Raw genomic sequence first — 57671 nt, 5'->3', positions numbered from 1 at the left:
GAACTCAGTTACCGCTCGAGTTCAGTGCTTCGGTCAGTGCAGCTTCCACTTCACTGGCGCTTACGCGCAACGGCTTGTCTGCATCACGGCGACGCTTGCGCTCGCTGTGATAAGCCAAACCGGTACCGGCCGGGATCAGACGACCCACGACCACGTTTTCTTTCAGGCCGCGCAGGTAATCGCGCTTGCCGGTTACCGCCGCTTCGGTCAGTACGCGAGTGGTTTCCTGGAAGGAAGCCGCCGAGATGAACGATTCGGTGGACAACGACGCCTTGGTGATACCCAGCAGCACGCGAGTGAACTTGGAGACGAACTTGTCTTCCGTCGCCAGACGCTCGTTTTCCACCAGCACGTGAGTCAGTTCCATCTGGTCGCCCTTGATGAAACTCGAGTCGCCGGATTCAGCGATCTCGACCTTACGCAGCATCTGACGCAGGATGGTCTCGATGTGCTTGTCGTTGATCTTCACGCCTTGCAGACGATAAACGTCCTGGATCTCGTTCACGATGTACTTGGCCAGCGCACTCACACCCAGCAGACGCAGGATGTCGTGTGGATCGCTCGGACCGTCGGAGATAACTTCGCCGCGGTTTACCTGTTCGCCTTCGAAGACGTTCAGGTGACGCCACTTCGGAATCAACTCTTCGTACGGATCGCTACCGTCGTTCGGGGTGATAACCAGGCGGCGCTTGCCCTTGGTCTCTTTACCGAACGCGATGGTGCCGCTGACTTCAGCCAGGATCGAGGCTTCTTTCGGACGACGGGCTTCGAACAAGTCGGCAACACGCGGCAGACCACCGGTGATGTCACGGGTTTTCGAGGTTTCCTGCGGGATACGAGCGATTACGTCACCGATCGCGATCCGCGCACCGTCCGCCACACCGACCAGGGCGTTGGCTGGCAGGAAGTACTGAGCGATTACGTCAGTGCCTGGCAGCAACAGATCCTTGCCGTTGTCGTCGACCATCTTCACGGCTGGACGGATGTCCTTGCCCGCAGCTGGACGATCTTTTGCGTCGAGTACTTCGATGTTGGTCATACCGGTCAATTCGTCAGTCTGACGCTTGATCGTGATGCCTTCTTCCATGCCCACGTAGGTCACGGTACCTTTCATCTCGGTAACGATTGGGTGAGTGTGCGGATCCCACTTGGCCACGATGGCACCAGCGTCGACCTTGTCACCTTCCTTCACCGAAATCACAGCACCGTACGGCAGCTTGTAGCGCTCGCGCTCACGACCGAAGTCGTCGGCAATTGCCAGCTCACCGGAACGGGACACAGCCACCAGGTGGCCGTCCACTCGCTCAACGTGCTTCAGGTTGTGCAGGCGGACGGTACCGCCATTCTTCACCTGGACGCTGTCGGCTGCGGAGGTCCGGCTTGCCGCACCACCGATGTGGAACGTACGCATGGTCAGCTGGGTACCCGGCTCACCGATGGACTGGGCAGCAATAACGCCGACCGCTTCACCGATGTTCACCTGGTGACCACGAGCCAGGTCGCGACCGTAGCACTTGGCGCAGATGCCGTAGCGGGTTTCGCAGCTGATTGGCGAACGCACGATCACTTCGTCGATGCTGTTGAGCTCGATGAATTCGACCCACTTTTCGTCAACCAGGGTGCCGGCAGGAACGATGACGTCCTCGGTACCTGGCTTGAATACGTCACGGGCAATGACACGACCCAATACGCGCTCACCCAACGGCTCTACAACGTCACCGCCTTCAATGTGCGGCGTCATGACCAGGCCGTGCTCGGTGCCGCAATCGATCTCGGTCACGACCAAGTCTTGCGCCACGTCTACCAGACGACGAGTCAGGTAACCGGAGTTCGCGGTTTTCAACGCGGTATCCGCGAGACCCTTACGAGCACCGTGAGTGGAGATGAAGTACTGGAGTACGCTCAAACCTTCACGGAAGTTCGCAGTAATCGGCGTCTCGATGATGGAGCCGTCCGGCTTGGCCATCAGGCCACGCATACCGGCGAGCTGACGGATCTGCGCAGCAGAACCCCGTGCACCCGAGTCGGCCATCATGTACATCGAGTTGAACGATTCCTGGTCAACTTCGTTGCCGTGGCGGTCGATGACTTTCTCTTTCGAGAGGTTGGCCATCATCGCCTTGGAAACTTCGTCGTTCGCCTTGGACCAGAGGTCGATTACCTTGTTGTACTTCTCGCCCTGGGTTACCAGGCCGGACGCGTACTGGCTTTCGATCTCTTTCACTTCTTCGGTGGCAGCACCGATGATGCGGGCTTTTTCATCAGGGATAACGAAGTCGTTAACACCGATGGAAACGCCGGAGATGGTCGAATAGGCAAAACCGGTGTACATCAACTGGTCGGCGAAGATCACGGTCTCTTTCAGACCAACCACGCGGTAGCACTGGTTGATCAGCTTGGAGATCGCCTTTTTCTTCATCGGCAGGTTGACGACATCGAACGACAAGCCTTTTGGCACAACCTGGAACAACAGCGCACGACCGACAGTGGTGTCGACGATGCGAGTGTTGGTCACGCTGTTGCCATCACGATCGTTTACGGTTTCATTGATCCGCACCTTGATCTTGGCGTGCAGTGCGGCTTCGCCAGCACGGAACACACGGTCGACTTCCTGCAGATCCGCGAACACACGACCTTCGCCCTTGGCGTTGATCGCTTCACGAGTCATGTAGTACAGACCCAATACAACGTCCTGGGACGGAACGATGATTGGCTCACCGTTGGCTGGCGACAGGATGTTGTTGGTCGACATCATCAACGCACGCGCTTCGAGCTGGGCTTCCAGCGTCAGCGGTACGTGCACGGCCATCTGGTCGCCGTCGAAGTCGGCGTTGTACGCAGCACAGACCAGAGGGTGCAGCTGGATAGCCTTGCCTTCGATCAGTACCGGTTCAAACGCCTGGATGCCCAGACGGTGAAGGGTCGGTGCACGGTTGAGCAGCACTGGGTGTTCGCGAATCACTTCGGCGAGAACGTCCCAGACCTCTGGCAGTTCGCGCTCGACCATTTTCTTGGCGGCTTTGATGGTGGTCGCAAGACCACGCATTTCCAGCTTGCCGAAGATGAACGGCTTGAACAGCTCCAGCGCCATTTTCTTGGGCAGGCCGCACTGATGCAGACGCAGGGTCGGGCCTACGGTAATTACCGAACGACCGGAGTAGTCAACACGCTTACCGAGCAAGTTCTGACGGAAACGACCTTGCTTACCCTTGATCATGTCAGCCAGGGATTTCAGAGGACGCTTGTTCGAACCGGTGATAGCCCGGCCACGACGACCGTTGTCGAGCAGTGCGTCGACCGCTTCCTGCAACATACGCTTTTCGTTGCGCACGATGATGTCCGGAGCGGACAGGTCGAGCAGACGCTTCAAGCGGTTGTTACGGTTGATCACTCGACGATACAGATCGTTGAGGTCGGAAGTCGCGAAGCGACCGCCATCGAGCGGAACCAGTGGACGCAGGTCTGGCGGCAGAACCGGCAGAACGGTCAGCACCATCCACTCTGGCAGGTTGCCGGAACCCTGGAAGGCTTCCATCAACTTCAGACGCTTGGACAGCTTCTTGATCTTGGTTTCGGAGTTGGTTTGCGGAATCTCTTCGCGCAGACGACCAATCTCGTGCTCCAGGTCGATCGCGTGCAGCAGTTCGCGGACAGCTTCGGCACCCATGCGGGCATCGAAATCGTCGCCGAACTCTTCCAGCGCTTCGAAGTACTGTTCGTCATTCAGCAGCTGGCCCTTTTCAAGGGTGGTCATGCCTGGATCGATAACGACATAGCTCTCGAAGTAGAGAACGCGTTCGATATCACGCAGGGTCATGTCCATCAGCAGGCCGATACGGGACGGCAGCGATTTCAGGAACCAGATGTGAGCAACTGGCGAGGCCAGTTCGATGTGCGCCATGCGCTCACGACGAACCTTTGCCAGCGCGACTTCAACGCCGCACTTCTCGCAGATCACGCCGCGATGCTTCAAGCGCTTGTACTTACCGCACAGGCACTCGTAATCCTTTACCGGGCCAAAGATCTTGGCGCAGAACAGGCCGTCACGCTCGGGTTTGAACGTACGGTAGTTGATGGTTTCCGGCTTTTTAACTTCACCGAACGACCACGAACGGATCATCTCAGGCGAGGCCAATCCAATACGGATGGCGTCGAACTCTTCGACTTGACCCTGGTTTTTCAGCAAATTCAGTAGGTCTTTCAAGGCCTTTCCTCCTGGCGGAGCAGAGAGCGGGCAAGACAGCCCCGCTCTCGATTCGCGTCACGTGTTATTCGGTTTCCAGATCGATATCGATGCCGAGGGAACGAATTTCCTTGATCAACACGTTGAAGGACTCGGGCATGCCCGGCTCCATACGGTGATCGCCGTCCACGATGTTTTTGTACATCTTGGTCCGGCCGTTCACATCGTCCGACTTCACTGTGAGCATTTCTTGCAGAGTGTATGCAGCACCGTATGCTTCCAGTGCCCAGACCTCCATCTCCCCGAAACGCTGACCACCGAACTGCGCCTTACCACCCAGCGGCTGCTGGGTAACCAGGCTGTAAGAACCGGTAGAACGAGCATGCATCTTGTCGTCTACCAAGTGGTTCAGCTTCAGCATGTACATGTAGCCAACGGTAACCGGACGCTCGAACTTGTTGCCGGTACGGCCGTCGAACAGCTGCATCTGGCCGCTTTCCGGCAGGTCTGCCAGTTTCAGCATGGCCTTGATTTCGCTTTCCTTGGCACCATCGAACACCGGGGTAGCCATCGGAACGCCGCCGCGCAGGTTCTTCGCCAGATCCAGGATTTCCTGGTCGGAGAAGGTGTCCAGCTCTTCGTTGCGCCCGCCGATCTCGTTGTAGATCTCGTGCAGGAACTTGCGCAGGTCAGCGACCTTGCGCTGCTCTTCGATCATACGGTTGATCTTCTCGCCCAAGCCCTTGGCCGCGAGGCCCAGGTGGGTTTCAAGGATCTGACCAACGTTCATACGCGAAGGTACGCCCAACGGGTTGAGGACCACATCGACCGGGGTGCCATTGGCATCGTGCGGCATGTCTTCAACCGGCATGATCACGGAGACCACACCCTTGTTACCGTGACGACCGGCCATCTTGTCGCCCGGCTGGATGCGGCGACGGATTGCCAGGTAAACCTTGACGATTTTCAGCACGCCTGGAGCCAGGTCATCGCCCTGCTGCAGCTTGCGCTTCTTGTCTTCGAACTTGTCGTCCAGCAGACGGCGGCGATCAACGATGTAGGCCTGGGCCTTCTCGAGCTGCTCGTTCAGAGCATCTTCAGCCATGCGCAGTTTGAACCACTGGCCATGCTCAAGACCGTCGAGGACTTCGTCGGTGATTTCCTGACCTTTCTTCAGGCCGGCGCCGCCTTCGGCTTTGTGGCCGACCAGGGCGGAGCGCAGACGCTCGAAAGTTGCGCCTTCAACGATACGGAACTCTTCGTTCAGGTCCTTGCGGATCTCGTCGAGCTGAGTCTTCTCGATCGACAGTGCACGAGCATCACGCTCAACGCCGTCACGGGTGAAGACCTGTACGTCGATGACAGTACCCTTGGTGCCGGTAGGCACGCGCAGGGAGGTGTCTTTTACGTCGCTGGCTTTTTCACCGAAGATCGCACGCAGCAGTTTTTCTTCCGGAGTCAGTTGGGTCTCGCCTTTCGGAGTGACCTTGCCGACCAGGATGTCGCCCGCGCCTACTTCAGCACCTACGTAAACGATACCGGCTTCGTCCAGCTTGTTCAGTGCAGCCTCACCCACGTTCGGGATGTCCGCAGTGATTTCCTCTGGGCCAAGCTTGGTGTCACGAGCCACGCAGGTCAGTTCCTGGATGTGGATCGTGGTGAAGCGGTCTTCCTGAACCACACGCTCGGACAGGCAGATGGAGTCTTCGAAGTTGAAGCCGTTCCATGCCATGAACGCGATGCGCATGTTCTGACCCAAGGCCAGTTCACCCATATCGGTGGACGGGCCGTCGGCCATGATGTCGCTACGCTGAACCCGATCACCCTTGCTCACCAGCGGACGCTGGTTGATGCAGGTGTTCTGGTTCGAGCGGGTGTATTTGGTCAGGTTGTAGATGTCGACACCGGCTTCGCCAGTTTCAACTTCGTCATCGGCAACACGAACCACGATACGGCTGGCGTCGACGGAGTCGATCACACCGCCACGACGAGCCACGACGCAAACGCCGGAGTCGCGAGCAACGTTGCGCTCCATACCAGTACCAACCAGCGGCTTGTCGGCACGCAGGGTAGGTACAGCCTGACGCTGCATGTTCGAACCCATCAACGCACGGTTGGCGTCGTCGTGCTCGAGGAACGGGATCAGCGACGCTGCAACCGAAACTACCTGCTTCGGCGATACGTCCATCAAGGTGACGTCTTCCGGCGCCTTGACGGTGAACTCGTTCAAGTGACGAACAGCTACCAGCTCGTCGACCAGGACTTTCTTCTCGTTCATCGTGGCAGAAGCCTGGGCGATCACATGATCAGCTTCTTCGATGGCGGACAGGAAAACGATCTCGTCGGTAACCAGGGCGTCTTTCACCACGCGGTACGGGCTTTCAAGGAAGCCGTACTGGTTGGTGCGCGCATAGGCAGCCAGGGAGTTGATCAGACCGATGTTCGGACCTTCCGGCGTTTCGATCGGGCATACACGACCGTAGTGAGTCGGGTGTACGTCACGAACTTCGAAGCCTGCACGCTCACGCGTCAGACCGCCTGGGCCGAGTGCGGAGACACGACGCTTGTGGGTGATCTCGGACAGCGGGTTGTTCTGGTCCATGAACTGGGACAGCTGGCTCGAACCGAAGAACTCCTTCACCGCCGCAGCCACAGGCTTGGCATTGATCAGGTCTTGTGGCATCAGGCCTTCGCTTTCAGCCATCGACAGGCGTTCCTTGACCGCACGCTCTACGCGCACCAGGCCAACACGGAACTGGTTCTCGGCCATTTCGCCTACGCAGCGAACACGACGGTTACCCAGGTGGTCGATGTCATCGACGATGCCCTTGCCGTTACGGATGTCGACCAAGGTCTTGAGGACCGCAACGATGTCATCCTTGTTCAGCACGCCCGAACCTTCGATCTCGGTACGACCGATACGACGGTTGAACTTCATCCGGCCGACCGCAGACAGGTCATAGCGCTCAGGGCTGAAGAACAGGTTGTTGAACAGGGTCTCGGCAGCATCCTTGGTTGGTGGCTCGCCAGGACGCATCATGCGATAGATCTCGACCAAGGCTTCCAACTGGTTGCCGGTGGAGTCGATCTTCAGCGTGTCGGAGATGAACGGACCGCAGTCGATGTCGTTGGTGTACAGGGTCTCGATACGAACGACCTGGGCCTTGACGATTTTCGCCAGGATCTCGACGGTCAGCTCGGTGTTGCACTCAGCGATGATCTCGCCAGTGGCTGGATGCACGATGACCTTGGCCGAAGTGCGACCCAGGACGTAGTCCATCGGCACCTGCAGCTCTTTGATCCCGGCTTTTTCCAGCTGGTTGATGTGGCGAGCGGTAATACGACGACCTTGCTCGACAATAACCTTGCCCTTGTCGTCCTGGATATCGAGGACCGCAATTTCACCGCGCAGGCGCTGAGGCACCAGCTCCAGGCTCAGGTTTTCACCTTGCACATGGAAGACGTTGGTGGTGTAGAACGCGTCCAGTACTTCCTCGGTGGTATAGCCGAGCGCGCGCAGCAGCACCGATGCAGGCAGCTTGCGACGACGGTCGATACGCACGAATACGCAGTCTTTCGGGTCGAACTCGAAATCCAACCACGAACCGCGGTAAGGAATGATGCGCGCGGAGTAGAGCAGTTTGCCGGAGCTGTGCGTCTTGCCACGGTCGTGGTCGAAGAACACGCCCGGAGAACGGTGCAGCTGGGAAACGATTACACGCTCGGTACCGTTGATTACGAAGGTACCGTTTTCAGTCATCAGGGGGATCTCACCCATGTAGACTTCTTGCTCTTTGATGTCCTTGATCGCTTTGTTCGACGATTCTTTGTCGAAAATGATCAGGCGCACTTTTACCCGCAAAGGTACGGCGTAAGTTACACCGCGCAATACGCATTCTTTGACATCAAATGCCGGTTCGCCCAGGCGATAACCGACGTACTCCAGCGCAGCATTGCCGGAGTAGCTGATGATCGGGAAAACGGATTTGAAGGCCGCATGCAGGCCCACGTCGCGGAACTGATCTTTAGTCGCTCCCGCTTGCAAGAATTCACGATACGAATCCAGCTGGATGGCCAGGAGGTACGGCACATCCATGACGTCCGGCAACTTGCTAAAGTCCTTGCGGATACGTTTTTTCTCAGTATATGAGTAAGCCATCAGCGTTCCCCAGCTTGGTCACCTGCTTGTTTGGCCCCTCCCGACGGGAGCAGCCAGAAAATCGTGCAAACCCCATGGTTTGCGCCACCACATCGGGTGGTTACAGCTCGCGATCAGCACCGACCCAGTCGGCTGCCAATAACGGAAAAAGGCCGGTGGCAAGAGCCACCAGCCATCAGCCTGTCGCTTAACGCTCGGGCTGGAGACGCAAAGTCGATGCTTACTTCAGCTCGACTTTAGCGCCTGCTTCTTCCAGAACTGCTTTGGCTTTGTCAGCTGCGTCTTTGGCAACAGCTTCCAGAACCATGGCAGGAGCGCCGTCAACTACAGCCTTGGCTTCTTTCAGGCCCAGACCGGTCAGTTCACGTACTGCCTTGATCACGTTTACTTTCTTCTCGCCAGCTTCGGTCAGCATGACGTTGAATTCGGTTTGCTCTTCAGCAACGGCAGCAGCAACAGCTGGACCAGCGGAAGCAGCAGCAGCGGTAACACCGAATTTTTCTTCGAAAGCTTTGATCAGCTCAACAACTTCCATTACGGACATGTTGGCAACGGCTTCGAGGATGTCGTTTTGAGAGATAGTCATGAAACTAAATTCCTGAATTGGGGGACGGCCTACGCGACCATCGAAATAAACAAAAAACGCGAAAAGAGGTGTCGAGCCTTAGGCTGCGGCAGCTTCTTTCTGGTCGCGCAGTGCCGCCAGGGTACGAGCCAATTTGCTGGTGGCGCCTTGCATCACGCTCATCAGCTGGGAAATTGCTTCGTCACGGGTCGGCAGAGTCGCCAATACGTCGATCTGGTTAGCTGCGAGGAACTTGCCCTCGAACGCAGCTGCCTTAATCTCGAACTTGTCCTGACCTTTGGCGAATTCCTTGAACAAACGGGCAGCAGCGCCAGGATGTTGGGTGGAGAACGCAATCAAGGTCGGGCCGGTGAACACGTCGTTAAGGACACTGTATTCAGTGTCAGCAACAGCGCGCTTGAGCAGGGTGTTACGTACTACACGTACGTAAACGCCAGCTTCACGAGCCTCTTTACGGAGTCCGGTCATAGCGCCTACTGTTACGCCACGGGCATCAGCCACGACAGCGGACAGAGCAGCTTTGGCAGCCTCGTTGACTTCAGCGACGATGGCCTTCTTGTCTTCGAGTTTAATTGCCACGGGTTTAACTCCTGCTTGTTACCGTTTCATCCGATCGAAACCGAATGTCGTTTTGGTGTCTGATTCGGTAAGGAACCGGGAGCACCATCTGCGTAGGCTTGTGGTTTAAGACTTGCGTCGCCTACGGTCTTGGACAGCCCCCGCCAGGCAGGGACCCCAATATGTCGACTGGCGCAATCGCTTGCGCCAACCTTTGTCTTACGCGTCGAGCGAGCTCTGATCAATGATCAGACCTGGGCCCATAGTGGTGCTCAGGGTAACGCGCTTGACGTAGATACCTTTCGAAGAAGCTGGCTTGATGCGCTTCAGATCGGCGATCAGGGCTTCAACGTTTTCCTTCAGCTTGACGGCGTCGAAGCCAATCTTGCCAACGGAAGTGTGGATAATGCCGTTTTTGTCGGTGCGATAACGAACCTGACCAGCCTTGGCGTTCTTGACCGCGGTGGCTACGTCTGGGGTTACGGTGCCGACTTTAGGGTTAGGCATCAGGCCACGTGGACCGAGGATCTGACCCAGCTGGCCTACAACGCGCATGGCATCCGGGGATGCGATCACGACGTCATAGTTCAGGTCGCCGCCTTTCATTTCAGCAGCCAGATCGTCCATGCCTACGCGATCAGCACCAGCAGCCAGAGCAGCTTCAGCTGCTGGACCCTGGGTGAACACGGCAACGCGAACGGTCTTGCCAGTGCCGTGTGGCAGCACGGTAGCGCTACGTACGACCTGGTCGGATTTACGTGGGTCAACGCCCAGGTTCACAGCAACGTCGAACGACTCGCTGAACTTGACAGTCGACAGCTCAGCCAGCAGAGCGGCGGCATCTACAAAGTTGTAGGCCTTGCCAGCTTCGATTTTGCCGGCGATAGCCTTTTGACGCTTGGTCAGCTTAGCCATTACACACCCTCCACGTTAAGGCCCATGCTACGAGCAGAACCGGCGATAGTACGCACGGCTGCATCCATATCAGCTGCAGTCAGATCCGCGTTTTTGGTTTTCGCGATTTCTTCCAGCTGAGCACGGGTAACGGTGCCAACCTTAACGGTGTTTGGACGAGCGGAACCGCTGGTCAAACCTGCAGCCTTCTTCAGCAGAACCGAAGCAGGGGTGCTTTTTGTTTCGAAAGTGAAGCTACGGTCGCTGTAGACAGTGATGATCACTGGAGTCGGCAGACCTGGCTCAAGACCCTGAGTACGGGCGTTGAAGGCCTTGCAGAATTCCATGATGTTCACGCCGTGCTGACCCAGAGCAGGACCAACAGGTGGGCTTGGGTTAGCCTGAGCGGCCTTCACTTGCAGCTTGATGTAAGCGGTAATCTTCTTGGCCATGAGGCACTCCAATTACGGGTTCGAACGCCTCGAAAGGCTCCCCGGTTGCTTGCGCGTTTATCCCAGTGACGACAAAACCCCACAGCCTTGGGCTGCGGGGTTGGGATGCCTGTTCGATCAGACCTTTTCGACCTGACTGAACTCCAGCTCTACCGGAGTAGAGCGACCGAAAATGAGCACTGCCACTTGGATCCGGCTCTTTTCGTAGTTAACTTCTTCAACCGTGCCGTTGAAATCAGCGAATGGACCGTCGGTGACACGTACAACCTCACCTGGTTCAAACAACGTTTTCGGCTTCGGCTTGTCGCTACCATCAGCGACGCGACGCAGAATCGCTTCCGCCTCTTTATCGGTGATCGGCGCAGGCTTGTCGGCGGTACCGCCAATGAAGCCCATCACACGAGGGGTATCCTTGACCAAGTGCCAAGTCCCTTCGTTCATATCCATCTGTACCAGCACATAGCCCGGAAAGAACTTACGTTCGCTTTTGCGTTTCTGGCCATTACGCATTTCAACCACTTCTTCAGTGGGAACCAGAATCTCGCCAAAGCCATCTTCCATGCCAGCCAGCTTCACACGCTCTATCAGCGAGCGCATAACATGCTTCTCGTAACCCGAGTAAGCATGCACAACGTACCAACGCTTAGCCACGGGACACCCTTAGCCAACAATCAAGGAAACAAGCCAGCCGAGCAGGGAATCGAGCCCCCACAACAGCAACGCCATTACCAGAACAACAGCCACAACGATCAACGTGGTCTGCGTGGTTTCTTGGCGAGTCGGCCATACGACTTTACGAATCTCGGTGCGAGCTTCCTTAGCGAGTACAAAGAAAGACTTGCCCTTGGCTGTCTGCAGGCCTACAAAGGCAGCTACAGCAGCAATAGCAAGCAATGCAAGTACGCGGTACAGGATCGGCGAAGCAGAAAAATACTGATTGCCAACAACGCCAACAACTACCAAAGCGACTACCACTAGCCACTTGAGCAGATCGAAGCGAGAGCCTTGAGCTTCAGCTTTAGGAGTCATCTATGAAGATCCTGTGAAAAGAAAGCCAGACACACCGAGTGAATCTGGCAGGTCAGGAGGGAATCGAACCCCCAACCTACGGTTTTGGAGACCGTCGCTCTGCCAATTGAGCTACTGACCTAAAACAAAATCAGGCCGACCATTATGCCGGCCCGAAAAAGACATTACAACTGTTTACTCGATGACTTTGGCTACGACACCGGCGCCGACGGTACGACCGCCTTCACGGATAGCGAAACGCAGGCCGTCTTCCATTGCGATGGTCTTGATCAAGGTAACAGTCATCTGAATGTTGTCACCTGGCATTACCATTTCAACGCCTTCTGGCAGCTCGCAGTTACCAGTCACGTCAGTTGTACGGAAGTAGAACTGTGGACGGTAGCCTTTGAAAAACGGAGTGTGACGACCGCCTTCTTCCTTGCTCAGAACGTAGACTTCTGCGGTGAACTTGGTGTGCGGCTTGACGGTGCCTGGCTTGACCAGAACCTGGCCACGCTCAACGTCGTCACGCTTGGTGCCGCGCAGCAGCACGCCGCAGTTCTCGCCAGCACGACCTTCGTCGAGCAGCTTGCGGAACATTTCAACGCCGGTGCAGGTAGTTTTCTGAGTGTCGCGCAGACCGACGATCTCAACTTCTTCCTGGATACGGACGATGCCACGCTCAACACGACCAGTCACAACAGTACCGCGACCGGAGATCGAGAATACGTCTTCGATTGGCATCAGGAACGGCTTGTCGATAGCACGCTCTGGCTCTGGGATGTAGCTGTCCAGAGTTTCCACCAGCTTCTTGACAGCAGTGGTGCCCATTTCGTTGTCGTCTTGGCCGTTCAGAGCCATCAGAGCCGAACCGATGATGATTGGAGTGTCATCACCTGGGAAGTCGTAAGTGCTCAGCAGGTCGCGCACTTCCATCTCAACCAGTTCCAGCAGCTCAGCGTCGTCAACCATGTCAGCCTTGTTCAGGAAGACAACGATGTACGGAACGCCTACCTGACGGGACAGCAGGATGTGCTCACGGGTTTGTGGCATCGGACCATCGGCGGCCGAGCAAACCAGGATCGCGCCGTCCATCTGGGCAGCACCGGTGATCATGTTTTTTACGTAGTCGGCGTGACCTGGGCAGTCAACGTGCGCGTAGTGACGCACAGCCGAATCGTATTCAACGTGAGCGGTGTTGATGGTGATACCGCGAGCTTTTTCTTCCGGGGCGCTGTCGATCTTGTCGAAGTCAACCTTGGCCGAACCGAAAACTTCGGAGCAGACACGGGTCAGAGCAGCGGTCAGCGTGGTTTTACCGTGGTCGACGTGACCAATGGTGCCAACGTTGACGTGCGGCTTATTACGTTCGAACTTTTCCTTAGCCATCGAAATCACCCCTAGGAGAAGAATTTAGCGAGTCACACAAGCCATTAAAACAAAGGCAGATATTTTCATATCTGCCTTGTTATATGGAGCTCTTGAGCGGATTTGAACCGCTGACCTCACCCTTACCAAGGGTGTGCTCTACCAACTGAGCTACAAGAGCAAAACACTTTGCACAACCTGCAAACTTGGAGCGGGTAGCGGGAATCGAACCCGCATCATCAGCTTGGAAGGCTGAGGTTCTACCACTAAACTATACCCGCGGAGCTTGCAGCTCACGCTAAAAATGGTGGAGGGGGAAGGATTCGAACCTTCGAAGTCGTAGACGTCAGATTTACAGTCTGATCCCTTTGGCCGCTCGGGAACCCCTCCTAAGCGAGCCGGCATTCTATATCATGCCAGCCTTCTGTCAAGCATTTTCTCATTAAAAACCTGAGGTTAGCTGCGTTGACGTCGCTTCGTATCGCTTACCCTTAAAGGTCTTCGCTGCGAAGCGGGCGCCATTCTATGCAAACTACCCTGCGGGTGCAACCCCTTCGCATGGCATTATTTTATGTTTTAACTCATTGAATTCTTTAGAAAGGTTTTGAAGCAGTGTTTCATTTACCTTTCCCGCGCTTTCCTGGGGAACCTGGACCCAGAAGCCACCCCCCTCAGGAACATTCGGCGAGCTCGGTGCTACCGAACGACCTGCAATGCCTGAGGCAGCCAGACGCTGCTCCAACTGCCTGGCCAGCTCCGGACGGACAAAACCACCTAAGTAGACACAGTTTTTGGAGGCCTCACCTGGCCTGCCTGAATCACGCCTGACAAGCGCATCAGCAGTTTCACTCAAGAGATGAATATCCTGTTGCGAACCGCGATACAAACTCAACGGCGTGACATCCTTGGCGCGAAGCGGGGCTTCCTGCTGGTGCCAGACGTAATAGAAGACATTTAAAACCAGCAATAGTAGAAACAGCCACCGCATAGAAACCTCAAGACAAAGGACAAGCCATCGCCAAACCGACAAAAACGAGATCTGGGACCACCTTGGCATCGGGAACAACCCCGGATACCAGATTGGCATCCCCCCCCGTAAGAAACACTACGAAATCCTTTCCCCAATATTGCCGCGCCAATTCAAGCTGAGTCAGCACAAACCCTCTGAGCATCAACATGCAACCGCGCTCCACCGCCTCGACAGTCGCACGACCTGGAGCGAGGCTCTCATGGGCGCGCTCGGCTGCTATATCGTCATAGCGGATTTTACGCGTGTGGGTGCGCAATTGATTACGCATCAAAGGCATACCTGGGCAAATGAACCCTCCGAGATGTCCGCCATCCGCAGCCACAAAGTCAGCCGTAACAGCAGTACCAAAATCAAGGACCAGGCATGCCCCCGAAGCGAGATGGAACCCACCAAGCAAGGCCAGCCATCGATCGAGCCCCAATCGCTCGTAATCTTCGTAGCCATTTCGCACACCCGCCATTTCCCGCGCAGGCACCGCGAGAACTACCGACACCCCGAACGACTCAACCAGCGAAGCGACCAACGAATCCGTCTCCGCCTGGGTCCTTACACTAACAAGACGACATTTATTGAGCTGGAATTTCTCGGCATCACTCAGGCTCGCCAGCAGATCGCTATCGGAGCTGACCACGCCACCCCCGACTGGCGTCACCCCGTCAGGACGAAGAACGCGCCACTTGATGAAGCTATTGCCGCAGTCGAGCTCAAGAATCATCACGCAACCTCAAACCGAGCTCACCGCCGCTAAAGTTCTTTTCCACACCATCTACCTTCAAACGCAACGCACCCTGATGATCAATGCCCAGCACAATACCGTCGACCTTATTAACACCAGCAATCAGAGATACAGCTCGCCCCTGCCAAAGATGATACTGCTCCCACTCCGACTGAAGCGCTGCAAATCCTGACGCATGATGAAGCTCCAGATATCGCTGCAGCTTCGCACCCAATCGTGCCACCAGCTCATTTCGATCGTAACTCCTGCCAGCCTCAAGACACATCGAAGTCCATTGCTGGTCGACCTCGTCAGTCGATTGCATGTTCACGTTAATCCCGACACCTAGGACAACATGGCAAACGTCTGCAGGATCTCCCACCAATTCGAGCAAAATACCGGCGATTTTTTTCTCACCCACCAAGACATCATTGGGCCATTTCAACCCCGCCGCTGCGATCCCCATATCACGCAAGACATGCATGACCGCCAGCCCGACGACCAGGCTCAGCCCTTCGAGCTGCCGCATACCGCCGTCAATGCGCAACACCAGACTGTGATAGAGATTTTCAGCAAACGGACTGACCCACTTACGACCTCGACGGCCGCGACCCGCAACCTGTCGCTCAGCCAGGACCAAGAAAGGTGCCACCCCACCACGCTCGATGAGACGCAACGCCTCGGCGTTGGTGGAGTCGATAGAGTCGAATAAATGGACAGGCCATTCACCAAGGCCTTTTTTGCAAATCTCTGCCGCGTCCAAAAGCAATAGGGGCTTAGCCAACTGATACCCCTTACCCCGGACCTTATGAACAGACAATCCTAAATCCGCCTCCAAGTGCTGCAACTGCTTCCATACAGCACTGCGACTGATGCCCAGTGCAACACCCAGCGCCTGCCCCGAATGAAAGCGGCCATCCTTCAGAAGTTTTAGCAACGTGAGCATGCGGACTGCGCCCTGATAATGAGGCCCGCATGATAGCCATGCGCAAGACGGTTGCATAGAAACACAAAATTACTTTCCTGCGGGCAAAACAAAACCCCTACCTGCGTCAGCAGATAGGGGTTTCGGAATTTAATCTTGACGATGACCTACTCTCACATGGGGAAACCCCACACTACCATCGGCGATGCATCGTTTCACTTCTGAGTTCGGGATGGGATCAGGTGGTTCCAATGCTCTATGGTCGTCAAGAAATTCGGGTACTGAGTCGTGGCCTCGTGGCCTCGCTTCAGCAAATTGGGTATGTGACAGCTTTCGGTGTTTGGTGAGTTTCGAACTTTCGGTTCATCTCGTCTTCACACACCGCAATCTGGCCTCTTTCGAGTCTACAGATTGCTTGGGTGTTATATGGTCAAGCCTCACGGGCAATTAGTACAGGTTAGCTCAACGCCTCACAGCGCTTACACACCCTGCCTATCAACGTCGTAGTCTTCGACGGCCCTTCAGGGGACTCAAGGTCCCAGTGAGATCTCATCTTGAGGCAAGTTTCCCGCTTAGATGCTTTCAGCGGTTATCTTTTCCGAACATAGCTACCCGGCAATGCCACTGGCGTGACAACCGGAACACCAGAGGTTCGTCCACTCCGGTCCTCTCGTACTAGGAGCAGCCCCTCTCAAATCTCAAACGTCCACGGCAGATAGGGACCGAACTGTCTCACGACGTTCTAAACCCAGCTCGCGTACCACTTTAAATGGCGAACAGCCATACCCTTGGGACCGGCTTCAGCCCCAGGATGTGATGAGCCGACATCGAGGTGCCAAACACCGCCGTCGATATGAACTCTTGGGCGGTATCAGCCTGTTATCCCCGGAGTACCTTTTATCCGTTGAGCGATGGCCCTTCCATACAGAACCACCGGATCACTAAGACCTACTTTCGTACCTGCTCGACGTGTCTGTCTCGCAGTCAAGCGCGCTTTTGCCTTTATACTCTACGACCGATTTCCGACCGGTCTGAGCGCACCTTCGTACTCCTCCGTTACTCTTTAGGAGGAGACCGCCCCAGTCAAACTACCCACCATACACTGTCCTCGATCCGGATAACGGACCTGAGTTAGAACCTCAAAGTTGCCAGGGTGGTATTTCAAGGATGGCTCCACGCAGACTGGCGTCCACGCTTCAAAGCCTCCCACCTATCCTACACAAGCAAATTCAAAGTCCAGTGCAAAGCTATAGTAAAGGTTCACGGGGTCTTTCCGTCTAGCCGCGGATACACTGCATCTTCACAGCGATTTCAATTTCACTGAGTCTCGGGTGGAGACAGCGCCGCCATCGTTACGCCATTCGTGCAGGTCGGAACTTACCCGACAAGGAATTTCGCTACCTTAGGACCGTTATAGTTACGGCCGCCGTTTACCGGGGCTTCGATCAAGAGCTTCGCGTTAGCTAACCCCATCAATTAACCTTCCGGCACCGGGCAGGCGTCACACCCTATACGTCCACTTTCGTGTTTGCAGAGTGCTGTGTTTTTAATAAACAGTCGCAGCGGCCTGGTATCTTCGACCGGCGTGGGCTTACGCAGCAAGTGCTTCACCCTCACCGGCGCACCTTCTCCCGAAGTTACGGTGCCATTTTGCCTAGTTCCTTCACCCGAGTTCTCTCAAGCGCCTTGGTATTCTCTACCCAACCACCTGTGTCGGTTTGGGGTACGGTTCCTGGTTACCTGAAGCTTAGAAGCTTTTCTTGGAAGCATGGCATCAACCACTTCGTCACCCAAAGGGTAACTCGTCATCAGCTCTCGGCCTTGAAACCCCGGATTTACCTAAGATTTCAGCCTACCACCTTAAACTTGGACAACCAACGCCAAGCTGGCCTAGCCTTCTCCGTCCCTCCATCGCAATAACCAGAAGTACAGGAATATTAACCTGTTTTCCATCGACTACGCTTTTCAGCCTCGCCTTAGGGACCGACTAACCCTGCGTCGATTAACGTTGCGCAGGAAACCTTGGTCTTTCGGCGTGGGTGTTTTTCACACCCATTGTCGTTACTCATGTCAGCATTCGCACTTCTGATACCTCCAGCAAGCTTCTCAACTCACCTTCACAGGCTTACAGAACGCTCCTCTACCGCATCACTTACGTGATACCCGTAGCTTCGGTGTATGGTTTGAGCCCCGTTACATCTTCCGCGCAGGCCGACTCGACTAGTGAGCTATTACGCTTTCTTTAAAGGGTGGCTGCTTCTAAGCCAACCTCCTAGCTGTCTAAGCCTTCCCACATCGTTTCCCACTTAACCATAACTTTGGGACCTTAGCTGACGGTCTGGGTTGTTTCCCTTTTCACGACGGACGTTAGCACCCGCCGTGTGTCTCCCATGCTCGGCACTTGTAGGTATTCGGAGTTTGCATCGGTTTGGTAAGTCGGGATGACCCCCTAGCCGAAACAGTGCTCTACCCCCTACAGTGATACATGAGGCGCTACCTAAATAGCTTTCGAGGAGAACCAGCTATCTCCGAGCTTGATTAGCCTTTCACTCCGATCCACAGGTCATCCGCTAACTTTTCAACGGTAGTCGGTTCGGTCCTCCAGTCAGTGTTACCTAACCTTCAACCTGCCCATGGATAGATCGCCCGGTTTCGGGTCTATTCCCAGCGACTAGACGCCCTATTAAGACTCGCTTTCGCTACGCCTCCCCTATTCGGTTAAGCTCGCCACTGAAAATAAGTCGCTGACCCATTATACAAAAGGTACGCAGTCACCCAACAAAGTGGGCTCCCACTGCTTGTACGCATACGGTTTCAGGATCTATTTCACTCCCCTCTCCGGGGTTCTTTTCGCCTTTCCCTCACGGTACTAGTTCACTATCGGTCAGTCAGTAGTATTTAGCCTTGGAGGATGGTCCCCCCATATTCAGACAAAGTTTCTCGTGCTCCGTCCTACTCGATTTCACTTCTAAGATCCTTTCGCGTACAGGGCTATCACCCACTATGGCCGCACTTTCCAGAGCGTTCCGCTAAAATCAAAGAAGCTTAAGGGCTAGTCCCCGTTCGCTCGCCACTACTAAGGGAATCTCGGTTGATTTCTTTTCCTCAGGGTACTTAGATGTTTCAGTTCCCCTGGTTCGCCTCTTGCACCTATGTATTCAGTACAAGATAACCATCTTATGATGGCTGGGTTCCCCCATTCAGACATCTCCGGATCAAAGTCTGTTTGCCGACTCCCCGAAGCTTTTCGCAGGCTACCACGTCTTTCATCGCCTCTGACTGCCAAGGCATCCACCGTATGCGCTTCTTCACTTGACCATATAACCCCAAGCAATCTGGTTATACTGTGAAGACGACATTCGCCGAAAATTCGAACTTCTCAATTAAGAGAACTCACAAATTTTACCTTAGCCTGATCCGTTACCAGTGAAAGTAACGTTCAGTCTATCTTTCTATCACATACCCAAATTTTTAAAGAACGAACTAGTCAAAGACTAGAAATCAACATTCACCATCGAACCGATGGAATGCTCATTTCTAAGCTTTATACAATCGAAGCAGTAGTGGTGGAGCCAAGCGGGATCGAACCGCTGACCTCCTGCGTGCAAGGCAGGCGCTCTCCCAGCTGAGCTATGGCCCCGTATTTCTACAGGCGTTTCCCACACAAAATTGGTGGGTCTGGGCAGATTCGAACTGCCGACCTCACCCTTATCAGGGGTGCGCTCTAACCAACTGAGCTACAGACCCAATTCCGGGCTGCTTCTTTCGTCTTCTTCAATGAATCAAGCAATTCGTGTGGGAGCTCATGAAGCAGCTGCGGTCGTCGATTAAGGAGGTGATCCAGCCGCAGGTTCCCCTACGGCTACCTTGTTACGACTTCACCCCAGTCATGAATCACACCGTGGTAACCGTCCCCCCGAAGGTTAGACTAGCTACTTCTGGTGCAACCCACTCCCATGGTGTGACGGGCGGTGTGTACAAGGCCCGGGAACGTATTCACCGCGACATTCTGATTCGCGATTACTAGCGATTCCGACTTCACGCAGTCGAGTTGCAGACTGCGATCCGGACTACGATCGGTTTTGTGGGATTAGCTCCACCTCGCGGCTTGGCAACCCTCTGTACCGACCATTGTAGCACGTGTGTAGCCCAGGCCGTAAGGGCCATGATGACTTGACGTCATCCCCACCTTCCTCCGGTTTGTCACCGGCAGTCTCCTTAGAGTGCCCACCATAACGTGCTGGTAACTAAGGACAAGGGTTGCGCTCGTTACGGGACTTAACCCAACATCTCACGACACGAGCTGACGACAGCCATGCAGCACCTGTCTCAATGTTCCCGAAGGCACCAATCCATCTCTGGAAAGTTCATTGGATGTCAAGGCCTGGTAAGGTTCTTCGCGTTGCTTCGAATTAAACCACATGCTCCACCGCTTGTGCGGGCCCCCGTCAATTCATTTGAGTTTTAACCTTGCGGCCGTACTCCCCAGGCGGTCAACTTAATGCGTTAGCTGCGCCACTAAGAGCTCAAGGCTCCCAACGGCTAGTTGACATCGTTTACGGCGTGGACTACCAGGGTATCTAATCCTGTTTGCTCCCCACGCTTTCGCACCTCAGTGTCAGTATCAGTCCAGGTGGTCGCCTTCGCCACTGGTGTTCCTTCCTATATCTACGCATTTCACCGCTACACAGGAAATTCCACCACCCTCTACCATACTCTAGCTCGACAGTTTTGAATGCAGTTCCCAGGTTGAGCCCGGGGATTTCACATCCAACTTAACGAACCACCTACGCGCGCTTTACGCCCAGTAATTCCGATTAACGCTTGCACCCTCTGTATTACCGCGGCTGCTGGCACAGAGTTAGCCGGTGCTTATTCTGTCGGTAACGTCAAAACACTAACGTATTAGGTTAATGCCCTTCCTCCCAACTTAAAGTGCTTTACAATCCGAAGACCTTCTTCACACACGCGGCATGGCTGGATCAGGCTTTCGCCCATTGTCCAATATTCCCCACTGCTGCCTCCCGTAGGAGTCTGGACCGTGTCTCAGTTCCAGTGTGACTGATCATCCTCTCAGACCAGTTACGGATCGTCGCCTTGGTGAGCCATTACCTCACCAACTAGCTAATCCGACCTAGGCTCATCTGATAGCGCAAGGCCCGAAGGTCCCCTGCTTTCTCCCGTAGGACGTATGCGGTATTAGCGTCCGTTTCCGAGCGTTATCCCCCACTACCAGGCAGATTCCTAGGCATTACTCACCCGTCCGCCGCTCTCAAGAGGTGCAAGCACCTCTCTACCGCTCGACTTGCATGTGTTAGGCCTGCCGCCAGCGTTCAATCTGAGCCATGATCAAACTCTTCAGTTCAAACATCTTTGGGTTTTGAGAAAACCCTAAACTTGGCTCAGCAATCGTTGGTTACATCTTTGATTTCTCGCGGAGCAACTTGTGATGCTGATAATCTGTTGACTAGCAGTCTGACTCCACAAGCACCCACACGAATTGCTTGATTCAGTTGTTAAAGAGCGGTGGGTTGAGCCTTTCGTCTCAACCGAGGCGCGCATTCTACAGCGCCCCGTGTATCTGTCAAGCGGTTATTTTAAGAAGTTTTCAAAGTTTCGCTTGGAAATCCTTAACAACTTCAACCACTTGCGCTTTCGATCTCTCGTTAGCGGGAGGCGAATTCTACAGCGTTGTTCGCTGCTGTCAACACCTCTTTTTCACCGCTTTCGACCGAGAGGATCGAATCGCCAATAGAGCCAAACAACACCGCTCTATCAACTCCTTCAACGCTTCGATGAACTGAAGCGCCTGACCTATCGAAACCTACTTAACTCATTGAAACTCAAGGAGTTTTCCGTTTCGACTGCGCCGGAAGTGGGGCGAATTATAGACACCTGGAATCTGCCGTCAACCGTTATTTTCAGCTTTACTCAGATTTCAGCGTGATACGTGCGAAAGCTTTCTTGCCGGCCTGGCATACATGAGTGGACCCCAGCTCATATATATAGGTGCGATCTACAACCTCACCATCTATACGCACGCCACCCGAACCCAACAGATCTCGCGCCACTGCCGCATTCTTGACCAAGCCTGCTTTATTAAGAACCGCCGCAATCGGCATATTCTCAACAGCAGTCAGCTCGATCTCTGGCAGATCATCCGGCAGCTCACCGTCCTTCATACGATTACCCGCCGCACGATGAGCACTGGCCGCAGCCTCCTCACCATGGAAACGAGCAACGATCTCCTCAGCCAACTTGATCTTGATGTCCCGTGGATTGGCGCCCGCCTCTACGTCGGCACGGAACGCATTGATCTCATCCATGGACCGGAAGCTCAACAGCTCAAAGTAACGCCACATCAGCACATCGGGAATGGAAACCAGTTTGCTGTACATGACGCCCGGCGCTTCCTGGATACCTACGTAGTTGCCCAGCGATTTGGACATCTTCTTCACGCCATCCAGACCTTCAAGCAATGGCATGGTCAGAATGCACTGCGCCTCCTGACCATAACCACGCTGCAGCTCACGCCCCATCAACAGGTTGAACTTCTGGTCGGTACCACCGAGCTCTACGTCGGCACGCAACGCAACCGAGTCATAGCCCTGCACCAGCGGATAGAGGAACTCATGAATGGCGATGGGCTGATTGGTCGTATAACGCTTGTCGAAATCATCGCGTTCGAGCATGCGAGCCACAGTGTACTGAGACGTCAGGCGAATGAAATCCGCTGGCCCCATCTGATCCATCCAAGTGGAGTTGAACGCCACTTCGGTCTTGGCCGGATCAAGAATCTTGAAAACCTGAGTCTTGTAGGTCTCGGCGTTATCGAGAACCTGCTCGCGGGTCAGGGGTGGGCGCGTAGCACTCTTCCCGCTCGGATCACCGATCATGCCGGTGAAGTCCCCGATAAGGAAGATGACCTGATGCCCCAGATCCTGGAACTGGCGCAGCTTATTAATAAGCACGGTATGACCCAGGTGCAGATCGGGCGCCGTCGGATCGAAGCCAGCCTTGATACGCAGCGGCTGCCCGCGCTTGAGCTTTTCGATCAGCTCGGACTCGACCAACAGTTCTTCCGCACCACGTTTGATCAGCGCTAGCTGCTCTTCAACCGACTTCATAACAGACCCGTAAGGCTCAGATTCAAAGGGCCCCAACCATACAAGATCGCGCACCAAATACAAGGTTTGCCCGGCGCACGGACGCCGATCCACAGAACAGAGCGTTCGCGGGCTTGCTTCGCAGGGGTTTTGGTTATATTTTATACAGTTATTTCATCTTCATCATGTCATTCATCTTTTCCAATTCATTTTTTTCAAAAGTCAAAATTACCTATGACCACAGAACCGTCTAAAGCGCCGCCGCTTTACCCGAAGACCCACCTGCTTGCCGCCAGTGGCATCGCAGCCCTCCTAAGCCTGGCGCTGCTGGTGTTTCCCTCCAGCGATGTTGAAGCCAAAAAGACGACTCTGAGTCTTGAACTGGAAAGTCCTGCTGAACAACTGACACAAGAACAAGACGCCGCCGAAGCCGTTCAAGCCACAAACGAGCCGGCCGCCTCTCCATTCGCGCAGATTGAAAATAGCCCGGAAGACGCTGCCACGGCCGCCGCCCAGGCAGAAGCGCCCGCAGCAGCAGAAGAAAAGAAAGGGCCTGACCATCGTGAAGTGATTGTCGCCAAAGGCGACACACTTTCCACTCTCTTCGAAAAGGTTGGCCTGCCCTCCACCTCGGTCCATGAGGTCCTGGCCAGCGACAAGCAAGCCAAGCAATTCACTCAACTGCAACGTGGTCAGAAACTGGAGTTCGAACTCAACCCAGATGGCCAGCTGACCAACCTGCACACCAAGCTGAGCGACCTGGAAAGCATCACCCTGACCAAGAATGACAAGGGTTATGTGTTCAACCGCGTCACGGCAAAGCCCACCGTCCGATCAGCCTACGTCCATGGCGTCATAAACAGCTCATTGTCCCAGTCGGCAGCGCGCGCGGGGCTCTCCCATAGCCTGACCATGGACATGGCCAGCGTATTTGGCTACGACATCGACTTTGCCCAGGATATTCGCCAGGGCGACGAATTCGACGTCATCTACGAACAGAAAGTGGTCAACGGGAAGAGCGTCGGTAACGGCCCGATTCTTTCCGCGCGTTTTACCAACCGCGGCAAGACCTACACTGCGGTGCGCTACACCAACAAGCAGGGCAACAGCAGCTACTACACCGCCGACGGAAACAGCATGCGCAAGGCATTCATCCGTACGCCGGTGGATTTCGCCCGCATCAGTTCGAAGTTCTCCGCCGGTCGCAAGCATCCGATCCTGAACAAGATTCGCGCCCACAAAGGTGTCGATTACGCCGCCCCCCGTGGCACACCGATCAAGGCGGCCGGCGACGGCAAGGTCTTGCTGGCCGGACGTCGCGGCGGTTATGGCAACACCGTGATCATCCAGCACGGCAATACCTACCGTACGCTGTATGGCCACATGCAAGGCTTCGCCAAGGGTGTGAAGACGGGAGGCACTGTCAAGCAAGGCCAGGTTATTGGATATATCGGCACCACCGGCCTGTCCACCGGCCCACACTTGCATTATGAATTCCAAGTCAACGGCGTCCATGTCGATCCGCTCGGCCAGAAATTGCCGATGGCCGACCCGATCGCCAAGGCCGAGCGTGCGCGCTTCCTGGCCCAAAGCCAGCCATTGATGGCTCGCATGGATCAAGAAAAAGCCACCATGCTGGCTTCGAGCAAGCGCTAAGCAATGGCGCTCTATATCGGTGTGATGTCCGGGACCAGCCTCGATGGCTTGGATATCGCACTGGTCGAATTGGCCCCGGCGATCAAATTGATCGCCACCCACTACATTCCCATGCCCGCCACTCTGCGCACCGAACTGCTCGAGTTGTGCAGCAGCGGGCCCGATGAGATCGCCCGTTCCGCCATGGCTCAGCACAGCTGGGTAAAACTGGCCGCACAGGGCATCCACGCCATACTCAACGAACAGAAACTCAAGCCTGAGGCCATCACGGCCATTGGCAGCCACGGCCAGACCATTCGCCACGAGCCATCCCGTGGCTTTACCGTGCAAATCGGCAATCCGGCACTGTTGAGTGAGTTGACCGACATCAGCGTCGTCAGTGACTTCCGCAGCCGCGACGTCGCCGCTGGCGGGCAAGGCGCCCCACTGGTTCCAGCGTTTCACGAAGCTCTGTTCGAAGAACGAGTCGGTCATCGTGCCGTGCTGAATGTCGGCGGCTTCAGCAATCTCAGCCTGATAGAACCTGAAAAGCCGGTCGCCGGTTTCGATTGTGGCCCAGGCAATGTGCTGCTCGATGCATGGATACATCAACAACGAGGCGAACACTTTGATCGCAATGGCCAGTGGGCTGCCAGCGGGAAAGTCGAGCCAACCTTGCTCAAGACGTTGCTCAGCGACCCCTTTTTTGTCACCAAGGGGCCGAAAAGCACCGGGCGCGAAGTCTTCAACCTTCCCTGGCTGAACCAGCATCTGTCGCAGTTGCCAGCCTTCGCTCCGGAGGACGTACAGGCAACGTTGCTTGAGCTGACTGCCCTGACGATCGTTGAATCACTGCAGCATGCCCAGTCGAACACTCAAGAGTTACTGGTCTGCGGCGGTGGCGCGCACAACCAGACGCTCATGAAGCGTCTGGCTGACTTGCTGCCGAATGCCAAGGTCAGCAGTACGGCGCTATACGGCGTAGACCCGGACTGGGTTGAAGCCATGGCTTTCGCCTGGCTTGCACATTGTTGCCTTGAAGGCATTCCAGGCAATCGCCCAAGTGTCACGGGCGCCCGTGGCTTGCGCATACTCGGCGCCATCTATCCGGCCTGATATCAAAAAAGGCGGACAATAAAAAACCGCAGGGCCGTACGGCGCTGCGGTTTTTTATTTATTGAAACGCTTAGATCGAGAACGAAGAACCACATCCACAGGTAGTGGTCGCGTTAGGGTTCTTGATCACGAACCGCGACCCTTCCAGGCCCTCCTGGTAATCCACCTCGGCACCCGCCAGGTACTGGAAGCTCATCGGGTCAACCACCAGGCTGACGCCTTCGCGCTCAACGATGGTGTCGTCTTCGGCCACTTCTTCATCGAAAGTGAAGCCGTACTGAAAACCGGAACAACCGCCGCCCGTTACGAATACGCGCAGCTTCAAACGATCATTGCCCTCTTCATCGACCAGGCTCTTCACCTTGTGCGCGGCACCGTGGGTGAATTGCAAAGCCGTGGGGGTGAAGGTTTCGACGCTCATGCTGAATATCTCCCGGCGCTTACGCCGCCATAATGCGTGATGGCGGGCATTATCCGCTTCTCCTACAAAATTGGTCAACTATTTGCGGAGCAGCAAGCTACAAGTTCAAAGCTGCAAGCTTGTAGCTTAAAGCTTGCAGCTTGTTACTGCTGTTAAGGCAACATCCCCGCATGGGACAATCCCAGGCGCTCATCCAGACCGAAAAGGATGTTCAGGTTTTGCACCGCTTGGCCGGACGCGCCCTTGACCAGGTTATCGATGACCGACAACACCACGACCAAGTCCCCATCTTGCGGACGATGCACGGCGATCCGGCAAACGTTCGCACCGCGCACGCTACGGGTTTCCGGATGGCTGCCGGCCGGCATAACGTCGACGAACGGTTCGTTGGCGTAGCGTTTCTCGAACAGCGCCTGCAAATCGACGGAGCGATCGACCACCGTTGCGTAAAGAGTGGAATGGATTCCACGAATCATTGGCGTCAGGTGCGGCACAAACGTCAGGCCGACGTCCTTGCCCGCCGCCCGACGCAACCCTTGGCGGATTTCCGGCAAGTGGCGATGCCCTTTTACCGCATAGGCCTTCATGCTTTCCGACGTTTCGGAATACAGCGAGCCGACACTGGCGCCTCGACCGGCGCCACTGACCCCGGATTTGCAATCAGCGATCAGGCGCGAAGTGTCGGCAAGACCGGCCTCGAGCAACGGCAGGAAGCCCAACTGCGTAGCAGTCGGATAGCAACCCGGCACGGCGATCAATCGTGCCTGCCTGATTTTCTCGCGATTGACTTCCGGCAAGCCGTAGACCGCCTCATCCAGAAGCTCCGGTGCCCCGTGGGGCTGGCCGTACCACTTGGCCCATTCGTCCGCGTCCTGCAGGCGGAAGTCAGCCGACAGATCGATCACCTTGGTTCCGGCCGCCAACAGCTCCCCCGCCAAGGCGTGAGCAACGCCATGAGGAGTGGCAAAGAACACCACATCGCAGGCGCCCAGGGTCTTGATGTCCGGAACGCTGAATGCCAGGCCGTCGTAATGGCCTCGCAGGTTCGGATACATGTCGGCGACGGCCAGGCCGGCCTCGGATCGGGAGGTGATGACCACCACCTCAGCTTGCGGATGCTGCGCCAACAGACGCAGCAGTTCGACACCGGTGTAACCCGTGCCGCCGACGATACCGACCTTGACCATAAACCTGCCCTCAACGAACCACTGGAAAGCCGTCGATAATAGGGGCCACAACGCGTGGCGACAACCGTCAAGGTGACGTGTGGCCGCTCCAACCTCTACTATCGGGCTACCGTGAATCTTGGAATAACTAAAAATGCTCTATCTGTGGCTCAAGGCACTTCACATCGTCAGCATGGTTTGTTGGTTCGCCGGTTTGTTCTACCTGCCGCGCCTGTTTGTCTATCACGCCCAAAGCGAAGACAACGTCAGCAAGGAGCGCTTCTGCGTGATGGAGCGCAAGTTGTATCGCGGCATCATGGGCCCGGCGATGATTGCCACGCTAGTGTTTGGCATTTGGTTGCTCAGCCTCAATGCCGGCGCCTACTTCACCCAGGGTGGCTGGATGCACGCCAAGTTGACCCTGGTCGTTCTGCTGATCGGTTATCACCACATGTGCGGCGCCCAAGTAAAACGCTTCGCTCGTGGCGAGAACACCCGCAGCCATGTCTTTTATCGCTGGTTCAACGAGGTGCCAGTTCTGATATTGCTGGCTATCGTAATTCTGGTCGTAGTCCGGCCGTTCTAAAGTCCAGTAGCACTATTCGATCGGGGGTACATCCCATGCCGTTGCCCGCTTTGCTTGAAGAACGTCTGCGGCTGCCTGTCGTTGCCGCGCCGATGTTCCTGATTTCCAATCCCCAGCTCGTGCTTGCCTGCTGTCGCAATGGCGTTGTCGGCAGTTTCCCGGCACTGAACCAACGCGAAAGCAGCGGTTTCAAGGCTTGGCTGGAAGAAATCGAAGCGGGCCTGGCAACAATGGAAAAGCCAGCGCCCTACGCGGTCAATCTAATCGTTCATGCCAGCAACCCGCGGCTCCAGGCTGACCTGGCGATCTGCATCGAGCACAAGGTACCTATCGTCATTACCAGCCTGGGCGCGGTAAAAGAGCTGGTGGATGCGGTGCATGGGTATGGCGGCCTGGTTTTTCACGACGTGACTACTCGCCGTCACGCAGAAAAAGCCGCGGAAGCAGGTGTAGACGGCTTGATTGCCGTCGCGGCCGGTGCTGGAGGGCATGCCGGGACCTGGAGCCCTTTCGCTTTGGTCGCCGAAATTCGGCAGTTCTTTGATAAAACCCTGCTGCTCGCAGGATGTTTGAACCACGGCCATCAGATTTTGGCGGCGCAACTGCTCGGCGCGGATCTGGCCTACTTCGGAACGCGGTTCATTGGCACGACAGAAAGTCACGCGTCCGACGCTTATAAAGAGATGTTGCTCACATCCAGGGCCGCAGACATCGTGCATACTCCCGCAGTGTCCGGCGTGCCAGCCAGTTTCATGCGCCAGAGCCTGGAAGATGCCGGCTTCGACCTGCTTGCCCTGCAGAACAAGAGCGCGGCAGATCCCGGATCGAAACTCAAACCGCTGAGCGATGAAGCCAAGGCCTGGAAGACCGTATGGTCCGCAGGCCAGGGCGTTGGTGAGATCAACGATTTACCCAGCGTCGATCAACTGATCGCGCGCCTGGATAAAGAATACCGCCAGGCACAAGCGCGGGCGGCACAGCTCGGAGGCCAATGGCCCCGCTGAACCCAAAAACACAAACCAACTTTGAAAGACAAGGATGCCAGGCATGAGCGAAACCCGCTTCAACATTGTATTCGACGGAGCCCTGTTGCCAGGCGTCGATACCACTACCGCCAAGCTAAACCTCGCGGAGCTGTTCAAGAGCGATGTCAGCGCCATTGAACGTTTGTTCAGTGGTCGCAAGGTGTCGCTTAAAAACAACCTGTCCCAGGGCGACGCGCAGAAGTACCTGGAAGCGCTGCATAAAAGCGGCATCGATGCACGAATCGAAGCAGAACCGTCCCTTCAGCTGGACCTCGGCGAGGTGCAGGAATCGCTGCATCAGGCAAGCGGGCGCCACCCGGACTCCATACTTGACCCCGTTTCCCCCTATGCCCCTCCCCGCGCCCCGGTAGGCGAAACGCTCGCCGAATACGGCCCGCTCAAGCCCTTCAGTTTCGAAGGCCGTATCGGGCGCCTGCGGTACCTGGCCTGGACCATGGTTCTGACACTGGCGGTAATGCCTGTGGTCGGGATTGCATTCTGGTTGAGCCTGTCCTGGTTGCTCGTCGCCAGCTCGACGACCGCGATGATCATCGGCGGACTCGTAGCCGTAGCCATCTTCCTCGCTTTTGCCTACGTGAGTATCCAGTTCAGCGCTCAGCGCCTGCACGATCTCGGCTGGTCCGGATGGCTGTGGTTGCTCAACCTGGTGCCGTTCGTGGGCAGCCTCTTCCCATTCGTCCTCATATTCGCTCCAGGCAATAGTGGCCCGAATCGCTACGGCCCTCCACCTCCGCCCAACAGCACCGCGGTCAAGGTTCTTGCCTGGCTGTGGGTCGTCCTGATCGCCCTGATTTTCATCGGTGCATTGGCTGGCGCATTCAGCAGCATCGGCGAGGAGTACGGCAGCAGCTCCTTGAGCAGTTATGAAAGCAGCGAATCCATTGACGAATCGGCCGAAGAACCGGCCGCCGAAGCAGCCGAGCCAGCCGCACCTTCTGTAGACTACGAGGAAGAGGAACAATAAGCGCGCTTTGCGCCGGTGACAGCTCAGTCCACCGGCGCCCTGCGCGGCGATGGAGAACTGCATGACCCGTTACGCTCTGATCACTGGTGCTTCCAGTGGTATCGGCCTGGCCATGGCCGAAGCACTGGCCCGGCGTGGGCGCAACCTGATATTGGTAGCTCGACAGCGTGATCGGCTGGAAAGTATTGCAATAGAGCTGACCCAACGGTTTGGCGTGGAGGTGTTGTTCCGCGCCTGCGACCTGGGAGAACCCCTTCGACTCTCAGGCTTCCTGCTGGAATTGGAGGAAGGCGAGCGCCAGATCGATCTGCTGGTCAATTGCGCTCGAGCATCGGCACCAGTGGTCCGTTCCTGGCCCAGGACTGGATGACCGAACAAGACCTGATCGAAGTGAATATCCTTGCCCTCACACGCCTCTGCCATGCAATAGGCAACAGCATGGCGCTGCATGGCGGCGGCCAGATACTCAACGTCGCATCGACTGCTGCCTTCCTGCCCGGCCCCTGGATGAGCACGTATCACGCCAGCAAAGCCTATGTGCTGCACTTCTCCGAAGCCCTGCGGGTCGAATTGAAAAAATGCGCAATCAACGTCTCGGTACTGTGCCCCGGGCCGACTCGCACGGACTTTTTCGCGAAGGCACAACTGGATGAACAGAAACTCGACGGCAAGAAGAAATTGATGAGCCCTGAGGAAGTTGCGCTCTATACCGTTCGCGCGCTGGATAGGAATCGAGCCATTATCATTCCCGGACGCCGCAATCGCTGGTTCACCTCGCTGCCGCGGTTGGGACCACGCTGGCTGGTCCGGACCGTCAGCGGCATGCTCAACAAGGCCTGCTGTCCGCGCTGATTCCTTCAAGCTGAAAAACCCGGGCTGGCAAACCAGCCCTTCAGTACACTCGACTTCGACTAAACCAACGGAGAGACCGCTGTGGATACCCTATTTACCAAGATCATCAACCGGGAAATCCCGGCGAAGATCATCTATGAGGATGACCAGGTCCTGGCCTTCCACGACATTGCTCCACAGGCACCGGTTCACTTCCTGGTCATTCCAAAGAAACCGATCCGCACCCTCAATGACCTGACCGAGGACGACAAAGGACTGGCTGGGCATATCCTGTACACGGCCCAGCGCCTGGCCGTCGAGCTGGGTTGCGAAGAAGGCTTCCGGGTGGTGATGAACTGCAATGAACTCGGTGGGCAGACCGTCTATCACATTCATATGCATGTGCTCGGACAGCGCCAGATGAATTGGCCGCCGGGCTGATCCATGATCCAACGCAAATCCCCAGTGGCCGATTGAGTTAAACTGGTCGCCGAGATTCTTTCCGGAGGTAAGCATGACTACGCAACGTCACTACTCGCCCATCGATCGCCTGCTGCTGCAGGCCGACACCGCGATGCGTACGCTGTTGCCCTTCAGTGGCCAGCCGTACCGTCCATCGCCGGCCATCGTGCAGCCGGACGTGCAGATGAGCGATGAAGAGACTCGCCATGTCGCCGGACTGATGCGCATCAACCATACCGGTGAAGTCTGCGCCCAGGCGCTCTACCAAGGCCAGGCGCTGACAGCGAAATTGCCGCAGGTACGCGAAGCGATGGAACAGGCCGCCGAGGAAGAAATTGACCATCTGGTCTGGTGTGAACAACGCATTCGCCAGTTGGGCAGCCACACCAGCGTGCTGAATCCCCTGTTTTATGGCATGTCGTTCGGGATCGGCGCCGTGGCAGGCCTGATCAGTGACAAGGTCAGCCTTGGTTTTGTCGCGGCGACCGAGCATCAGGTGTGCAAGCACCTGAATGAGCACCTGCAGCAATTGCCCGTCGAGGATGAAAAGTCCCGGGCGATTCTTGAGCAGATGCGTGAAGATGAAGAGCACCACGCCGAGAGCGCTCTGGAAGCCGGCGGCTTCCGCTTCCCGGCCCCCGTCAAATTTGGCATGAGCCTGCTGGCCAAAGTCATGACCAAGAGTACTTATCGGATCTGATAGCGAAAGCGGAACGAGGCCTTCCAAAAAGAAAAAAGGCGGCTGTCCATGGACAGTCGCCTTTTTTCATAGCCGAAACTTTAGCGCGGCATATTGCGCGCGTAAAAAATTTCCAGCATTTCGTGCTTGACCCGCTCTTCCACCTGCCCACGCTGTTCAGCAGACAGATTGCTCGTGGCGTCGCCGAACAGGTAGTTATCCAGCTCAAAGTCCTTGAGCAGCATTTTGGTGTGGAACAGGTTCTCCTGATACACGTTCACGTCCGTCATCTGGTACGCGTCGCGAGTGTCTTCGGAGAGGTAGTTCTGGATCGAATTGATCTCGTGATCGATGAAGTGCTTGTGGCCTTCCACGTCCCGGGTAAACCCACGTACGCGATAATCCACGGTCACGATATCGGAATCGAATTGGTGAATCAGGAAGTTGAGTGCCTTGAGCGGTGAAATGACCCCACAGGTCGACACGTCGATGTCCACTCGGAACGTAGCGATGCCATCCACTGGATGGATTTCCGGATAGGTGTGGACCGTGATATGGCTCTTGTCGAGGTGGGCCAGGATAATTTCAGGCAACGGGCCCGGGGACTCTTCGATTTGGCTGTCGGTCGGTGTCACCGGCTCTTCCGAAATCAAGATAGTCACGCTGGCGCCCTGGGGCTCATAGTCCTGACTTGCTATGTTCAGGATGTTGGCACCAATGATATCGACAACTTCCGTGAGAATCTGCGTGAGGCGCTTGGCGTTGTACTCTTTATTGATGTACTCGACGTAGGCCTGCTGGTCTTGCGGGGTTTCCGCATAGCAGATGTCATAGATGTTGAAGCTCAAGGTCTTTGTCAGGTTATTGAACCCATGGAGCTTGAGTTTGCTTTTCACCGTTTGAAAACTCTCTGTGTATTGCGGCCTGGCCGCGTGATCAAGCATGCCCGTCAGATGCGAACGACGCACCTGCGTAGGACGGTTAACACCTCTTCGCGATGGCGATTTTGGTTGTCTGTCCAGGCAAGGGACCGGCCGCAAGCCGATCACTGCCCTGAAAAAAGTGGCGCATTATGCAGACGTCAGCTTCTGATCGCCAGAGCTTGCACCGCTTTTGTGATGGTTGGATGTCGATTCAACCCAATTCGATGATTTCATAATCGTGAGTGATTTCAACACCGGCGGCGCCGAGCATGATCGAGGCCGAACAATATTTCTCGGCCGACAGCTCGATGGCGCGCTTGACCTGGGCCTCTTTCAGCCCCCGGCCCTTCACCACAAAGTGCATATGGATCTTGGTGAAAACCTTCGGATCCTCGGTCGCCCGCTCGGCTTCCAGGAAGGCTTCGCAACTTTCGACCGCTTGGCGCGACTTCTTGAGGATGCTGACCACATCGAAATTGCTGCAGCCACCAACACCCAGCAGCAGCATTTCCATTGGCCGAACACCCAGGTTCCGACCTCCGGCGTCCGGCGGGCCATCCATGACGACCACATGACCGCTGCCCGACTCACCGAGGAACATGGCTTCGCCAGCCCATTGGATGCGTGCCTTCATCGTCAAGACTCCACTGTCATAAAAAGGGGGCGCCAGCTTAGCACAGCCCCCGGTAATGGCTGCTCCCGCCTGAGGGCGCCCGGCGCAGATTACACTCGGTAAATTCTCAAATTAATTAAGACGCCTCTGTTAAGCTGGCGCCCAGTCGCTGGCGTATGGCCAGCTTTTGCGATAGCTATTCGCCTTCATAACAATCAGACCACCAAACCGCGCAGTTTTTCGGGACACAACCATGGTTGCCATTACTCCCACGTCCAAGATCAAGAATCTCGACAAGCTCTTGATGCATTGCCAGCGTCGCCGCTACCCCGCCAAGCACAACATCATTTGTGCGGGGGACCGTTCCGACACGCTGTTCTTCATCATCAAGGGATCAGTCACTATCCTGATCGAGGACGATGAAGGACGGGAGATGATCATCGCCTACCTCAATTCGGGGGACTTCTTCGGCGAGTTGGGTTTGTTCGAACAGGCCGGCAAGGAGCAAGAGCGCAGCGCTTGGGTGCGGGCGAAAGTCGAATGCGAAGTCGCAGAAATCGGCTACAGCAAATTTCGGGAGCTGTCGCAGCAGGATCCGGACATCCTTTTCGTCCTCAGCGGACAAATCGCACAGCGCCTGCGCAACACCACGCGCAAGGTAGGCGACCTCGCCTTCTTCGACGTAACCGGTCGTGTCGCCCGTTGCCTTTTGGACCTGTGCAAGCAGCCCGACGCCATGACCCACCCCGACGGGATGCAGATCAAAGTGACGCGTCAGGAAATCGGCCGAATTGTCGGCTGCTCCCGCGAGATGGTTGGCCGTGTGCTCAAGGACCTGGAAGAACGCAACCTGGTCAGCGTCAAAGGCAAGACGATGGTGGTCTTCGGCACCCGCTAGAGACTGTCCAGCAGTTCCTGGTACAAAGTCTCGAGTCGCTCCAGGGCGTGGGGCGCGGGAAATTTTTCATGAAGGGCAATATGGCTCTCGGCACGCACGCGTTGCTCCAGGCCACAGGCTTCATTGAAACGATTGACCGCCGCGACCATGGCTTCGCGCTCGTCGTCCATCAGTAGTGCGCCATGCACCAGCCCTACCGGACGCTGCCCTCCCTTGCTCTGTCGCCAACGCTGGGCGGTGCCTACCATCTTCCGACCGTCCAGATTGACATTGAAGCGCCCATCACAAAAAGCGCCCGCCACTTCCCCTAGCGACGCCACCCCGCCCAATTCATCGAGCAACTGGCAGATGGGATCGCATAACCGACGATAGGCGGTTTCGATCCGCCCATGATCACCTTCACTGCGCGACGGTGCGTAGACCAGCGCGATATTGATCGTCGCGGCTGATTGAGGCACCGGCTCGCCGCCGGTTTCGCGCAGGAGTACCGGCCAGCCATGGGCGGCTGATACTTCGCAGGCGATGTCGAATCCCGGCAAGCGACTCAGGCGACGCGGCATGACCAGCGCGCGGTCATTCGGTTGCCAGAACAGCAAGCCGGACTCAGTGTCACCGGCGCAAACGCTCGCCAGCAAGTCCTGTTCGGCTTGCAAGCCGTTTTCGACAGTAAAGGAAATGGCGGGAGACATTCGTTCAGTCCAACGTCGAGCCAGTCACCGGAACGCTGCGCTCGGGAAAGAACAACCGTTGCAACTCCATGCCCGGGCTTTCGGCCCGCATGAACGCTTCGCCCACCAGGAACGAATACACGTCGCTGATTTCCATCAACTCGACATCGGCCCGGTTGAGGATGCCGCTTTCGGTGATGACCAGCCGATCACGGGGGATTCGCGGCAACAGGTCCAAGGTCGTTTCCAGGTTGACTTCGAAGGTGTGCAGGTTGCGATTGTTCACGCCGACCAGCTTGGTATCCAGGGTCTTGAGGGCCCGCTCCAGCTCTTCGCCATCGTGGACTTCCACCAGCACATCCAAGCCGACGCCCTTCGCAACCGCGGCCAACTCGGCCATCTTCACGTCGTCCAAGGCGGAAACGATCAACAGCACGCAATCGGCGCCCAAGGCCCGGGCCTCGACGATCTGGTACGGGTCGATCATGAAATCCTTGCGGATCACCGGCAGCTTGCATGCCGCCCGCGCCTGCTTGAGATAGTCGTCGGCGCCTTGGAAAAAATCCACATCGGTCAGCACCGAAAGGCAGGTCGCGCCGCCATTCTCGTAGCTCTTGGCGATGTCGGCCGGAACGAAATGCCCGCGAATCACACCTTTGCTGGGGGAAGCCTTCTTGATTTCGGCAATCACCGCCGGCTGCTTCTTCTTCGCCTGTTCGATCAGCGCCTGGGCAAAGCCGCGAGGCGCATCGGCCGAACGTGCGAGGTTTTCCAACTCGGCCAAGCTGACCCGGGCACTGCGCTCGGCGACTTCCTGCTTCTTGCGAGCCAGAATGTTTTCCAGAACCGTTGGCACGCTCATCCTTCATTCTCCACTTTGAATACGGCGGTAAACGCGCCCAATTCTTCCAGTTTTTCACGGGCCAGGCCGGTGTGCAGCGCATCATGGGCGAGCTCGACACCTTGCTTGAGGCTACTGGCATGATCGGCGGCGTACAACGCGGCACCCGCGTTGAGCACGATCATCTCGGCTGCCTTCTGGCCATTCTCGGTCTTACGGCGCCCCAAGGCATCGCGGATCAATTCCAGCGACTGGGCCGGGCCATCCACTGCCAGCCCATGGAGGCTCTGGCTCTTCATGCCCAGGTCCTCAGGTTCGACCCAGTACTGCGTAATCTGATCATTTTTTAGCTCAGCCACGAAGGTGGGCGCCGCCAGGCTGAACTCATCCAGGCCATCCTTCGAATGGACCACCAGCACGTGCTTGCTACCCAGACGTTGCAATACCTCGGCCAGAGGCAGGCACAACGCCTCGCTGAATACTCCCACCACCTGATGCTTCACACCGGCCGGATTCGTAAGCGGGCCGAGCATATTGAACAGCGTGCGCAAGCCCAACTCCCGACGGGGCGCGGCGGCATGCTTCATGGCACTGTGGTGGGTCTGGGCGAACATGAAGCCGATGCCCACGCTATCGATACAGCGAGCCACCTGAACCGGGGTCAGGTTCAGGTAGATACCCGCAGCCTCCAGCAGGTCGGCACTGCCGCTCTTGCCCGAGACCGCACGGTTGCCATGCTTGGCGACAGTGCAACCCGCCGCAGCGACGACAAATGCCGAGGCGGTGGACACGTTGAAGATATTGGCACCATCACCGCCGGTCCCTACCACGTCCACCACGCCGTCCAGCGTCTTGAGTTCGACCTTGTCCGCCAGTTCCCGCATGGTGGTCACGGCACCGACGATTTCGTCGATGCTCTCGCTCTTCATGCGCATGGCCATCATGAACGCACCAATCTGCGCATCCGTGCATTGGCCAGTCATGATTTCGCGCATCACGTCGCGCATTTCATCGGTGCTCAGGTCGAGCTGGCCGACGATACGGTTCAGGGCTGTCTTGATATCCATGAAAAGTCCTTAGCGCGTGCCGCCGGTTTGTTTGAGGAAATTGGCGAACAGCTCGTGGCCCTGTTCAGTGAGGATAGACTCAGGGTGGAATTGCACACCTTCGATATTTAACGTCTTGTGTCGCAACCCCATGATCTCGTCGACCGAACCGTCTTCGAGCTGGGTCCAGGCAGTCAACTCCAAGCAGTCGGGCAGCGTATCGTGCTTGACGACGAGGGAGTGGTAGCGGGTGACGGTAAGCGGATGATTCAGGCCTTCGAATACGCCCTTGTCTTCATGGAACACCGGGCTGGTCTTGCCATGCATGACTTGTCGGGCGCGCACGACATCGCCACCGAACGCCTGTCCGATCGACTGATGGCCCAGGCACACGCCGAGGATCGGCAGCTTGCCGGCAAAATACTTGATCGCTTCGATGGAAATGCCCGCTTCGGTCGGCGTACACGGGCCAGGGGAGACCACGATGCGCTCAGGCTTGAGGGCCTCGATTTCGGCGATGGTCAGCTCGTCGTTGCGCACCACCTTGACCTCGGCACCGAGCTCGCCAAGGTACTGCACAACGTTGTAGGTAAAGGAGTCGTAATTATCGATCATCAGCAACATGGCGTAGCAACCTTTTGATTCACTGACTTAAAAACGGCCTTTGGGACGGGAAAGCCCTTGGCCACAGGTTGTCGAGGGAGGACTTCAGTCGCCTGAAGTCTGCTCCGCCAACGCCACGGCACGGAACATCGCCCGACGCTTGTTCAGGGTTTCTTCCCACTCCAATGCCGGCACCGAGTCAGCAACGATGCCACCGCCAGCCTGTACGTGCAGTTCGCCGTTCTTGATGACCGCGGTACGAATCGCAATAGCGGTGTCCATGTTGCCGTTCCAGGCGAAGTAACCCACCGCCCCGCCGTACACACCGCGCTTGACCGGTTCCAGTTCGTCGATGATTTCCATCGCCCGGATTTTCGGTGCGCCCGACAACGTGCCGGCCGGCAGAATCGCCCGCAAGGCGTCCATGGCCGTCAACCCGGCTTTCAACTGCCCGGTAACGTTGGACACGATGTGCATCACGTTGGAATAGCGCTCGATGACCATTTTTTCGGTGAGTTTTACCGAACCGATCTCCGAGACACGCCCGGTGTCGTTGCGCCCCAGGTCGATCAGCATCAGGTGCTCGGCGATTTCCTTGTCGTCCGACAGCAGGTCCTCTTCGAGGGCCCGGTCCGCTTCCCCCGTGGCGCCACGGGGGCGAGTACCGGCGATCGGTCGGACGGTGATCAGGTTGTCTTCGACCCGCACCAGCACTTCCGGCGAACTGCCCACGACGTGGAAATCGCCGAAATTGAAGAAGTACATGTAGGGCGTCGGGTTGAAGCAGCGCAACGCCCGGTAGAGGTCGATGGGCGCCGCCTTGAAGTCGATGGACATCCGTTGCGACGGCACCACTTGCATGCAGTCACCGGCAAGGATGTATTCCTTGATGGTATCGACGGCCCGTTCATAGTCATCCTGGGTGAAGCTGGAACGGAACACCGGATCGGCGGCCGACTGCTTGCTGAAATCCAGGCCTGGGCGCGGCGTGATCGGTTGACGGAGCTTTTCCAACAGCGCCTGCAGGCTTTTCTGACCTTGCTCGTAGGCATCTTCCTGGGACGGGTCTGCCAGGACAATCGCATGCATCTTGCCGGCGAGGTTATCGAAGACCACCACAGCGTCGGAGACCATCAGCAGGATGTCCGGCACGCCCAGCGGGTCAGGATTCGGGCAGGTGCCGAGACGTTTTTCCACGTAGCGCACGCAGTCGTAGCCAAAATATCCGACCAGGCCACCGTTGAAACGGGGCAGGCCCGGGATGGTTGGCACGTTGTAGCGGGCCTTGAAGGATTCGACGAACGCCAGCGGATCCTCGACGTCGAGGCTTTCGATCTCGACGCCGTCGTGGGTCACGCTGATGCGATGGCCATGCACCCGCAGCACCGTACGACACGGCAAGCCAATCATGGAATAACGACCCCATTTCTCGCCGCCCTGCACCGATTCGAGCAGGTAGGAGTTGGGCTGGTCGGCCAGCTTGAGGTAGATCGACAGCGGCGTGTCGAAGTCGGCCAGGGTTTCGCAGGCGAGCGGGATGCGGTTGTAGCCGGCAGCGGCTAGACGCAGGAATTCTTCGCGGATCATGGGGTGCCTCGTGGCAAGAGGAGCTGACAGTCAGGTATGCAAACGCGCCGGATAACCGGCCAGGATCAAGTCAGGCGCGCCAACGCCAGCGGGCCAGGGCCTTCATGACTTTCATCCAGAGTTTGCGAGTGACCACCACGATGGCGTTTCCAGAAGAGGATTGAACAGCGTCGGGCAACGTTATCTCAGCGGCCGGGTCCAGGCAACCGGGAATTAACAGACGCAAGTCATCGATCACCAACGTCGGAAACTCTTCGGCGATCGGCCGGCCATGGTTATAACCGTAGCTCAACGCCACGCACTTGACGCCTGCCGCTTTCGCCGCCAGTACATCGCTGCGCGAATCACCGACGAACAACGACTGTGAGGCCGGGATGTTGGCCATTTTCATCACGAAGAACAGCGCCGCAGGGTCGGGTTTTTTCTGCGGCAACGTATCGCCGCCGATGATCCAGCGGAAATAACGGCCGATTTTCATCTGGTCCAGCAGCGGCGCGACGAAGCGCTCCGGCTTGTTGGTGATCAGCGCCATTTCCACGCCTTGCTTGTGCAGCCATTTGAGCGCGGAACGCACACCGGGGTAGACCACGGTCAGTTCGTGGTTGCCTTCGTAGGCTTCATTGAACAGTTCCATGGCCCGTTCGGCTTCGGCTTCATCGACGCCTTGGGCATCGATGTGGTTGGCCAGGGCCCGACGCACCAGCATCGGCGCACCGTTGCCCACCCACTGGCGCACCGCGTCGATGCCGAGCGGGTGGGCGTCCGAGCTTGAGCAGCATGCTGTCCACGGCGGCCGCGAGATCCGGTACCGAATCGACCAGTGTGCCATCCAGGTCGAACATCACCAGGCGCGGCAGGCTGCCGGGAAACAGCTGCTCGAAGCCGCTCATGGACGCGCCAAGGCCAGTTCGGCGCGCATTTTTGCAATCACCTCTTGGTAGTTCGGCGCATTGAAGATCGCCGAACCGGCGACAAAGGTGTCGGCGCCGGCCGCAGCGATTTCACGGATATTGTTCACGTTCACGCCGCCGTCGATTTCCAGGCGGATGTCACGCCCCGAGGCATCGATCAATGCGCGAGCTTCGCGCAGCTTGTCGAGGGTGCCCGGGATGAACTTCTGCCCGCCGAAGCCAGGGTTGACGCTCATCAGCAGGACCATGTCGACCTTGTCCATCACGTATTTCAATACGTCCAGCGGCGTAGCCGGGTTGAATACCAGGCCGGCCTTGCAACCGCCTTCGCGGATCAGTTGCAGGGAGCGATCGACATGCAGCGTGGCTTCCGGGTGGAAGGTGATGTAGGTCGCGCCCGCCTCGATGAAATCACCGACGATGCGGTCCACCGGGCTGACCATCAGGTGCGCGTCGATCGGCGCAGTAATGCCGTACTTGCGCAGCGCCGCGCAGACCATCGGGCCGATGGTCAGGTTGGGTACATAGTGGTTGTCCATGACATCGAAGTGCACGATGTCGGCCCCGGCGGCCAGAACGTTGTCCACTTCCTCGCCCAGGCGGGCGAAGTCGGCGGAGAGAATCGACGGAGCAATAGCGAAGGGCTGCATGACGCACCTGTTTTGAGCGAAATCACGATGGCGCGCATTGTATACCTCAAGATTTGGCGCGCCCACCGTGACAGTCGATCAATACGCCGCGCGGTAGATCTTCTCGATATCGGCGGCGCTCAGTTGGCGCGGATTGTTGCGCATCAGGCGCTCGATCCCCGCAGCCTCCACCGCCATGGACGGGATCACGTCCTCGGTCACGCCCAGGCCGCTCAGGCCTTGGGGGATCTGCACCGCGGCGCACAAGGCGACCATCGCATCGACAGCCTCGTCGGCGGCTTCAAGGTCGCTCAGGTGAGCGGTCCTGATGCCCATGGCCTCGGCGATGTCGCGCATGCGCTCGACACAGGCCATTTTGTTCCACGCCATTACATAGGGCAGCAGCAACGCATTGGCGACCCCGTGGGATACGTGGAAACGCCCGCCCAACGGATATGCCAGCGCATGCACAGCCCCAACCCCGGCATTGCCGAAGGCCATGCCGGCCATCAGGCTGGCGGTGGCCATGTCTTCGCGGGCTTGCAGATGGTTAGGGTTGGCGTAGGCCTTGGGCAGAGCCCGGGTGATCAGCTTGATTGCGCCAATGGCCAGTGCATCGGTAATCGGCGAGGCGTTGAGCGACAGGTAGGCCTCGATGGCATGCGCCAGCGCGTCGACGCCACTGGCAGCCGTTACGCCGCGCGGGCATGTGAGGGTCATCTGCGGGCTGACCAGCGCCACATCCGGCAACAGATAATCGCTGACGATGCCTTTTTTCAGCTGGGCGGCCTTGTCGGAGAGGATCGCCACGTTGGTCACTTCCGAACCGGTACCGGCGGTGGTAGGAATGGCGATCATCGGCGGGCCTTTGCGCGGCACCTGATCGACACCGAACATATCCTGCAGCTCGCCGTGGTAACCGGCGTAGACACCCACGCATTTGGCGATATCGATGGCACTGCCGCCGCCCAGGCCGATCAGTCCATCATGGCCACCGTCGCGGTAGGCTTGCATGCAATCTTCGACGATGGCGATTTCCGGGTCTGGCATGACCCGGTCGAAAATCTCGTAGTCGCGTCCGCCCAGGTGCTGCAGCGCCAGTTCCACCGTGCCGGACTTGACCAGCGCTGCGTCGGTCACGATCAGTGGATTGTCGACGTCCAGGCGCGTCAACTCGGCGGCCAGTTGCTCGATGGCAGCGGCACCGGTGATCAGTTTGTGGGCGATCTTGAATGAGGAAAGACTCATGTGCGCGGCCTCTTGTTCGAGTATGGGCTGGCACAAGGATAGCTCGGGATTGAGGGTTGTCCGCGATTGAGCTCAGATACACCGCGAATTCAATGTGGGAGCGGGCTTGCTCGCGAAAGCGGCGGAACATTCAACATTTATGTCGACTGATACACCGCTTTCGCGAGCAAGCCCGCTCCCACAGGGCCAACGCAGGCCTCAGACCTGGCTGGTCCGCAGCTTCTCGCTACGCCCACGCAACCACTCCAGGGTCAGCAGCAGGATCACCGAGAAGGCAATCAGCAACGTCGCCGCCGCCGCGATGGTGGGGCTGAGGTTTTCGCGGATACCGCTGAACATCTGCCGTGGCAACGTTGCCTGCTCGGGGCCGGCCAGGAACAGGGTTACGACCACCTCGTCGAACGACGTCGCGAAGGCGAACAGCGCACCAGAGATCACGCCTGGGGCGATCAGCGGCAGGGTCACCCGACGAAACGCGGTCAATGGCGACGCCCCGAGACTTGCAGCTGCCCGGACGAGGTTGTGGTTGAAACCCTGCAGCGTCGCCGAGACCGTGATGATGACGAACGGTACGCCCAGCACGGCGTGGACGATGATCAAGGAGAAGAAGCTGTTACCCATGCCCAGCGGTGCGAAAAACAGATAGCTCGCCACGCCGATGATCACCACCGGCACCACCATCGGGGAAATCACCAGGGCCATCACCAGCGCCTTGCCCGGGAAATCGCCGCGAGTCAGGCCAATGGCCGCCAGCGTACCGAAGATCATCGCCAGCAATGTAGCCGCCGGGGCAACGATGATGCTGTTCTTCAAGGCCCGCATCCACTCCGCCGAAGCGAAGAAGTCGTGATACCACTGCAACGAAAAGCCCTGCAGCGGATAGACCAGGAAGCTGCCTGAGTTGAACGACAACGGAATGATCACCAGCACCGGCAGGATCAGGAACAACAGGACCAGCCCGCAAAGTATGCGCAAGCTGTAGAACCACACCCGTTCGACGGGGGACATGTAAGGACTCAGCATTTCAGATCTCCCCTTAGCTCAGGCGCAGGCGACTGGCGCCCACCAGCCAGCTGTAAATCAGATAAAGCACGATGGTCGCGAGCAACAGCAGCCCGCCGAGCGCCGTCGCCATGCCCCAGTTGATGCTGGTGTTGGTGTAGAACGCGACGAAATAGCTGACCATCTGGTCGTTCGGACTGCCCAGCAGCGCCGGGGTGATGTAGTAGCCGATGGCAAGGATGAACACCAACAGGCACCCGGCGCCGACACCTGCATAGGTCTGCGGGAAGTAGACCCGCCAGAAACTGGCAAACGGGTGGCAGCCCAGGGAAATCGCCGCCCGCATGTAGGTGGGCGAGATGCCCTTCATCACGCTGTAGATCGGCAGGATCATGAACGGCAGCAGGATGTGGACCATCGAGATGTAGACGCCGGTGCGGTTGAACACCAGCTCCAGCGGTTTATCGATGACACCCATGGCCATCAACGCGCTGTTGATCAACCCACCGGACTGCAGCAGCACGATCCACGCCGCCACCCGCACCAGGATCGAAGTCCAGAACGGCAGCAGCACCAGGATCATCAGCAGGTTGCTTTGACGCGACGGCAGGTTCGCCAGCAGGTAGGCCAGCGGATAGGCAAGTACCAGGCAGATCGCGGTGATCACCAGGCCCATCCAGAAAGTACGGGTGAAGATGTCCAGGTAGATCGCCTGGTCGGGGGTGGCTGGCGCCAGTTCGCCGAGATCGTCGATGCGGTGGTCGACAGCCGCCAACAGGTAATACGGCGTGACGTTACTGGTGTTGCGGCGGATCACTTGCCAGTACGCCGGATCGCCCCAACGCTCGTCGAGGCCTTCCAATGCTTCTTTATAAGAGGCGGGCTCAGTCGCGAACGGCAGCGCCCGGGCCGTTTTCGTCAGCAGGCTGCGATAGCCGGCCGATTCCATGTTCAGTCGCTTGGACAAGTCGCCCAGCGTTTGATTTTTGCGGGCTTCAGCCAGGTCTTCGCTGGCAGCCTTGTACACCGGCTCGCCGGGCAAACCACGTCCGTCCCAGGCAGCGACGGCAGCGACGGTGCGCGGCATGGCGCCCACGACTTCCGGGTTGCTGACGCTTTTGAACAGCAGCGCGACGATTGGCACCAGGAACACCAGCAACAGAAACAGTACCAGCGGCGCGATCAGGGCCTGGGCCTTCCAGCGGTTGACCCGCTCGGCGCGCTTGAGCCGCTGCTTGAGGGTGGGGCTGGTGCCCGCGTTCATTGGAACGGCGATGGCCATGGCGAACTCCGCAAATCTTCTTGATCGTTACAGGGGCGGCGGGCCGCCTCTGTTCTGTTGAAACACCCGGGTCGATGAAAGAGCCTGTGGGAGCGAGCTTGCTCGCGATGGCTGCGGCACATTCAAGATTGATGTGCCTGACAGACCGCTATCGCGAGCAAGCTCGCTCCCACATGGATCTCGTCCAGTTTCAGACCGTCGGGTTACTTCGCCGCCCAGGAGTTGAAGCGCTGCTCCAGTTGCTCGCCGTTGTCAGCCCAGAAGCTGACGTCGATCTGCACTTGGTTGGCGATGTTTTCCGGGGTGGTCGGCATGTCTTTCAGGACATCCTTGGCCAGCAACGGCACCGCCTGGGTATTGGCCGGGCCGTAGGCGATGTTTTCCGAGTAGGTCTTCTGCTGCTGTGGCGCCACCGAGAAGGCGATGAATTTCTTCGCCGCTTCGGCGCGGGTCTTGTCCAGGCCACGGGGGATAGCCCACGCGTCGAAGTCGTAGATGCCGCCGTTCCACACCACTTTCAGATTGCTTTCTTTCTGTACCGCGGCGATCCGGCCGTTGTAGGCCGAGCTCATGACCACGTCACCGGAAGCGAGGTATTGCGGCGGTTGCGCACCGGCTTCCCACCACTGGATGTTCGGCTTGAGTTCGTCGAGTTTCTTGAACGCGCGGTCCTGGCCATCTTTGCCGGCCAGCACTTTGTAGACGTCTTTCGGCGCTACGCCGTCGGCCATCAGGGCGAATTCCAAGGTGTACTTGGCGCCCTTGCGCAGGCCGCGCTTGCCCGGGAACTGCTTGGTGTCCCAGAAGTCAGCCCAACTGGTCGGCGCAGTCTTCAGCTTGTCGGCGTTATAGGCCAACACGGTCGACCATACGAAGAAACCTACGCCACAAGGCTGGATGGCGCCCTTGACGTAATCTTCAGCTTTGCCGAACAGGGCCGGATCCAGTTGTTCGAACATGTCTTCGTCACAACCGCGGGACAACTCCGGCGACTCGACTTCCACCAGGTCCCAGGAAACGCTCTTGGTATCGACCATGGCCTTGACCTTGGCCATTTCGCCGTTGTATTCGCCCGCCACGATCTTGCCGTTGCCGGCCGCTTCCCACGGTGCGTAGAAGGCTTTGACCTGAGCCGCCTTGTTCGCCCCGCCGAAAGACACCACGGTCAGGTCCGGGCCCGCCGCCATCGCGCTTGCCGCACCCATCATGCCCAGTGTCAGGGCTGTGAACTTCAGGGATCTCAACATTTATTGTTCTCTCCACGTGCAGGGTTGGTGTTGGTACAGCAGGGGGCGATCAGTTCGCCTCTAGAAGGGGATCGAGCGCACGCACATGCTCGACTTGCCAGCCAAGCGGAACCACGTCCCCGACGGCGAGCGCGGGATCGAGCTCGGCAATCGGCTGTTTCACGAAGAAGTCATTCTTGCCGCAGACTTCCAGGCGAACCCGGACGTGGTCGCCCAGATAGATGAATTCCGCCACCCTCCCTGAGAAGCGGTTGACACATTGTTCGCTGGAGCCGTTAAGGCTTACCCGCTCCGGCCGGATCGACAGCGTGACCGGCTCGCCAGGTTTGCCGACATTGACGGCCAGGGCCTCGACTTTCTCTCCGCGCCCCAGCTCCACCAGGCAGCGATCGCCGGTCTGGCTGTGCAGGCGTCCATTGAGGCGGTTGTTTTCGCCGATGAAGTTGGCGACGAAGGTGTTTTTCGGTTCTTCGTAGAGTGTGCGCGGCGGGGCAATCTGCTGGATCTCGCCCTGGTGGAACACGGCTACGCGGTCGGACATGGTCAGGGCTTCGCCCTGGTCGTGGGTCACGTAGACCACGGTCACGCCGAGGCGCTGGTGCAGATGCTTGATTTCCATCTGCATGTGTTCGCGCAATTGCTTGTCCAGCGCGCCGAGAGGCTCATCCATCAGGACCAACTGCGGTTCGAACACCAGCGCCCGGGCCAGGGCCACCCGCTGCTGCTGGCCGCCGGACAACTGTGCGGGATAGCGTTGGGCAAAGCTGTCCAACTGCACCATGCTCAGGACACGCTTGACCCGGTCACCGACGTCGCTCTTGTTCAAGCCGCGCACGGTCAAGGGAAAGGCCAGGTTCTCGGCCACGGTCATGTGCGGGAACAACGCGTAGTTCTGGAACACCATGCCGATGTCGCGCTTGTGCGGCGGCACGTTATTGATGGAGCGGCCAGCCAACTGGATCTCGCCAGCGGTCGGGGTCTCGAACCCGGCGAGCATCATCAGGCTGGTGGTCTTGCCGGAGCCGGAAGGTCCGAGCAGGGTCAGGAATTCGCCTTTGCGAATGTCCAGGTTGAGGTCCTTGACGATCAGGTTCTCGCCGTCGTAGCTCTTTTGCACACCACGAAAGCTGACCAGCACATCGCTGGTCCCCGCGCTTGAATCGACCTGGCTCATACCCGCACCTTTTGTATTGATGACTGCTTGTGAATCAAGCCTAGTGGAGCCTGGGGGCCACGCAAATCGGGGCGCAGGAGAGAATCACCTCAGCCGGATGGAAGAGTCGGGGTAGGGATTGCCCTACACGGATGGCGGGATTGGATAAATGCAGCGGTGGGTTTCGAGCGGCGAGCTGCAAGTAGGGGCAAAAGCGCTGCTGGGGCGTGTCGCAAATGGATATGCCAACACTAACCCTGTGGGAGCGAGCTTGCTCGCGATGGCGGTCTGTCAGCTACCTATGTGCTGAATGATCTGACGCTATCGCGAGCAAGCTCGCTCCACAAGGGGACGATGATGGGGGTTAGAGCAGCTTGTGCTCCATCGCGTATTTCACCAATTCAGCCAACGAAGTGATGTTGAGCTTCTGCATCAGCCGCGCCTTGTGGGTGCTGATGGTCTTGCTGCTCAAGGCCAACTGCTGGGCGATGTCGTTGACGTTGGCGCCCTGGGCGAGGCGTTCGAAGACCGAAAATTCGCGCTCCGACAATAGGGAGTGCAGCGGCCGGGCGTCGGTCAGGCCAACTTCGAAGACCATGCGGTCGGCCAGGTCCGGATCAATGTAGCGCCCGCCCGCGGCGACCTTGCGAATCGCCATGAGCAGCAAGGCCGGGTCGCTGTCCTTGGTGGCGTAGCCGGCGGCACCGACCTTCAGGGCGCGCGCGGCCATTTGCGCCTCGTCATGCATCGACAGCACCAGGATCGCCGGCGGATTGTTCAGCGACCGGATCCGTGGGATCGCCTCCAGGCCATTGACCCCCGGCATGGAAATATCCAGCAACACCACTTCGCAGGGCACGTGGCGCAGGGTCTCGAGCAACTGTTCGCCATTGCTCGCCTCCCCCACCACCACCAGATCCTTGGCCAGGCCGATCAACTGCTTGATGCCTTCGCGGACAATGGTGTGGTCTTCGGCTACCAGTACACGGATCACGTTCTTCTCCAGGTTCGGGATCTTCGCGAGCAGGCTCGCTCCCACAGGTTTTGTGTATCCCATCAAGCCTCATGTAATGGCACGCGCACCGACAAGGTCGTGCCCTCCCCCGGCTCACTGTCGAGGGTCAACTGCCCGCCCATGATCAACACGCGCTCACGCATGCCAACCAGGCCAAAGGATGTTGGCCGTCCCGCGTCAGTAATGAATCCTACACCGTCATCGCTGACTGCCAGACACAACTGGTCGTCTTCCTGCACCAGCGTCAACTCTACGGTATGCGCCTGGGCATGGCGCATCACATTGGTCAGCGCCTCCTGGAGTATCCGAAACAGGCCGATGGCCTTGGCGTCGCTCAAGGGCGGCAGGTTGTCAGGTACTTGCACCAGGCAAGGGATCTGCGTACGCGCCTCGAAACGCCGGGCCTGCCATTCGATGGCCGAGGCGATACCGGCGTCCAGGATCGGCGGGCGCAGCGCCGTCGCCACGTCGCGTACCAACTGGAACAGCTGGGCAATCAGGCGCTTCATGCTGTTGAGCCGTTCCTGCAGGCCCGGATCGAGTTGTGCGTAGGCCAATTCACACATGGAAGTTTCAAGCTTCAGTACCGTCAGCATCTGACCCAGTTCATCATGGACTTCCCGGGCGATCCGCGCCTTTTCCTCTTCCCGTACGCTTTCCAGGTGCGCCGACAGTTCACGCAATTGTTCCCGGGAACTGGCCAGCTCCAGTTCGATGCGCTTGCTTTCGGTGATGTCCCAGACGATACCGTCCCAGACGTAGGCGCCATCTTCGAGGCGACGGGTGATCGCCTTGATCTCGGCCCAGCGCTCCAGGCCTTCGCGGGTCAGGATACGTCCCTGCCAAGACCAATCGCTGTCGCTGTCCAGCGCCTGGTCCTGGGAACGGTGATAGCCAGACTTGTCTTCGGGGTGCACCAGACTGCGCAGCCCGGTATCGCTACGGGCCAGGGTTGCCGGGGAATAACCCACCAGGCTTTCGCTGCCTTCACTGATGTAGGCAAAGTCGATCTGTCCGGTCACCGATGCCCGCTCCAGGCGAAAGACCATTCCCGGAACGTTGGCGGCGATGCCCTGCAGGCGCGCCTCGCTTTCGCGCAGAGCCGCCAGCGCACGTCGACGTTCCGTCACATCGTTGAGGTAGACCACCAGGTATTCGGCATCACGAAAACGCAGGAAGCTCAAGGAAACGTCGGCCGGCAGGATGCTCCCGTCCGCTCGCACACACTCGGTCTCGAAACTCTGTGGCCCCTCCTCACTGGCACGGGCACGCTTCCACAGGTTCAGCCAGCGGTCCATGTGCAGGCCCGGCTCGAAGTCGATCAGCGGCCGGTCGATGATCGCGCCCTGCGCGTAGCCGAGCATGGTTTCGGCAGCACGGTTGGCGTAGCGCACATGACTGTCCCAGTTGACCCAGAGGATGCCGACGGTGCTCTGGTCGATGGAAAACTGGGTCAAGCGCAAGGCTTCTTCGCTGGCGGTGCGTTGGGCGATGTCTTCCCGCGCGGCACGCAGGCGACGCTCCACCGAGCGCTGCTGGCGGCGCTGCCAGAATACGATGGCCACGCTGCTGAGCAGCATTGCCAGGAGCAACAGCGTCAGGTTCTGCCAGAAGCCCGGGGTCTCGGTCAGGCGCGGATATTTTGGCTTGAGCCAGCGGCTGTGCAGTTGCTCCAGATCCTTCGCCGGGATGGCCTGCAAGGCGCTGTCGATGATCTCGGCCAACTGCGGCCAGTCCCGGCGTGTGGCCACCCGCAGCAATTGCGGCGAACCGATGTCGCCCACCACCGCCAGCTCGGCGAATTCGGGCTCGACCATCAGCCGTCCAAGCTGCGCCTCGTCGACCACCGCGTATCGGGCCTGCTGGGTCAGCAACAGCTGCAAGGCTTCACGCTCCATCGGCACACCCTGCAAATTGAGCGCCGGATAGTTGCTGCGCAGATAGTCGGCCGTGGCACTGGGCATGCGCACCGCAACCCGGCTCTGAGTGTCGAGCTTCTCCAATTCCACGCCTTCGGCGCCTTTCTGCGCGCCGACGATCAGTTGCGGTACACGCATATAAGGGTCGGAAAATTGCCAGAGCCTGAGCCCCACCGGAGTCTGGGTCAGGCCTGGGGCGACATCCACCTTGCCATCACGCACCGCCTCTTCCAGTTGCGCAACGTCCTGAAAGTTGCGCCAGGTCAGTTCGACGTTCAAAGCCTTGCCCAACCACTGCATCAGCTCGACGTTGGTACCGGACAAACGCTGCAAGCGCCGGTCGTATTGCGCGTACGGTGCCTGCAGCACCAGGCCGACCCGTAGCTGCGGATGCTCCGCCAACCACTGGCGCTGGACGCCATTGAGTTGCACGTCATGGGTCTGCGGCGCAGGCGCGGCCCAGGCCATCAAGGGAAGCCATAAACAGCCGATAACCCACAGGCAGCAAAAACGCATCATCGAAGTCTCACGCACTGACAAATACTGACCAACCCATTAGGCTGCCGGAAATACTTCTGGTCATGGAATATCCGATGCCCTCTGTTTATCGCCTGGCGTTGCCAGCATTGTGCCTGTCGCTGATCCTGCCGAGTGCATTTTCTGTGCACAGCCGGCGAACCAGCCCCCGCCGCTGCGGAACAACCCGCCGAAGAGAAGCCGGCCGAACGTCAACCCTTGCTCGAGCGTAGCCAGGAAGAAGCGGCGGCGCTTGCACGAAAGGTCCCGTCCCAGGAACAACAACAGCTACAAACCGGCAGCGATGCTTTTCTTGCGCTGTGGAAGCCAGCCAACACCAGCGATCCCAAGGGCGCGGTCATCATAATCCCCGGCGCAGGCGAAACAGCTGACTGGCCTCAAGCAATCGGCCCATTGCGCAAAAAGTTGCCGGATGCCGAATGGGGCAGCCTGAGTATCACGCTGCCGGACCTGCAAAGCGACGTCATCGCACCCCGCACCGTGGAAACACCGCCCGAAACCAAACCGGCGGACGTAGCGGCCGCAGCGCCGGACGCCACCACCGCCGCCCCCATCGAGCAAGTGGCCGGGGGCGAAGCCGATGCGGCAGATCCCGCCATCGCCGAAACCGGTGAAGAACATGCCAAGGCCGACGCCGAACGGATTTTTGCCCGCATCGATGCGGCGCTGGCCTACGCCGAACAGCAGAGCGCCCGCAGCATCGTGCTGCTGGGCCACGGCACTGGTGCCTATTGGGCGGCGCGCTACCTCAGCGAAAAGCAGCCCGCGCAGATCGAACGCTTCGTGATGGTCGCGGCCCAAACGCCCGTCACCGCCACGCCGGGCCTGGCCGAACTGACGCCCACCCTGAAGCTGGCCACCGCCGACATTTTCTATATGGACAAACCATTGGATCGCAACGCGGCCCTGGAACGCCTGCAAGCGAGCAAGCGATTGAAGGGGTCGAATTTCAGCCAGGTCGCCCTCAAGGCGTTGCCCAACGCAACGGCGGAGCAGGAACAGTTGTTCCGGCGGGTTCGGGGTTGGTTGAATCCACAAACGGACTAACGCTTCAAGTGAACCATTATTGTGGCGAGGGATTTATCCCCGCCGTGGTGCGAAGCGGCCCCAAATTGTCGATGCGGGTGTCAGAAATTCCCTGATGAATGGTTTTGGGAGCGCTTCGCACTCCAGCGGGGATAAATCCCCTCGCCACAATTGCTCGACGCTCGGCTAGCGGAAATCCCGCCGTTCGCGAATCAGCCTATAGGCGTTATGCAGCTCCCGGGTCCTGTCAGTCGCTTCACGCACCTGCAAGGGCGTCGCCCCGCTACCGGCGATCTTGTCCGGGTGGTGGCGGCTGAGCAGCCGACGGTAAGCCCGCTTTATCTGTGACGGCTCACTGGTGGCGGAAACGCCCAGCAGCCGCAACGCCTCCTGGTAAGTCACGCCGCTGTTGGGTCGCGACAGTTTCTGCGGTTCGTAATCGATCGCCAGCGCCTGGACCTGCTGCGGCGTCCAGCCCAACCACTTGCCCCATTGGGCAAGCAACTCGCGCTCACTCGCACCTGCACGGCCATCGGCCCACACCATCCGCCAGCAAGCCCGTAGCACGCCTTCAGCCGCATGGGGCTGGAGGGCGAGGCGGCGCAGATAACCGCGCAAGCGATCGTGCTCGGACTTGCCCCGGTTGAACGCCGCGATGGCGCGACGTTGCGCCGGCTCGCTCAAGTCGAGCGCGCGCATCTCTTGGCGAGCCTGCTGGATATGCCCATCGACGACGCGCCCATCGCTTTTCGCCAGGCGTCCGAGCAACACGAACAACAATTCATCATTGCGCAACGCCGGACGACCGCCCAGGCGCTCACGCACTTGCGCCCAGCTGTGCAGGTCCAGGCGCCGATCCAGCGCCTGTCCCAACAGTGCGCCGAGCATGGCCCCCGGGATGCTGGCTATGGCAAAGCCCGCTCCCGCTCCGATCAGAGTCCCTGGCCACCACATATCAACGGCTCGCTTCTATCAATGTTTCAACCTGCGCCAAGCGTTCATGAGTCCCGACATCTATCCAATGCCCGTCCAGGCGTTCGCCGCTGACCTGTTCCAGGGCCATGGCCCGGCGCAACAACGGCGCAAGCTTGAACGCGCCGTCAACGCAACCGTCGAACAGCCGCGGGTGCAGGACTGCGATCCCGCTATAGGTCAGTTTGTCGGCCGTCGGCGCGCCTTCATGAACCTTTCCGTCGGCCAGGATGAAATCCCCGCCGGGGTGATGCTCGGGATTGTCCACCAACACCAGATGGGCCATGGCGTCGAGCGGCCGATGCAAGGTGCCGAAATCGAAGTCGGTCCAGATGTCGCCATTGACCACCACGAACGCTTCGTCGTCCAACAGCGGTAGCGCGCGGAAGATGCCGCCACCGGTTTCCAATGGCTCGCCTTCCGCCGAATAGGCAATGCGCACGCCGAACCGCGAGCCGTCTCCCAGGTAATCCTCGATCTGTTGGCCGAGCCAGGCGTGATTGATCACCACCTCGCTGAAGCCGGCGGCAACCAGCGCGCGCAGGTGATACTCGATCAAGGGAACGCCGGCGACGCGGATCAAAGGCTTGGGCGTGGTCAGCGTCAGGGGCCGCATGCGCTCGCCCTTGCCTGCCGCCAGGATCATCGCCTTCATGCGGTCGCTCCGGCCGATTGCCGCAGGCTGCAAAGCAGTTCATCAAGCGGCGCCAATTCAGGACGACGAGCGATGACCGCTTCTATATATGCGAAGAACCGCGGTACATCACCCAGGTATCTCGGCTTGCCGTCGCGATGGCAGATACGCGCGAAGATGCCGATCACCTTCAGATGGCGCTGTACGCCCATCAAGTCGCTGGCGCGCAGGAAATCCTCGAAATCCGGCTGGACCGGAATGCCGAGGGCACCGGCTTCTTGCCAGTAATTTTCCAGCCAACCACGCACACGCTCCTCGGGCCAACTGAGGAAGGCGTCCTTGAACAGACAGGTCACGTCGTAGGTCACCGGGCCATAAACCGCATCCTGGAAATCCAGCACGCCTGGATTGGGCTCGCTGAGCATCAGGTTGCGCGGCATGTAGTCGCGGTGCACCAGTACTTTCGGTTGGGCCAGGGCACTGTTGATCAATAGCTCGGACGCTTGCTGCCAAAGTTGTTGCTGGGTCGCATCGAGTTCGATGCCCAGCTCGCGCTTGACGTACCACTCCGGGAACAGCTCCAGTTCGCGACGCAGCAAAGCAACGTCATAGCTGGGCAGTGGCGCCACCATCGGCAGTTGCTGAAACGCCAACAAGGCTTGCAGGGCATCGCGGAACAAATCGTCGGCATTTTCGCCGTCGATCACGTCCAGATACGTCCGGTTGCCCAAATCGTTGAGCAAAAGAAAACCGCGTTCGAGGTCTTCAGCATAAATTTTTGGCACGTTGATGCCGGATTTCGCCAGCAAAAAAGCAATATCGACGAAGGGTTTGCAGTTTTCCTGTGGCGGCGGCGCGTCCATCACGATCAAGCTGCGGCCCGCGCCTTCCCAACGGAAATACCGCCGGAAACTCGCGTCGCTGCTGGCCGCGGTCAATGTGGCCGGGGGCACGGCGCCCCAACCTTGCTGGGTGAAAAGGATCGGTAGTTGCTCATCGAGCCAAACTTTCAGGTGTTGCAAGCGTACATCTTGGTCAGGCATTGCAAGGGTCTCCGACGGCGCTAGCCGTCAAGCGGGTCATGCTTTATTATCCAGCATCTTTTTCAGACCATCGAGAGGCGTGCGGCCCACACCGCGGGCAGATGGCACGCAGGAAGCCCGGACTAATAAGATGGCATTGAAATCCCCCGCGTTTCGTAAAAAATTTCCGTTGCTGGTCACCGGCAGTCTGCTGGCCCTGCAACCTTTGGCCTCTTCATTCGTCGTCGCGGCGCAGCAGTATGACTGCTCCGTCTCCGCTTCGGGTGCCTGGGACTGTTCACCCAAGACGCCGGCCGCTGCATTGCCGCCGCGCCCCGTGCATGAAGGCAGCGCAGTAGCCGATAGCGGCAGCGCCCCGGCCGAAAGCGGTTCTGGCGAAGAAGCCGGTGAAAAGCCGATGCTGGTCACCGAAGCCAAGGGCCGTGGCCTGAAGTCGCGCAGTGCAGACTACAGTCACCTGGACTGGGTTCCGCGCGAGAACCTCACGCCCGCTCAACTGGCTGAAACCGGTCCCTACTGCGCTGGCGCGTATATCGAACCGACGCGTCCTGGCATGAACGACAAGACGGCCAAAAGCGATGCCCCGACCTTCCTGGGCGCCAAGGCCTCGCGCTACGAGCAGGAGCAGCAGGTAGCGACCCTGGCCGGTGACGTGGTCATGCGCCAGGGCAGCATGCAGGTCGAAGCCGACGAGGCCAGCCTGTACCAGGCCGAGAACCGTGGCGAGCTGAATGGCAACGTACGGGTTCGCGACAACGGTGCGCTGATCGTCGGCGACCACGCCGATGTGCAGCTGGACACCGGCGAAGCCAAGGTCGACAACGCCGAATACGTGATGCACAAGTCGCGCATCCGCGGTAATGCGCTTTATGCCAAGCGCGCCGAGAACGCGATCATCCGCCTCAAGGACGGTACGTACACCACGTGCGAACCGAGCAGCAACGCCTGGACACTCAAGGGCAACAACATCACCTTGAACCCGGCCACCGGTTTCGGTACTGCAACCAACGTGACATTGCGGGTCAAGGACATTCCGGTCCTGTACACGCCGTACATCTATTTCCCGATCGACGACCGTCGCCAGTCCGGCTTCCTGCCGCCGACCATTGGCAGCGGCAGCGATACCGGCTTACTGCTGGTCACCCCGTACTATTTCAACCTGGCGCCAAACTACGACGCCACGTTGTACCCACGCTACATGGGCAAGCGCGGAATGTTGATGGAAGGCGAATTCCGTTACCTGACCAAATCCAGTGAAGGTCAGTTCGGCGCCGCGTACCTCAACGATGAAGACGATGAGCGTAGCGGGCAGACCGACTACGACAAGACCCGCTACATGTACAACTGGCAGCACAAGGGCGGCCTCGATTCGCGCGTGCTGACGGAAGTCGACTACACCAAGATCAGCGATCCGTACTACTTCCAGGATCTCCAGACCGACCAGATCGGCGTGGAATCGCGGGACTATGTGAACCAGCAAGGTGCCGTCAGCTATCGCGGTGACAACTACACCGCGCGGTTGAATGCCCAGGCTTACCAGATGGCGACGATTTCGAAGGTCACGCCTTATAATCGCCTGCCTCAGATCACTTTCAACGGCTCTCTGCCCGAACATCCGTATGGTCTGGATTTCGCGTACAAGACCGAGCTGGTGCGGTTTGATCGTGATTTGCGGACCGGTAACTACACCGACGAAGACGGAAATACTGAGCCGTTCCTCGACAACAACATCCGCGGCTTGGCCAGGGCTAACGGCGATCGCCTGAACCTGGCCCCTGTGATGAGCCTGCCGATGACCGCAAGCTACGGCTATATCAAGCCGTCGCTCAAATACCAGTACACCCAATATGATCTGGACCTGGACAGCAGGGGCAAATCGCAGGTCGCGGCGCAGAACGCCGAAGCCGATCGCCTGCGCGGCACCTACAGCAGTAGCCAGAGCCGTGGCGTTCCAATCGCCAGCATCGACAGCGGCCTGTATTTCGACCGCGACACCCAATGGTTCGGCACCAACTACCGCCAGACCCTGGAGCCCCGCCTGTTCTATCTCTATGTACCAGAGAAGGACCAGAGCGATATCCCGGTGTTCGATACCAGCGAATCGACCTTCAGCTATTCCTCGCTGTTCCGGGATAACCGCTTCACCGGCTCCGACCGTGTCGGCGACGAGAACAAGCTGTCCCTGGGCGTGACCAGCCGCTGGATCGAAGAAAACGGTTTCGAGCGTCAACGCGTCAGCGTTGGCCAGGCCTTGTACTTCAAGGATCGCGAAGTCCAACTGCCAGGCATCGACTTCAAGACTCGCGAAGACGCCAAGTCCGACGTTTCCCCGTACGCCTTGGAATACGAATATCGCTGGAACCGCGATTGGCGCACCACGGCGACCTACAACTGGGATCCGGATACTCACAGCCCTCGTTCGGGCAGTGCGATGTTCCACTACCAGCCGGAAGACAACCCGAACAAAGTCATCAACGCCGGTTATCGCTATCGCAACGACCAGGTCCGCTACGACGAGGCCACAGGTCAATGGCAAGTGGGCGGTGGCGACTACGGCACCCCGGGTACACCCGGTTACGTGAAGGACTACTACAAGATCAAGCAGCACGACTTCTCGGTCATCTGGCCGATCGTGCCGCAGTGGAACGCCATCAGCCGCTGGCAGTATGACTACAACCGCAACCGTACCCTGGAAGCCTTTGGTGGTTTCGAATACGACAACTGCTGCTGGAAACTGCGCCTGATCAACCGTTACTGGGTCGACTATGAAGAGTTCAGTCAAGCCGCCCCGGAAAACGAAAAAGGCGACCACGGCGTCTTCCTCCAAATTGTTCTGAAGGGACTCGGCGGCCTCACCGGCGCCAAGGTAGAGAGTTTCCTCGACAAAGGCATTCAAGGTTATCGTGAACGTGAAGACCAAGCTTTCTGATTGTCTGCGCCCGCTGATGCTGGGCGCGCTGTTCCTGGGTACCGCGGCCAACGCCGCGGTGCAATCCATCGACAAGGTCGTGGCCATCGTCGACAACGACGTGGTCATGCAAAGCCAACTGGACCAGCGTGTCCATGAAGTCCAGCAAACCATTGCCAAGCGTGGCGGTGGCTTGCCACCACCGGGCGTGCTGGACCAGCAGGTGCTTGAGCGCCTGATCGTTGAAAACCTGCAATTGCAGATTGGCGAACGTTCCGGCATCCGCATCACCGATGAAGAGCTGAACCAGGCTGTCGGCACCATTGCCCAGCGCAACAACATGACCATCGACCAGTTCCGCGCTGCCCTGGCTCGCGACGGCCTGTCTTTTGACGACGCCCGCGACCAGATCCGTCGCGAGATGGTCATCAGCCGTGTACGTCAGCGTCGTGTGGCCGAACGCATCCAGGTGTCCGAGCAGGAAGTGAAGAACTTTCTCGCTTCCGACCTGGGCAAAATGCAGCTGTCCGAAGAGCTGCACCTGGCAAACATCCTGATCCCCACTCCGGAAAGCGCCAACTCCGAAGCGATCCAGAGTGCGTATCGCCAGGCGACGGACGTTTACCAGCAACTCAAGCAAGGCGCTGACTTTGGCCAGATGGCCGTGGCGCGTTCCGCCAGCGAGAACGCGCTGGAAGGCGGCGACATGGGCTGGCGCAAAGCCGCTCAGCTGCCCCCTCCGTTCGACCGCGAGCTCAGTTCCATGGCCGTGGGTGACATCACCCAGCCAGCCCGTACACCCGGCGGTTTCATCATCCTGAAGCTGTTGGAAAAACGCGGTGGCGGCACCCAGGTTCGCGACGAAGTACATGTTCGCCACATCCTGATCAAGCCGAGTGAAATCCGCAGCGAAGCCGAAACCAAGCGTTTGGCCGAGAAGCTTTACGAACGGATCACTTCTGGCGAGGACTTCGCCGAGCTGGCGAAGAGCTTCTCGGAAGACCCGGGTTCGGCCCTGAACGGTGGCGACCTGAACTGGGTCGACCCGAATGCGCTGGTTCCCGAATTCCGCCAGG

The 57671-nt window shown here is 58.1% G+C and carries 43 protein-coding genes, 6 tRNA genes, 3 rRNA genes and 3 pseudogenes (1 of these 55 only partly in view); 12 read left to right on the top strand and 43 right to left on the bottom strand.

Going from position 1 to position 57671, the window contains the following annotated elements; translation table 11 throughout:
• Positions 1-4: 4 nt before the first annotated feature.
• The 22 genes from rpoC to tyrS all read right to left on the bottom strand — a co-directional run bounded on the left by rpoC (position 5) and on the right by tyrS (position 23005).
• Positions 5-4204, bottom strand: coding sequence for a DNA-directed RNA polymerase subunit beta' (rpoC, locus tag AB4N42_RS06280; RefSeq protein WP_181288390.1), 4200 nt, complete (start codon positions 4202-4204; stop codon positions 5-7).
• Between the two features lie 64 nt (positions 4205-4268).
• Positions 4269-8342, bottom strand: coding sequence for a DNA-directed RNA polymerase subunit beta (gene rpoB / locus AB4N42_RS06275; protein WP_198796653.1), 4074 nt, complete (start codon positions 8340-8342; stop codon positions 4269-4271).
• A 220-nt stretch (positions 8343-8562) separates the two neighbouring features.
• Positions 8563-8928: a 50S ribosomal protein L7/L12 gene (gene rplL, locus AB4N42_RS06270; RefSeq protein WP_030138519.1), complete on the bottom strand. Its 366-nt coding sequence runs from the start codon at positions 8926-8928 to the stop codon at positions 8563-8565.
• Between the two features lie 78 nt (positions 8929-9006).
• Positions 9007-9507: a 50S ribosomal protein L10 gene (gene rplJ / locus AB4N42_RS06265; protein WP_030138520.1), complete on the bottom strand. Its 501-nt coding sequence runs from the start codon at positions 9505-9507 to the stop codon at positions 9007-9009.
• Between the two features lie 198 nt (positions 9508-9705).
• A complete protein-coding gene (rplA, locus tag AB4N42_RS06260; protein ID WP_030138521.1) occupies positions 9706-10401 on the bottom strand; it encodes a 50S ribosomal protein L1 in 696 nt (231 codons plus the stop codon).
• A complete protein-coding gene (gene rplK, locus AB4N42_RS06255; RefSeq protein ID WP_003176435.1) occupies positions 10401-10832 on the bottom strand; it encodes a 50S ribosomal protein L11 in 432 nt (143 codons plus the stop codon). The genes rplA and rplK overlap by 1 nt, the downstream gene beginning before the upstream one ends.
• A 117-nt stretch (positions 10833-10949) precedes the next feature.
• On the bottom strand, positions 10950-11483 hold the full coding sequence (gene nusG / locus AB4N42_RS06250; RefSeq protein ID WP_010443972.1) for a transcription termination/antitermination protein NusG: 534 nt from the start codon (positions 11481-11483) through the stop codon (positions 10950-10952).
• Between the two features lie 9 nt (positions 11484-11492).
• A complete protein-coding gene (secE, locus tag AB4N42_RS06245) occupies positions 11493-11861 on the bottom strand; it encodes a preprotein translocase subunit SecE (protein ID WP_024776457.1) in 369 nt (122 codons plus the stop codon).
• Between the two features lie 45 nt (positions 11862-11906).
• Positions 11907-11982: transfer RNA gene (locus AB4N42_RS06240), tRNA-Trp, on the bottom strand.
• A gap of 53 nt (positions 11983-12035) precedes the next feature.
• Complete coding sequence (gene tuf, locus AB4N42_RS06235; RefSeq protein ID WP_003186103.1) at positions 12036-13229, bottom strand: elongation factor Tu; 1194 nt, start codon at positions 13227-13229, stop codon at positions 12036-12038.
• 84 nt (positions 13230-13313) lie between these two features.
• Positions 13314-13389: transfer RNA gene (locus tag AB4N42_RS06230), tRNA-Thr, on the bottom strand.
• A 26-nt stretch (positions 13390-13415) separates the two neighbouring features.
• Positions 13416-13489 (bottom strand) — tRNA-Gly (locus AB4N42_RS06225).
• Positions 13490-13513: 24 nt separating this feature from the next.
• Positions 13514-13598, bottom strand: a tRNA-Tyr gene (locus AB4N42_RS06220).
• A gap of 142 nt (positions 13599-13740) precedes the next feature.
• Positions 13741-14196 carry a hypothetical protein gene (locus AB4N42_RS06215; protein ID WP_198796652.1) on the bottom strand — a complete coding sequence of 152 codons (456 nt, stop codon included), beginning with the start codon at positions 14194-14196 and terminating at the stop codon, positions 13741-13743.
• Positions 14197-14203: 7 nt separating this feature from the next.
• Positions 14204-14953 carry a pantothenate kinase gene (locus AB4N42_RS06210; RefSeq protein WP_460115977.1) on the bottom strand — a complete coding sequence of 250 codons (750 nt, stop codon included), beginning with the start codon at positions 14951-14953 and terminating at the stop codon, positions 14204-14206.
• On the bottom strand, positions 14943-15899 hold the full coding sequence (gene birA / locus AB4N42_RS06205) for a bifunctional biotin--[acetyl-CoA-carboxylase] ligase/biotin operon repressor BirA (protein WP_460115976.1): 957 nt from the start codon (positions 15897-15899) through the stop codon (positions 14943-14945). The genes AB4N42_RS06210 and birA overlap by 11 nt, the downstream gene beginning before the upstream one ends.
• A 133-nt stretch (positions 15900-16032) precedes the next feature.
• Positions 16033-16148: ribosomal RNA gene (gene rrf, locus AB4N42_RS06200) — 5S ribosomal RNA — on the bottom strand.
• Between the two features lie 156 nt (positions 16149-16304).
• Positions 16305-19196: ribosomal RNA gene (locus AB4N42_RS06195) — 23S ribosomal RNA — on the bottom strand.
• Positions 19197-19442: 246 nt separating this feature from the next.
• Positions 19443-19518 (bottom strand) — tRNA-Ala (locus AB4N42_RS06190).
• Positions 19519-19548: 30 nt separating this feature from the next.
• A tRNA-Ile gene (locus tag AB4N42_RS06185) sits at positions 19549-19625 on the bottom strand.
• Positions 19626-19706: 81 nt separating this feature from the next.
• Positions 19707-21243: ribosomal RNA gene (locus AB4N42_RS06180) — 16S ribosomal RNA — on the bottom strand.
• The 16S, 23S and 5S rRNA genes sit together here with 2 tRNA genes alongside, the layout of an rRNA operon.
• Before the next feature lie 562 nt (positions 21244-21805).
• Positions 21806-23005 carry a tyrosine--tRNA ligase gene (gene tyrS / locus AB4N42_RS06175; protein ID WP_030139194.1) on the bottom strand — a complete coding sequence of 400 codons (1200 nt, stop codon included), beginning with the start codon at positions 23003-23005 and terminating at the stop codon, positions 21806-21808.
• Between the two features lie 213 nt (positions 23006-23218).
• On the opposite strand from tyrS, the gene AB4N42_RS06170 reads away from it, so the two are divergent.
• Both AB4N42_RS06170 and AB4N42_RS06165 read left to right on the top strand, forming a co-directional pair.
• Positions 23219-24640, top strand: a complete 1422-nt coding sequence (locus AB4N42_RS06170) for a peptidoglycan DD-metalloendopeptidase family protein (RefSeq protein WP_460115975.1) — start codon at positions 23219-23221, stop codon at positions 24638-24640.
• 3 nt (positions 24641-24643) lie between these two features.
• Complete coding sequence (locus AB4N42_RS06165) at positions 24644-25735, top strand: anhydro-N-acetylmuramic acid kinase (protein WP_460115974.1); 1092 nt, start codon at positions 24644-24646, stop codon at positions 25733-25735.
• Positions 25736-25805: 70 nt separating this feature from the next.
• On the opposite strand, the gene erpA is transcribed toward AB4N42_RS06165, so the two are convergent.
• Together erpA and argC are read right to left on the bottom strand one after the other, a co-directional pair.
• Complete coding sequence (gene erpA, locus AB4N42_RS06160; protein ID WP_003177727.1) at positions 25806-26156, bottom strand: iron-sulfur cluster insertion protein ErpA; 351 nt, start codon at positions 26154-26156, stop codon at positions 25806-25808.
• Between the two features lie 152 nt (positions 26157-26308).
• Complete coding sequence (argC, locus tag AB4N42_RS06155; protein ID WP_030139197.1) at positions 26309-27343, bottom strand: N-acetyl-gamma-glutamyl-phosphate reductase; 1035 nt, start codon at positions 27341-27343, stop codon at positions 26309-26311.
• A 133-nt stretch (positions 27344-27476) separates the two neighbouring features.
• Here argC and hemJ point away from each other — a divergent pair, with 133 nt between their 5' ends.
• The 6 genes and pseudogenes from hemJ to coq7 all read left to right on the top strand — a co-directional run bounded on the left by hemJ (position 27477) and on the right by coq7 (position 31911).
• The gene (gene hemJ / locus AB4N42_RS06150) at positions 27477-27908 is read left to right on the top strand and encodes a protoporphyrinogen oxidase HemJ (RefSeq protein WP_030139198.1); all 432 of its coding nucleotides are present in this window, start codon (positions 27477-27479) and stop codon (positions 27906-27908) included.
• Positions 27909-27943: 35 nt separating this feature from the next.
• Positions 27944-28912, top strand: coding sequence for an NAD(P)H-dependent flavin oxidoreductase (locus tag AB4N42_RS06145; RefSeq protein ID WP_407683032.1), 969 nt, complete (start codon positions 27944-27946; stop codon positions 28910-28912).
• Positions 28913-28955: 43 nt separating this feature from the next.
• On the top strand, positions 28956-29918 hold the full coding sequence (locus AB4N42_RS06140) for a DUF805 domain-containing protein (protein ID WP_030139200.1): 963 nt from the start codon (positions 28956-28958) through the stop codon (positions 29916-29918).
• Positions 29919-29979: 61 nt separating this feature from the next.
• A pseudogene (locus AB4N42_RS06135) lies at positions 29980-30770 on the top strand (SDR family NAD(P)-dependent oxidoreductase).
• An 81-nt stretch (positions 30771-30851) separates the two neighbouring features.
• On the top strand, positions 30852-31190 hold the full coding sequence (locus tag AB4N42_RS06130) for a histidine triad nucleotide-binding protein (RefSeq protein WP_030139202.1): 339 nt from the start codon (positions 30852-30854) through the stop codon (positions 31188-31190).
• 73 nt (positions 31191-31263) lie between these two features.
• Positions 31264-31911 carry a 2-polyprenyl-3-methyl-6-methoxy-1,4-benzoquinone monooxygenase gene (coq7, locus tag AB4N42_RS06125; protein WP_030139203.1) on the top strand — a complete coding sequence of 216 codons (648 nt, stop codon included), beginning with the start codon at positions 31264-31266 and terminating at the stop codon, positions 31909-31911.
• Between the two features lie 80 nt (positions 31912-31991).
• Here the strand turns inward: coq7 and speD are convergent, their stop codons facing one another.
• Both speD and AB4N42_RS06115 read right to left on the bottom strand, forming a co-directional pair.
• Positions 31992-32786 carry an adenosylmethionine decarboxylase gene (gene speD / locus AB4N42_RS06120; RefSeq protein ID WP_181287400.1) on the bottom strand — a complete coding sequence of 265 codons (795 nt, stop codon included), beginning with the start codon at positions 32784-32786 and terminating at the stop codon, positions 31992-31994.
• A gap of 238 nt (positions 32787-33024) precedes the next feature.
• On the bottom strand, positions 33025-33447 hold the full coding sequence (locus AB4N42_RS06115; RefSeq protein WP_008061600.1) for an OsmC family protein: 423 nt from the start codon (positions 33445-33447) through the stop codon (positions 33025-33027).
• Between the two features lie 232 nt (positions 33448-33679).
• Between AB4N42_RS06115 and crp the strand changes: the two genes are divergently transcribed.
• Positions 33680-34324, top strand: coding sequence for a cAMP-activated global transcriptional regulator CRP (gene crp, locus AB4N42_RS06110; RefSeq protein ID WP_030139205.1), 645 nt, complete (start codon positions 33680-33682; stop codon positions 34322-34324).
• Here crp and AB4N42_RS06105 read toward each other — a convergent pair.
• The 14 genes and pseudogenes from AB4N42_RS06105 to AB4N42_RS06040 all read right to left on the bottom strand — a co-directional run bounded on the left by AB4N42_RS06105 (position 34321) and on the right by AB4N42_RS06040 (position 49994).
• Positions 34321-35013, bottom strand: a complete 693-nt coding sequence (locus tag AB4N42_RS06105; RefSeq protein ID WP_460115973.1) for a lipoate--protein ligase family protein — start codon at positions 35011-35013, stop codon at positions 34321-34323. The two genes, crp and AB4N42_RS06105, sit on opposite strands and share 4 nt — an antisense overlap.
• A 4-nt stretch (positions 35014-35017) precedes the next feature.
• Positions 35018-35854: an indole-3-glycerol phosphate synthase TrpC gene (trpC, locus tag AB4N42_RS06100; protein ID WP_460115972.1), complete on the bottom strand. Its 837-nt coding sequence runs from the start codon at positions 35852-35854 to the stop codon at positions 35018-35020.
• The gene (gene trpD / locus AB4N42_RS06095) at positions 35851-36900 is read right to left on the bottom strand and encodes an anthranilate phosphoribosyltransferase (RefSeq protein ID WP_249877227.1); all 1050 of its coding nucleotides are present in this window, start codon (positions 36898-36900) and stop codon (positions 35851-35853) included. The genes trpC and trpD overlap by 4 nt, the downstream gene beginning before the upstream one ends.
• A 9-nt stretch (positions 36901-36909) precedes the next feature.
• On the bottom strand, positions 36910-37503 hold the full coding sequence (locus AB4N42_RS06090; protein WP_202334999.1) for an aminodeoxychorismate/anthranilate synthase component II: 594 nt from the start codon (positions 37501-37503) through the stop codon (positions 36910-36912).
• 84 nt (positions 37504-37587) lie between these two features.
• The gene (gene trpE / locus AB4N42_RS06085) at positions 37588-39069 is read right to left on the bottom strand and encodes an anthranilate synthase component I (RefSeq protein WP_030139210.1); all 1482 of its coding nucleotides are present in this window, start codon (positions 39067-39069) and stop codon (positions 37588-37590) included.
• A gap of 70 nt (positions 39070-39139) precedes the next feature.
• Positions 39140-39959, bottom strand: a pseudogene (locus tag AB4N42_RS06080) (phosphoglycolate phosphatase).
• A complete protein-coding gene (rpe, locus tag AB4N42_RS06075; RefSeq protein WP_202334998.1) occupies positions 39956-40630 on the bottom strand; it encodes a ribulose-phosphate 3-epimerase in 675 nt (224 codons plus the stop codon). Before rpe ends, AB4N42_RS06080 begins: the two are co-directional and overlap by 4 nt.
• 78 nt (positions 40631-40708) lie before the next feature.
• Positions 40709-41857: an iron-containing alcohol dehydrogenase gene (locus tag AB4N42_RS06070; protein WP_202334997.1), complete on the bottom strand. Its 1149-nt coding sequence runs from the start codon at positions 41855-41857 to the stop codon at positions 40709-40711.
• A gap of 198 nt (positions 41858-42055) precedes the next feature.
• Complete coding sequence (locus AB4N42_RS06065; protein WP_030139214.1) at positions 42056-42880, bottom strand: ABC transporter permease; 825 nt, start codon at positions 42878-42880, stop codon at positions 42056-42058.
• Between the two features lie 13 nt (positions 42881-42893).
• Positions 42894-44141, bottom strand: a complete 1248-nt coding sequence (locus tag AB4N42_RS06060; protein WP_198797827.1) for an ABC transporter permease — start codon at positions 44139-44141, stop codon at positions 42894-42896.
• A 203-nt stretch (positions 44142-44344) separates the two neighbouring features.
• Entirely contained in the window at positions 44345-45388 is a 1044-nt protein-coding gene (locus AB4N42_RS06055; RefSeq protein ID WP_003206153.1) for an ABC transporter substrate-binding protein, read from the bottom strand.
• Between the two features lie 49 nt (positions 45389-45437).
• Positions 45438-46562 (bottom strand): ABC transporter ATP-binding protein, encoded by a 1125-nt coding sequence (locus AB4N42_RS06050; RefSeq protein WP_030139216.1) that lies wholly within the window; start codon positions 46560-46562, stop codon positions 45438-45440.
• Positions 46563-46905: 343 nt separating this feature from the next.
• Complete coding sequence (locus AB4N42_RS06045) at positions 46906-47535, bottom strand: response regulator (protein WP_460116373.1); 630 nt, start codon at positions 47533-47535, stop codon at positions 46906-46908.
• A 62-nt stretch (positions 47536-47597) separates the two neighbouring features.
• On the bottom strand, positions 47598-49994 hold the full coding sequence (locus AB4N42_RS06040; protein WP_198797828.1) for a PAS domain-containing sensor histidine kinase: 2397 nt from the start codon (positions 49992-49994) through the stop codon (positions 47598-47600).
• Positions 49995-50068: 74 nt separating this feature from the next.
• Between AB4N42_RS06040 and AB4N42_RS06035 the strand changes: the two are divergent.
• A pseudogene (locus AB4N42_RS06035) lies at positions 50069-51059 on the top strand (alpha/beta hydrolase family protein).
• A gap of 165 nt (positions 51060-51224) precedes the next feature.
• On the opposite strand, the gene AB4N42_RS06030 reads toward AB4N42_RS06035, so the two are convergent.
• The 3 genes from AB4N42_RS06030 to AB4N42_RS06020 are packed head-to-tail and all read right to left on the bottom strand — an operon-like array spanning position 51225 to position 53687.
• On the bottom strand, positions 51225-51992 hold the full coding sequence (locus AB4N42_RS06030; RefSeq protein ID WP_030139220.1) for a TerB family tellurite resistance protein: 768 nt from the start codon (positions 51990-51992) through the stop codon (positions 51225-51227).
• Between the two features lies 1 nt (position 51993).
• The gene (gene murU, locus AB4N42_RS06025; RefSeq protein ID WP_030139221.1) at positions 51994-52665 is read right to left on the bottom strand and encodes an N-acetylmuramate alpha-1-phosphate uridylyltransferase MurU; all 672 of its coding nucleotides are present in this window, start codon (positions 52663-52665) and stop codon (positions 51994-51996) included.
• The gene (locus tag AB4N42_RS06020; RefSeq protein WP_030139222.1) at positions 52662-53687 is read right to left on the bottom strand and encodes an aminoglycoside phosphotransferase family protein; all 1026 of its coding nucleotides are present in this window, start codon (positions 53685-53687) and stop codon (positions 52662-52664) included. Before AB4N42_RS06020 ends, murU begins: the two co-directional genes overlap by 4 nt.
• 130 nt (positions 53688-53817) lie before the next feature.
• On the opposite strand from AB4N42_RS06020, the gene AB4N42_RS06015 reads away from it, so the two are divergent.
• Both AB4N42_RS06015 and surA read left to right on the top strand, forming a co-directional pair.
• Positions 53818-56616, top strand: a complete 2799-nt coding sequence (locus AB4N42_RS06015) for an LPS-assembly protein LptD (protein WP_198797831.1) — start codon at positions 53818-53820, stop codon at positions 56614-56616.
• On the top strand, positions 56597-57671 hold the 5' portion of the coding sequence (gene surA, locus AB4N42_RS06010; RefSeq protein WP_033864455.1) for a peptidylprolyl isomerase SurA. 242 nt of this gene lie beyond the right edge of the window; 1075 of the gene's 1317 nt are visible here — the first part of the coding sequence; its start codon is at positions 56597-56599; the stop codon falls past the right edge of the window. The genes AB4N42_RS06015 and surA overlap by 20 nt, the downstream gene beginning before the upstream one ends.

Source organism: Pseudomonas sp. H2_D02, assembly GCF_054677635.1.
Note: the sequence above shows the minus strand (reverse complement) of the source record. Positions and strands in the feature narration are given on the sequence as shown.

Coding starts and splice junctions, on each gene's coding strand:
- hemJ (WP_030139198.1), top strand. CDS start 27,477: ATGCTCTATCTGTGGCTCAAGGCACTTCACATCGTCAGCATGGTTTGT.
- AB4N42_RS06070 (WP_202334997.1), bottom strand. CDS start 41,857: ATGAGTCTTTCCTCATTCAAGATCGCCCACAAACTGATCACCGGTGCC.
- AB4N42_RS06055 (WP_003206153.1), bottom strand. CDS start 45,388: ATGTTGAGATCCCTGAAGTTCACAGCCCTGACACTGGGCATGATGGGT.
- rpe (WP_202334998.1), bottom strand. CDS start 40,630: ATGCAGCCCTTCGCTATTGCTCCGTCGATTCTCTCCGCCGACTTCGCC.
- AB4N42_RS06050 (WP_030139216.1), bottom strand. CDS start 46,562: ATGAGCCAGGTCGATTCAAGCGCGGGGACCAGCGATGTGCTGGTCAGC.
- tyrS (WP_030139194.1), bottom strand. CDS start 23,005: ATGAAGTCGGTTGAAGAGCAGCTAGCGCTGATCAAACGTGGTGCGGAA.
- AB4N42_RS06040 (WP_198797828.1), bottom strand. CDS start 49,994: ATGATGCGTTTTTGCTGCCTGTGGGTTATCGGCTGTTTATGGCTTCCC.
- AB4N42_RS06090 (WP_202334999.1), bottom strand. CDS start 37,503: ATGTTGCTGATGATCGATAATTACGACTCCTTTACCTACAACGTTGTG.
- rplK (WP_003176435.1), bottom strand. CDS start 10,832: ATGGCCAAGAAGATTACCGCTTACATCAAGCTGCAAGTGAAGGCCGCT.
- crp (WP_030139205.1), top strand. CDS start 33,680: ATGGTTGCCATTACTCCCACGTCCAAGATCAAGAATCTCGACAAGCTC.
- AB4N42_RS06015 (WP_198797831.1), top strand. CDS start 53,818: ATGGCATTGAAATCCCCCGCGTTTCGTAAAAAATTTCCGTTGCTGGTC.
- argC (WP_030139197.1), bottom strand. CDS start 27,343: ATGGTCAAGGTCGGTATCGTCGGCGGCACGGGTTACACCGGTGTCGAA.
- murU (WP_030139221.1), bottom strand. CDS start 52,665: ATGAAGGCGATGATCCTGGCGGCAGGCAAGGGCGAGCGCATGCGGCCC.
- trpC (WP_460115972.1), bottom strand. CDS start 35,854: ATGAGCGTGCCAACGGTTCTGGAAAACATTCTGGCTCGCAAGAAGCAG.
- AB4N42_RS06210 (WP_460115977.1), bottom strand. CDS start 14,953: ATGATTCTTGAGCTCGACTGCGGCAATAGCTTCATCAAGTGGCGCGTT.
- coq7 (WP_030139203.1), top strand. CDS start 31,264: ATGACTACGCAACGTCACTACTCGCCCATCGATCGCCTGCTGCTGCAG.
- rplA (WP_030138521.1), bottom strand. CDS start 10,401: ATGGCTAAGCTGACCAAGCGTCAAAAGGCTATCGCCGGCAAAATCGAA.
- AB4N42_RS06030 (WP_030139220.1), bottom strand. CDS start 51,992: ATGTGGTGGCCAGGGACTCTGATCGGAGCGGGAGCGGGCTTTGCCATA.
- rplL (WP_030138519.1), bottom strand. CDS start 8,928: ATGACTATCTCTCAAAACGACATCCTCGAAGCCGTTGCCAACATGTCC.
- AB4N42_RS06165 (WP_460115974.1), top strand. CDS start 24,644: ATGGCGCTCTATATCGGTGTGATGTCCGGGACCAGCCTCGATGGCTTG.
- rpoB (WP_198796653.1), bottom strand. CDS start 8,342: ATGGCTTACTCATATACTGAGAAAAAACGTATCCGCAAGGACTTTAGC.
- trpE (WP_030139210.1), bottom strand. CDS start 39,069: ATGATCCGCGAAGAATTCCTGCGTCTAGCCGCTGCCGGCTACAACCGC.
- secE (WP_024776457.1), bottom strand. CDS start 11,861: ATGACTCCTAAAGCTGAAGCTCAAGGCTCTCGCTTCGATCTGCTCAAG.
- AB4N42_RS06215 (WP_198796652.1), bottom strand. CDS start 14,196: ATGCGGTGGCTGTTTCTACTATTGCTGGTTTTAAATGTCTTCTATTAC.
- trpD (WP_249877227.1), bottom strand. CDS start 36,900: ATGGATATCAAGACAGCCCTGAACCGTATCGTCGGCCAGCTCGACCTG.
- birA (WP_460115976.1), bottom strand. CDS start 15,899: ATGCTCACGTTGCTAAAACTTCTGAAGGATGGCCGCTTTCATTCGGGG.
- AB4N42_RS06140 (WP_030139200.1), top strand. CDS start 28,956: ATGAGCGAAACCCGCTTCAACATTGTATTCGACGGAGCCCTGTTGCCA.
- AB4N42_RS06065 (WP_030139214.1), bottom strand. CDS start 42,880: ATGCTGAGTCCTTACATGTCCCCCGTCGAACGGGTGTGGTTCTACAGC.
- AB4N42_RS06105 (WP_460115973.1), bottom strand. CDS start 35,013: ATGTCTCCCGCCATTTCCTTTACTGTCGAAAACGGCTTGCAAGCCGAA.
- AB4N42_RS06170 (WP_460115975.1), top strand. CDS start 23,219: ATGACCACAGAACCGTCTAAAGCGCCGCCGCTTTACCCGAAGACCCAC.
- AB4N42_RS06145 (WP_407683032.1), top strand. CDS start 27,944: ATGCCGTTGCCCGCTTTGCTTGAAGAACGTCTGCGGCTGCCTGTCGTT.
- AB4N42_RS06060 (WP_198797827.1), bottom strand. CDS start 44,141: ATGGCCATCGCCGTTCCAATGAACGCGGGCACCAGCCCCACCCTCAAG.
- AB4N42_RS06115 (WP_008061600.1), bottom strand. CDS start 33,447: ATGAAGGCACGCATCCAATGGGCTGGCGAAGCCATGTTCCTCGGTGAG.
- tuf (WP_003186103.1), bottom strand. CDS start 13,229: ATGGCTAAGGAAAAGTTCGAACGTAATAAGCCGCACGTCAACGTTGGC.
- AB4N42_RS06020 (WP_030139222.1), bottom strand. CDS start 53,687: ATGCCTGACCAAGATGTACGCTTGCAACACCTGAAAGTTTGGCTCGAT.
- erpA (WP_003177727.1), bottom strand. CDS start 26,156: ATGAGCGTCGAAACCTTCACCCCCACGGCTTTGCAATTCACCCACGGT.